Raw genomic sequence first — 57,671 nt, forward strand, 5'->3', positions numbered from 1 at the left:
GATCCAGTTGAAGAACTTCACGCCGGTCGGGACCGCGATCAGCATGGTCATGAACGAGAAGAACGGCAGCAGGACCGAGCCGGTGACGTACATGTGGTGGGCCCACACGGTCACGGACAGCGCGGCGATGGCGATCGTGGCGTAGACCAGGCCCTTGTAGCCGAAGATCGGCTTGCGGCTGAAGACCGGGAAGATTTCCGACACGATGCCGAAGAACGGCAGCGCAATGATGTACACCTCGGGGTGGCCGAAGAACCAGAACAGGTGCTGCCAGAGGATGGCGCCGCCCAGCTCGGGGTCGTAGATGTGGGCGCCGAACACGCGGTCCGCGCCGAGCGCGAGGAGCGCCGCGGCGAGGACCGGGAAGGCGATCAGCACGAGGAGCGACGTGATGAGGGTGTTCCAGGTGAAGATCGGCATCCGGAACATGGTCATGCCGGGGGCGCGCATCGTGATGATCGTGGTGATGAAGTTCACCGCGCCGAGGATGGTGCCGAAGCCGCTCAGAGCGAGGCCGAACACCCACAGGTTGCCGCCGAGGCTGGGCGAGAAGGTGACGTCGGAGAGCGGCGTGTAGGCCGTCCAGCCGAAGGACGCGGCGCCCTGCGGGGTGAAGAAGCCGGACACGGCGATCAAGCTGCCGAAGAAGAACGCCCAGAAGGCGAAGGCGTTGAGCCGCGGGAACGCGACGTCGGGTGCGCCGATCTGCAGCGGCATGATCACGTTGGCGAAGCCGGCGAACAGCGGCGTCGCGAACATCAGCAGCATGATCGTGCCGTGCATGGTGAACAGCTGGTTGTACTGCTCGTGCGTGGGGACGATCTGCAGTCCGGGCTCGAACAGCTGCGCCCGGATGACGAGCGCCATCACGCCGCCGACGAGGAAGTAGGTGAAGGACGTGATCAGGTACAGGTACCCGATCGTCTTGTGGTCGGTGGAGGTGATCCAGCTGACGACGATGTTGCCCTTGCGCTGGACCTTCGACGTGTCGAAGACCGCAGCCTGACCGGCGGGGATGCCCGTCGGTCGGTTCACTGTGCTCGTCACGGAACTACCTCGTCTCGGATTCTTCGGTGGGAGCGTCGCGGCCCGGCTCGTTCTGGTTCCGGTTGTACTCGTCGCCGAGCCGTCCGGTGAAGCCCTGGGCACGCAGCGACTCCACGTAGCTCGCGTATTCGGCCTGGGAGACGACCTTCACCGTGAAGAGCATCTGCGCGTGGTAGTCGCCGCAGAGCTCGGCGCACTTGCCTGCGAAGGTGCCTTCCCGGGTGGGGGTCAGCGTCATGAAGTTGGTCTTGCCGGGGATGACGTCCATCTTCTGCAGGAAGTCGACGACCCAGAAGGAGTGGGCGACGTCGCGGCTGTGCAGCCGGAACTCGATGCTCTGGTCGACAGGGAGGACGAGCACGGGGACCGTCTCCTCGACCACGCCGGTGTTGGGCGTGCCGAGCGCCTCCGGCTGGGTCTGGGTGCCGGCGAAGTAGACGTCGTCGTCCAGGTAGTTGAAGTCCCAGCCCCACTGCTTTCCGTACACCTCGACGGTGAGGTCGGGGTTGGGGTCGCGGGCGGTGATCTCGGCCTGGTCCCGCGCGGTGAAGGCGAAGAAGCCGAGCACGAGGATCAGCGGGACGATCGTGTAGAACACCTCGATGGGCATGTTGTAGCGGAGCTGGACCGGCAGGCCGGTCTGTCCGCGACGGCGGCGGTAGACGAGCGCCGCGAAGAGGATGAGGAACCAGGTGACCACGCCGACCACGAGCAGCACGACCCACGAGCCGACCCACAGGTTCGAGATGCGCTCGGTGTGGTTGGTGACCGGGTCCTGGCCGTCCTGGAAGCCGGGCAGGAAGCCGTGCAGCTGAGCCTGCGTGCAGCCCGCCAGAGCGAGGATCACGGCCGTCGCGAGCGGTATCGCCGCCCAGCGGAATCGACGTCTCGAGCGCACTAGAACCTCTCGGAATGCAGGACTGGAACGTGTCCCAGTCTATATCGCCCCAGGCGAACGCCCCGGTACACCCCGCTCCGTGCGGGGACCGAGGAAGCGCCCGAGAAACACCGAAGACCCCGCCCTCCGATGGGAGGAGCGGGGCCGAGCGAGCGCAGCGAAACGGCCCCCGAACGCCAAGCGGATCAGCTGGTCGGCGACGTCTCTGCTGACCCGACCCGAGGCGTACGCCGCGGAGCCGGGCGCAGGTCCCGCGCGCCGCAGGGGCGGCGGCGCGCCGACAAACTCAGTGGAAGGAGTCTCCGCAGGCGCAGCTGCCGCCCGCGTTGGGGTTGTCGATGGTGAAGCCCTGCTTCTGGATCGTGTCCTCGAAGTCGATGGTGGCGCCGTCCAGGTATGGCACGCTCATCCGGTCGACGACCACCTCGACGCCGTCGAAGTCGCGGGTGGCGTCACCGTCGAGGAGGCGCTCGTCGAAGTAGAGCTGGTAGACGAGGCCGGAGCAGCCGCCGGGCTGCACGGCGACGCGGAGGCGCAGGTCGTCGCGGCCTTCCTGCTCGAGGAGGCTGTGCACTTTGGAGGCGGCGGTGGTGGTGAGGCCGACGCCGTGGGTGGACAGCTCGGGCTTCTCGGTGAGTGAGACGTCGGTCATGGTTCCTCCGGGGCTGATCGCGGTCGGTCGATTGTACGCCGGACTTGCGGGAGGACGGCTGAGTCGGCCCGTGCGGTCGTCTCGGGCCGTTCCCCGTCGTCCCTGGTCAGGAGCGCCGGTTCATCCGGTCGAGGAACAGGGCCTCGCCGAGGATGGCCCGCTTGAGCACCCCGAGGTGCTGCGATTCGTTGGGCGAGTGGGCACGGGTGTCGGGGTCCTCGACGCCGGTCACGAGGATCTGGGCGGCGGGGAACTCGCGGGCGAGCTCGGCGACGAACGGGATGGAGCCGCCGACTCCCTGCTGGACGACCGCGCTCCCCCACCCCTCGGCGAGGGCTGCCGTGGCCTCCGCCGCGGCCCAGCCGGACGAGTCGATGAGGAACGCCTCGCCGAGGTCGGGGTCGGTGATCTCGACGTGCGCGCCGAGGGGGGCCGCGGCCATCAGGTGCGCGGAGACGGCGTCGAACGCCTCGTCGGCCGTCTGGCCGGGCGCGACCCGCAGGCTGACCCGGACCCGCACCGAGGGCAGCAGGGTGTTGGAGGCGTTCTGCACGGTGGGCGCATCGATGCCGGTGACCGTGATCGACGGCTCGAACCAGCGCTGTGCATTGAGCTCGCCGCGGCCGATGGGTCGCACCCCGTCGAGGAGGGCGGCGTCCCGTGCGAAGTCCTCGGCGGGGTAGCCGGGCGCCTCGGTGCCGGTGTACGCGGCGAGCCCGGGGACGGCCACCGAGCCGTCCTCGTTCCAGAGGGTCGCGAGCAGCCGGATCGCGGCGAGCATGGCGTCGGGGGCCGCCCCGCCGAAGCTGCCCGAGTGCAGGGCGTGCCCGAGTGTCGAGACGGTGACATGGAAGGCGGCGTTGCCCCGCAGGCTCACGGTGAGAGCGGGGACGTCGGTGCTCCAGTTGTCGGAGTCGGCGACGATGATCACGTCCGCGTCCAGGCGATCGCGGTGGGCGGCGAGGAGCGCCGGCAGGGAGCGGGAGCCGAACTCCTCCTCCCCCTCCACGAACAGCACGACGCCGAGGTCGAAGTCGCCGCGGGCCGCGGCGAGAGCGCGCAGGGCGGCGAGATGGGTCTCGACGCCGGCCTTGTCGTCCGAGGCGCCGCGGCCGTAGAGGCGGTCGCCGCGCACCGTCGGCTCGAACGGCGAGGACTCCCAGAGGGTGGGGTCCCCGGGCGGCTGGACGTCGTGGTGGGCGTAGAGCAGCACGGTCGGCCTGCCGTTCCGAGCCGCGCGGGTGGCGAGCACGGCGGGCTGGCCGGCCTGTCCGTCCGGTCCCGGCTCCACCAGGACGGCCACGTCCTCGAAGATCCCGATGGCGCGGGCGAGGTCGGCGACGGCCTCGGCGCTCTGCAGCACCGGGCCGCGGTCGAAGCCGTCCCACGACACGGAGGGGATCCGCACGAGGCGCGCGAGTTCGGCGACCGAGGACGGGAAGCCGAGCTCGACGGCGTCGCGGAGGGACGGGTCGGGCTCGGGGATGGGCGTGGCGGAGCCCTGCATCGTCATACGGGGTATCTTAAACGTCACGCATAGCGAGGATCTCCGTGGCAAAGCACCCGTCCCCTTCTTCCCCTCCCGACGCGCCGGCAGAGCAGCCGGCCGCACCGGCAGGCTCCGGCAAAGGACGCTCGACTCCGACGCGTCGCGAGCGCGAGGCGGCGCGCAGGCGTCCGCTCGTCCCCAACGACCGCAAGGAGGCGGTGAAGCAGGAGCGTGCCCGCGCGGCGACAGTCCGTGAGCGGGCTCGGGTGGGCCTCGCGAACGGCGAGGAGCGCTACCTCCCGGTGCGCGATCGCGGACCGCAGCGACGCTACGTGCGCGACTACGTCGACGCACGCTTCAGCATCGGGGAGATCTTCATCCCCATCATGTTCCTGTTCATCTTCATCACGTTCATCCAGATCGAGGACGTCCAGCTGATCGGGATGCTCGCCCTCTACGCGTTCGTCCTGGTCGGCGTGGCCGACGTGGTGATCCTCGGCTTCACGCTGCGGCGGAAGCTCGGGGCCAAGGTCGGGGCGGACAACGTGGAGCGCGGCCTGCGCTGGTATGCCGCGATGCGCGCCCTCCAGCTGCGGCCGCTGCGCCTGCCGAAGCCGCAGGTCAAGCGCGGCCAGTACCCCGCCTGACTCCGGACCCGCCACGGTCCCCGCTGCGGCTCAGGCCCGGCGGCCCAGTCCGCGGTTGATCTGGCGCGCCCAGAGCGGGCCGCGGTAGAGGAACCCGGTGTAGCCCTGCACGAGGGTCGCCCCGCCCGCCAGTCGGTCGTGCACGTCTTCGGCCGTCTCCACTCCCCCTACCGAGATCACCGCCATTCCGGCGGGCACGGTGGAGCGCAGCACGCCCAGCACCTGCCGGCTCCGCACCGCGAGGGGCGCCCCGGACAGTCCTCCCGCGCCGGCCGCCTGCACTCGGGCGGCGGCGCTGGACAGTCCATCCCGGGACAGCGTTGTGTTGGTGGCGATGATCCCGGCGAGCCCGAGTCGGGTCACCAGCTCGCCGAGGTGGCGCACCTCCTCGTCACCGAGGTCTGGCGCGATCTTGACGAGCAGCGGCACGCCGCCCGCCTCCTCCTGCACGGCGGAGAGCAGCGGTTCCAGTCGGTCGAGCTCCTGAAGCCCTCGCAGGCCTGGCGTGTTCGGTGAGCTCACGTTGACGACGAGGTAGTCGGCGAGCGGCGCAAGCAGCCGGGCGCTGGTCCGGTAGTCGGCCACGGCGTCCTCGACGGCCACCGCTCTGCTCTTGCCGATGTTGACGCCGAGAAGGGGCGCCCGGCCGGACGAGCGGAGCCGGCGCAGTCGGGCGGCGACGGCCTGCGCGCCCTCGTTGTTGAAGCCCATCCGGTTGATGATCGCGCGGTCCGGGATCAGCCGGAAGAGGCGCGGCCGCGGGTTGCCGGGCTGTGGCAGGGCCGTGACCGTGCCGATCTCCACATGCCCGAAGCCGAGGGCGCCGAGGCCCCGGATGGCGCGCCCGTTCTTGTCGAAGCCGGCGGCCAGGCCGAACGCCGAGGGGAAGGTCAGCCCGAGAGCCTGCACCCCGGTGCCGCGAGGAGGCCCCGCGAACGCGGCCACCAGGGACCGGATGCCCGGAAGACCGAGCACGCGGATCACGGTGAAGGCGAGCTCGTGAGCCAGCTCGGGATCGAGCCGGGCGAGAACGAGGCGGAAGAAGGTCGCGTACATGCCAGAGCCAGGCTAGCGGTGCCCGTCCCGGGCCGCGGCGCCCGCGGTCCCGCGACACGGCTCCCCGCACTGCGCGACCGGCCGCGGCATCCTGTGCCGCGGCCGGTCCTGCGATCAGAGGATCGGGTTGCCGCCGGTCACCGCGATGCGCGCACCGGAGACGTAGCTTCCGTCGTCCGAGGCGAGCAGGACGTAGACGGGCGCGAGTTCGGCCGGTTGCCCCGGACGCCCCATGGGCACCTGCTCGCCGAAGCTGGCCACCGTCTCCGCCGGCATGGTGGAGGGGATGAGGGGCGTCCAGATCGGACCAGGAGCCACACTGTTGACCCGGATGCCGCGCTCGGCGAGCATCTGCGCGAGTGAGGCCGCCATGTTCGCGATGCCGGCCTTCGTCGCCGCGTAGGGCATCAGGGTCGGCTTCGGCATGTCGGAGTTGACCGAGCTGGAGCCGATGATCGACCCTCCGGGCCCCATGTGCGGCAGGACGGCCTTGGTCAGGTGGAAGAACGCGCTGAGGTTGGTCGCGATCGTGTGATCCCACTCCTCGTCGGGGATCTCCTCCACCGTCTCGTGGGTCATCTGGAAGGCCGCGTTGCTGACGAGCACGTCGACCCGGCCGAACTCCTCGACGGCCTTGGCGATGATCTCCCGGCAGTGCGCGGGGTCGGACAGGTCGCCGGACACGAGCACCGCCTTCCGGCCAGCCTCCTCCACCCAGGAGGCGGTGTCCTTCGCGTCCTCGTGCTCGCTGAGGTAGCTGATCAGCACGTCGGCGCCCTCCCGCGCGTAGGCGATGGCGACGGCCTTGCCGATGCCGCTGTCGGCGCCGGTGATCACGGCCACCTTGCCCGACAGCTTCCCGCTGCCCCGGTAGCTCTGCTCGCCGTGGTCGGCCTTCGGGGTCAGCTCCGCTTCGGTTCCGGGCGGGTCCTGCTGCTGGCCGGGTTGAGCCATCGTTCCTCCTGAGGTCTGGGATGGACTTCCATTCCAGACCGGGCCGCCGGGGCCCACAACGGGCTTGACGGCGCGCGACTCAGACGGTGTCCGCCGGCTGCGGAGAGGAGCCGTTCTCGACGCGCAGGAGGGTGATGGCCTCCTCGAAGTCGTCGAGGGACTTGAAACCCTGATACACGCTCGCGAACCGGAGGTACGCGACCTCGTCGAGCTCCCGGAGCGGCGAGAGGATCGCGAGTCCGATGTCGTTGGCGTCGATCTGCGACGCACCGGTGGCCCGGATGGCCTCCTCCACGCGCTGGGCGAGCAAGGCCAAGTCGGTGTCGGTGACGGGCCGGCCCTGGCACGCCTTGCGCACGCCCGACACGACCTTCTCCCGGGAGAAGGGCTCGAGCACGCCGTTGCGCTTGATCACGTTGAGGCTGGCGGTCTCGGTGGTGCTGAAGCGGCGCCCGCAGTTGGGGCACTGACGGCGGCGGCGGATGGAGAGGCCGTCGTCGCTCACGCGGGAGTCGACGACCTTCGTGTCGTCATTGCGGCAGAAGGGGCAGTGCATGGTGCGCCCAGCGTAGCGAGAAGGTCGGGGAATCCTTCCCTGACCATGGTCGCCGGGCGCGTCGTGGATCGAGGGCGCCGGGTGGTTCGGCGCCCCGTCAGCCGGGGATGAACCTCGCCGTGACCGCCTCGCCGTGGGCGGGCAGGCCCTCCTCGTCGGCCAGGGCGACGATCCGTGCTGCGGACCTCTGGAGCGCGTCCCTGCTGTACCGCACGATCTGCTGCGGGCGCAGGAAGGTGGCGGCGCCGAGGCCGGCCGAGAAGCGCGCGGTGCCTCCGGTGGGCAGCACGTGATTGGAGCCGGCGAGGTAGTCGCCCAGGCTGACCGGTGAGAAGGCGCCGAGGAAGACCGCTCCCGCGCTCGTGATGCCGCGAAGCGTCTCGTCGGGGTCCACGGTGAGGAGCTCGAGGTGCTCGGGCGCGTAGGCGTTGCTGAAGGCGATCGCGGCGGCCGCGTCGTCCACCAGGACGATCGCGGACTGCGGGCCGGCGAGGGCGGCCGCGACCCGGGCGGAGGACGCGGTGGCCGCAGCGATCGCGGGCAGGATCTCCTGCACCGCCGCGGCCAGTTCCGCCGAGTCGGTCACGAGGAGCGCGGCGGCCAGCTCGTCGTGCTCCGCCTGGCTGACCAGATCCGCCGCGACGAGTCGCGGGTCGGCTGAGGCGTCCGCGATCACGAGGATCTCGGTCGGCCCCGCCTCGGAGTCGATCCCCACCCGGCCCTGCACGAGCCGCTTGGCAGCGGCGACCCACACGTTGCCCGGGCCGGTGATCACGTCGACGGGCAGGAGCCCCGCGTCGGGCACCCCGTGCGCCAGCGCGCCGATCGCGCCGGCGCCGCCCATCGCGTAGACCTCGTCGATGCCGAGCAGGCCGGCGGCGCCGAGGATCGTGGGGTGCACCGCTCCCCCGAAGGCGGACTGGGGCGGCGATGCGAGGGCGAGCGACACGACGCCGGCCACCTGCGCAGGCACGACGTTCATCACGACGCTCGACGGATAGACCGCCTTGCCACCCGGCACGTAGAGGCCCACCCGCTCCACCGGCTGCCAGCGCTGCACGACCTCCGCGCCGTCCTCGAGCAGGGTGACCGCGGGCGGCGGCACCTGGGCTGCGCTCGCCCGGCGGACCCGGTCGATGGCGGTCTCGAGGGCGGCGCGGATGGGCGCAGGCAGCGCGGCGGTCGCCGCCGCGATCTCCGCAGCGGGCACGCGGAGGGACTCGGGACGCACCCCGTCGAACCGCTCGGACTGGGCGAGCAGCGCTTCCGAGCCGCCGGCGCGCACCTCGGCGATCAGCGCGGCCGCGGCGGCGGCGGCCTGTGCGGGATCAAGCTCGGGGCGCGGGACGAGGGAGAGCAGCTCCGACCGGTCCAGGAGGCGGCCGCGGAGGTCGACGAACTGCATCCCGCTACTCTAGCCAGCGGCCCCGAGTCCGATCGGAATGCGGCCGAGCCCTCGGGAGTTGCCCACACTGATGGAAGAGACGTTCGCGGCCGACGACCTCGCGGCCTTCAAGCAGGCCTTCCGGCGCCATGCGGCCGGTGTCGCGGTGGTCACCGCCCGGGACACCGACGGCACCCCGGTCGGCTTCACGGCCACCTCGCTCGCCTCGCTGGCCGCCGTCCCGCCGCTCGCCACCTTCAACATGGCGCGCAGCGCCAGCGCCTGGCGCGCCATCGAGACGACCGATCGGGTGGCGATCCACATGCTCGGCGCACGGAACCAGGGCCTCGCCCGGAAGCTGTCCGGGCCTGCGGCGGACCGCTTCGTCGGCGACCACTGGCACGAAGGCGCGCACGGCCTGCCCATCCTCACCGAGGTCACCGCCTGGATGGTGGGCCGGATCCTCGAGCGTGTGCACGTGGCGGGCAACGCGGTGGTCGTGGTCCAGATCGAGGAGGGCGCCCTGGGCGAGGACGCCGCGCCGCTGCTCTACCACGAGCGCGAGTACCACGCCCCGCGCCCGCTCGACTGACCGCTGGCGCCCGACGAACGCACCGCTGCGGACGATCTGCAACCGCGTGCCGTGGCAGATTGTCCGTTCGGTTGCGTTCGTCCCGTGCCGGCTGGTGCGCGGAGCTAGCCCAGGCAGCCGGGGCCGAGGAGGCTCTTCAGCTCGCCGTAGAGGTCCGCCGAGACCTCCACCGGGAACGGCACCTCGAAGATCCGCGCCGACTCCCCCTTGACCAGCCGCAGCCGCACCTCCGTGTCGCCGCTGTGCCGGATCAGCACGTCGTTGAGCGACTTGACCGTCTCGGTGGTGGCTCGCTGGTCCTGCATGGTGATCACCAGTGGCCCGGCGCCGAGGCTCGTGCCGAGGTCCGGCGTGAACACGCTGTAGGCGTGGATGTTCATGCTGTCCTCGCGCTGGCTCACCCGGCCGCGGACGACGACGACCGAGTCGGTGGCGAGTGCCGGCGCGAACTCGGCGTAGGCCTTGCCCATGAACATCACGGTGACCTCGCCGTCGAAGTCCTCGACCTGCACCATGCCGTACTGGTTGCCCGACTTGCGGGCCACCCGGTGCTGCACCTCGGTGACGAGTCCCGCGATCGTCACGGTCTCCCCGTCCGCGACGCCCTCCTCGCTGAGGAGCTCGGCGATGCTGTTGGTCGCGTGCCGGGCCAGCTGGAGCTCCAGCCCGGCCAGGGGGTGGTCGGAGACGTAGAGCCCGAGCATCTCCCGCTCGAAGGCGAGCTTGTCCTTCTTGGCCCACTCGGGGCGGTCAGGGACGCGGTCCGGCTCCTCCTCGAAGTCGAACATGCCGCCGAAGAGGTCGACCTGCCCGTTCGCCTCGTTTCGCTTGATCGACACCGCGGCGTCGACGGAGTCCTCGTGGATCTCCAGCAACGCCCTGCGGGTGGAGCCGAGCGAGTCGAAGGCCCCGGCCTTGATCAGCGACTCGATCGTGCGCTTGTTGGCCACCCCCATCGGCACCTTGCGGAGGAAGTCGTGGAAGGAGGTGAAGCGCCCCTTCTCCTCGCGTGCCTGGCGGATCTGGTCCACCACGGTGAAGCCGACGTTGCGCACCGCGCCGAGGCCGAACCGGATGTCCTCGCCGACGGCGGCGAAGTAGCCGATCGACTCGTTGACGTCGGGCGGCAGCACCCGGATCTTCATGCGGCGGCCCTCGTTGAGGTAGATCGCCAGCTTGTCGCGGGCGTCGCCCACGCTCGTGAGCAGCGCCGCCATGTACTCGGCCGGGTAGTGCGCCTTGAGGTACGCCGTCCAGTAGCTGAGCACCCCGTAGGCGGCCGAGTGCGCCTTGTTGAAGGCGTAGTCGGAGAAGGGCAGCAGGATGTCCCAGAGGGTCTTCACGGCCGCGTCCGAGTACCCGTTGGCGTTCATGCCCGCCCGGAAGCCCGCGAACTGCTTGTCCAGCTCGGACTTCTTCTTCTTGCCCATCGCGCGGCGCAGCAGATCCGCCTGGCCCAGCGAGTAGCCGGCGAGCTTCTGCGCGATCGACATGACCTGCTCCTGATACACGATCAGGCCGTAGGTGGTGCCGAGGACGTCCTCGAGGGGCTCCGCGAGCTCGGGGTGGATCGGCACGATCTCCTGCACCCCGTTCTTGCGCAGCGCGTAGTTGGTGTGCGAGTTGGCGCCCATCGGCCCGGGACGGTAGAGCGCGCCGACCGCGGAGATGTCCTCGAAGTTGTCGGGCTTCATCAGGCGCAGCAGCGCGCGCATGGGGCCTCCGTCGAACTGGAAGACGCCGAGCGTGTCCCCCCGCGCGAGGAGCGCGTAGGTGTCCGGGTCGTCGAGCTCCAGCTTCTCGAGCTCGGGCCGGTGGCCGCGGTTGGCCTCGATGTTGTCGAGGGCGTCGTCGATGATCGTGAGGTTGCGCAGCCCCAGGAAGTCCATCTTGATCAGGCCGAGCGACTCGCAGGCCGGATAGTCGAACTGGGTGACGATCTGGCCGTCCTGCTCCCGCTTCATGATCGGGATGATGTCCTCGAGCGGCTCGCTTGACATGATCACGCCGGCGGCGTGCACGCCCCACTGCCGCTTGAGGTTCTCGAGTCCGAGGGCGGTGTCGAACACCGTCTTCGCCTCGGCGTCGGTGTCCAGGATGGCGCGGAAGTCCGCCGCCTCCTTGTACCGCTCGTGGGAGGGATCGACGATCCCGGTGAGCGGGATGTCCTTGCCCATGATCCCGGGCGGCATGGCCTTGGTCAGCTTCTCCCCCATGCCGAAGGGGAAGCCGAGCACGCGGGAGCTGTCCTTGAGGGCCTGCTTGGCCTTGATGGTGCCGTAGGTGACGATCTGGGCCACCCGGTCGTCGCCGTACTTCTCGGTCACGTAGCGGATGACCTCGTTGCGCCTGCGCTCGTCGAAGTCCACATCGAAGTCGGGCATGGAGACCCGGTCGGGGTTGAGGAACCGCTCGAAGATGAGTCCGTGCCGGATCGGATCCAGGTCGGTGATCCGCATCGCGTAGGCGACCATCGAGCCGGCGCCCGACCCGCGGCCGGGCCCGACCCGGATGCCGTGGTCCTTGCTCCAGTTGATGAAGTCGGCGACGACGAGGAAGTAGCCGGGGAAGCCCATCTGGATGATGACGCCCACCTCGTAGTCGGCGCGCTGGCGCACCTCGTCGGAGACGCCGCCGGGATACCGGTACTCCAGGCCCTTCTCGACCTCCTTGACCAGCCAGGTCGCCTCGGTCTCCCCCTCCGGGACGGGGAACCGGGGCATGTAGTTGGCGTCCTCGTTGAACTTGACCTCGCACCGCTCGGCGATGAGCAGCGTGTTGTCGCAGGCCTCCGGGTAATCCGAGAAGAGCTGCCGCATCTGCGCGGCCGACTTGAGATAGAACTCGTCCGCGTCGAACTTGAACCGGTTGGGATCGTCGAGGGTGGATCCGGACTGCACGCAGAGCAGCGCCGCATGACTCGTGGCGTCATGCGCGTGGGTGTAGTGCAGGTCGTTGGTGGCCACGAGCGGAAGCCCGAGATCCTTGGCGAGCCGGATCACGTCGCCCATCACCCGGCGCTCGATGCCGAGGCCGTGGTCCATGATCTCGGCGAAGAAGTTGCCGTCCCCGAAGATGTCCCGGTAGTCGGCCGCGGCCTGGCGGGCCTCGTCGTACTGGCCGAGCCGCAGGCGGGTCTGCACCTCGCCGCTCGGGCAGCCGGTGGTGCCGATCAGCCCGGCACCGTGGGTGGAGAGCAGCTCGCGGTCCATTCGCGGCTTGAAGTAGTAGCCCTCGATCGAGGCCTTCGAGGAGAGCCGGAACAGGTTGTGCATGCCCTCCGTGGTGGAGGACAGCAGCGTCATGTGGGTGTAGGCGCCCGCACCCGAGACGTCGTCGCCGCCGCCGTCGCCCCAGCGCACCCGCGTCTTGTCGCTCCGGTGGGTGCCCGGCGTGAGGTAGGCCTCGGTGCCGATGATCGGCTTGATGCCCGCCTGGGTGGCGGTGCGCCAGAAGTCGAACGCCCCGAAGACGTTGCCGTGGTCGGTGACCGCGACGGCGGGCATTCCCTGCTCGACTGCGGCGTCGATCAGGGGTTTCACCCGCGCCGCGCCGTCGAGCATCGAGTACTCGCTGTGCACATGCAGGTGGACGAATGAATCGCCGGAGGTTGCCAACTGAACGCTTTCTCGATCCGCGCGGGGTCGCGGGCGATGGATGCCGGGCCGGGTGGGAATCCACTCTAAGCGGGACCTGGGACACGGACCAGGCGACGCTCCGCGGAAGGCCCGACGGAGGTCAGGGAGTGCGCGGGTCGAGCCGCATGAGGACCCTCGGGAAGCCTCGAGCACCGAGGTCGTGTCAGCGGCGTGCACGAAGCCGGCCCGCTCGAAGGCGGCCCGGGTGCCGACGTAGGCCATGCTGAGGTCCACCCGCGCGGCCCGGTTGTCGACCGGATAGCCCTCGAGAGCGGGGGCCCCGTCGGCCCGGGCGAACTCGACGGCGCCGGCCAGCAGCTCGTGCAGCAGCCGACCTGCGGTGGCCGGGTCGCACCCGGAAGCACCACACGGTCCAGACCGGCAGATCGTCGACCCGCGGGAACTGCCGGCTCTTCGCGAAGCCGTTGAGCTCGGCGCGGGGCGCGACACCGGCGCAGCCCACCGGTTCCCCGTTCTCATAGGCGAGCACGCCGGGAGGCGGCGGGCGCCCGCACCGCTCCCGCACCAGCTTCCCCCGCGCCGGACCGATCAGCTCCCGGTCGGTGCGCGGGCCGACCCGGTGGCTCAGGCACCAGCACACGTTGGCGCCGGGACTCCGGGGGCCGAGGACCTGTCGCACGTCCTCGAACACGTCGGCGGGGCGGACCGCGATCGCCCTGCCGTCATTCTGCGTGGCGCCCCGCGCATCCGGGAACGTGACCCGCAGCGGGCGTCAGGCGGAGAGGAGATCCAGCGCGTGCTGCAGGTCGGCCGGATAGACGCTCTCGAACTCGACGTGCTCGCCGGTCGCCGGATGCCGGAAGCCGAGGCGGAGCGCGTGCAGCCACTGCCGGCTGAGCCCGAGCCGAGCGGCGAGCACCGGGTCGGCGCCGTACATCGCATCGCCCATGCAGGGGTGCCGCTGGGCCGCCATGTGCACGCGGATCTGGTGGGTGCGGCCGGTCTCGAGCTGGATCTCGAGCAGGGACGCCGAGGGGAAGGCCTCCAGCGTCTCGTAGTGGGTGACGCTCGGCTTGCCGTCCGCGGTGACCGCGAACTTCCAGTCGGACCGCGGATGGCGGCCGATGGGAGCATCGATGGTGCCCGCGAGCGGGTCGGGGTGCCCCTGGACCACGGCGTGGTAGATCTTGTCGACCTCGCGCTCCTTGAAGGCCCGCTTGAGCCAGGTGTAGGCGCGCTCGCTCTTGGCGACGACCATGAGGCCGCTGGTGCCCGCGTCCAGCCGGTGCACGATGCCCGCTCGCTCGGCGGCACCCGACGTGCTGATCCGGAAGCCGGCCGCGGCCAGCGCGCCGAGCACGGTAGGACCGGTCCAGCCGGGCGAGGGGTGAGCCGCGACACCGACCGGCTTGTCCACCACGACGAGGTCGTCGTCGTCGTGCACGATGCCGAGATCCGGCACGGCGATCGCCTCGATGGCCAGCGGCGCCTTCTCCTCCCATTCGACCTCGAGCCAGGCGCCGGCGCGGAGCTTGTCGGACTTGCCGAGCTCCCGGCCGTCGAGGCGCACGCCGCCTGCTGCGACGATGTCGGCGGCGACGGTGCGCGAGAAGCCGAGCAGCTTGGCGAGAGCGGCGTCGGCGCGCTCGCCATCGAGCCCGTCAGGCACGGGCAGGCTTCGGGACTGGACCATGCCGGCTAGCTTCCGTCCGCTGCGGTGCGCTCCGCGGCCCCGTCGTGGCTGCCCGGCTCCCGCCGGCGGCGGCCCGAGGGGACCCGGGAGCCGTCCAGGCTCACTCCGCGCAGGGTGAGGATCAGGAAGAGGCCCATGCTGGAGACGATCGCGACGTCCGCGATGTTGAAGATCGCGGGGAACATCCACACGCTGAGGAAGTCGACGACGTGGCCGACACCGAAGCCCGGCTCCCGGAAGAGGCGGTCGGTGAGGTTGCCGAGGGTGCCGCCGACGAGCATGCCGAACAGCACGGCCCAGCCGAAGGACCGGATCCGGCGGGCGAACCAGACGATGAACACCGTGACCGCGGTGGCGATCAGGGAGAACACCCAGGTGGAGCCGCTCGCGAGGGAGAAGGCCGCGCCCGGGTTGCGGACGAAGAGGAACTGCAGCGCCTCGCCGAGCACTGGGACCTTCTCGTAGGGCGTCAGGTTGGCGACCACCCAGAGCTTCGAGAGCTGGTCGGCCGTGTAGACCACGATCGCCACACCGACGAGGAGCGCGAGCGCCCTGGCGCTCGGGCGGCCGCGCCGAGCGGGCACGACGAAAGCCCCGTCGGCGGAAGAACCGCCGACGGGGCTTGTCGAGCTGGGATCAGGCGCCGCCAAAGGCCTGGAACGCCTGCGGCTGGCTCACGTTGAGGTTGCCGTAGTTGCCGGTGTTGACGATGTTCGACGAGTCCAGCTCACGGAGCTGACCCTCGATGTAGCCCTTGAGCTTCTGGCGATACTCGCGCTCGAAAGTGCGCAGCTCATCGATGCGGTGCTCGAGCAGCGCGCGCTCCTGGTCGAGGGACGAGATCTGGGAGCGCTGCTTGGCCTCGGCCTCGGCGACGACCCGGGCGGCGGTGGCGTGCCCCTCGGCGATCAGCGCGTCGCGCTTCTCGATGCCCTCGCGGACGTGCTCCTCATGCAGACGGCGTGCCAGCTGCAGCAGGTTGTTGGTGTTCGACGGGTCGATCGCGCTCGCATCCATGGAGGAGGCGGACGGGTAGGACAGACCGGTCGAGGGCTGGGGGGCCGGCGCCTGCTCGGCGGCGACCGCCGCGGGAGCAGGAGCGGAGGATCCGCCGCCGCTGCGCTGCAGCTCCGCGATGCGGGACTCGCTGGCGATCAGTCGCTGGCGGAGGTCCTCGTTCTCCTGGTTGAGGCGCCGCAGTTCGACCACGACCTCGTCGAGGAAGTCGTCTACTTCGTCCTGGTCGTAGCCCTCGCGGAACTTGGTCGGCTGGAACCGTTTGTTGACGACGTCTTCGGGGGTGAGGGCCATGCTGCCACCTTCGGGGAACTACTTGGTCGGTCGGGGATCGCTTCCCACGCTAGCGCGGATCACCTGGATCACACCCGAACGGGGCACACGTGTCGCGAATCGCGCGACGCCGTCGGCGCGGGCGGGTCCCGAATCGCGCGCCGCCGTCAGCGGCAGGCGTGTCCCGAATCGCGCGCGCCGTCGGCGCCAGGCGCGTCCCGAATCCCGGTCGCAGCTGGCGCTCCGCACCGGCGGATCAGGGGCTCAGGCGAGGCGCGAGAGGCTGGACGCCACGTACATCCCGACGATCACGAGGAGCATCGTGATGCTCCAGCCGAAATCGAGCGCGATGGGGCCGAGCCGCAGCGGCGGCAGGATGCGCCGGAAGAACCGGATCGGCGGATCGGTGACCGTGTAGACCACCTCGGCGAGCACGAGCACGGGTCCGCGGGGTCGCCACTGGCGCGACAGCGACTGCACCAGGTCGAGGGCGAAACGCCCCCACATGGTGAAGAAGTAGAGCAGCAGGGCGTAGTACAGGACGATGCCGACGATGGCCAGCGGGCTGAAACTCACGTGTCGATTATCCCGGGCCGCGAAGGCGCACCGGGACCGCGCCCCGGCGGGGCGGCCGCGACGGGCGCAGAACGCGGGAGGTCAGGAGCCGTATGACTCGTCGGTCTCGTCGGCGGTGGTCGTGTCGCCGGACACCGCGACATGGGCGGGCGAGAGCAGGAAGACCTTGTTGGTGACGCGCTCGATCTTGCCGTAGAGCCCCTGCGACAGACCGCTCGCGAAGTCGATGAGCCGGCGGGCGTCGGTCTCCGACATCTGGGAGAGGTTGATGATGACGGGGACGCCGTCGCGGAAGCTCTCCGCGATCATCTGGGCGTCCTTGTACTGACGTGGGTGCACGGTGAGGATCTCGTTCATCTCACTCGGCGCGGCGCGCTGCTCACGCAGCGAGGAGCGACGCGGCAGGGGGGTGACGGTGGCGCGGCCGGGCGCGGGCGCGGCGGAGGCGACGTGCTGCACGGGCGCGGCGGGAGCGTCCGGTGAGTCGTACTCGTCGGGCTCGTCGGCGAGGCCGAGATAGACCATCGCGTTGCGGATGGGGTTGGACATGCTGGTCCTTTCGGGGTGGCTTGCTGAGAGATTAAGCGCGAGGCGGGCGCGAGCCCGTGATTGCCGTGCCGATGCGTAGGTGTGTCGCGCCTTCGGCGATCGCCGCCTCGAAGTCGCCGGACATGCCGGCGGAGATCGCAGTCGCCGAAGGGACGACGGACCTGACCGCCTCGGCGAGTTTCCGCAGCCGGGCGAAGGCGCTCCGGGGCTCCTCCTCGAGCGGCGCGACCGCCATGATGCCGAGGAGCCGCAGGCCCTCTGCGGCGAGGATCCGCTCCGCGAGCCGGCTCGCGTCGGCGGGGGCGGCGCCGCCGCGCGTGGGGTCGTCGGTGAGGTTGACCTGGAGGAACACCTCGACCGGGACGCCGGGCGCGGCGAGGGCGTCGACGAGCTGCTCGCGGTCGACGGAGTGGATCACCTGCGCATACGACCGCACCTGTCGCGCCTTCTTGGTCTGCAGCTGGCCGACGAAGTGCCAGCGGAGGCCGGGCAGAGCGGCCGCCTTGTCGCGCGCCTCCTGATGCCGGTTCTCGCCGAAGTCGCGCACGCCGAGGGCGGCGAGCTCGCGGACGAGCCCGAGGGGCTGGAACTTGGTCACGACGACCGTGGTGATCTCGGCCGGAGAGCGCCCCGCCGCCTGCGCCGCCGTCTCGATGCGGTCGCGAATGGCGGCGAGGCGCTCCTCGAGCGGGGGCTCGCGCCCCTCCGAGCGCGCCGGCTCCTCGGTCACTTGAGGAAGTCGGGGATGTCCAGGTCGTCGTCGTCCTCGTCGTAGCCGTGGTCGATCTCGGTGGTCTGGGTGAGGGTGGTCACGTCGGCGACGGCCGCCCACTCCTGGCTGCCGGTCGCCGCCTCGGTGGCGGTGGGCGCTGCTGCAGCACCGACTGCGGCGGAGACGGCGGCAGGCTCCAGGTAGTTGCCGCGGCGACCCTCGCGGTGCGTGTGCGGCTCTCCCCCGTCGAATCCGGCCGCGATGACGGTCACGCGGACCTCGTCGCCGAGGGTGTCGTCGATGACGGCGCCGAAGATGATGTTGGCCTCGGGGTGCACGGCCTCCTGGACGAGCTTGGCCGCGTCGTTGATCTCGAAGATGCCGAGGTTCGAGCCGCCCTGGATGGAGAGCAGCACCCCGTGAGCACCGTCGATCGACGCCTCGAGCAGCGGCGAGGCCACCGCGAGCTCCGCCGCCTTGATGGCGCGGTCCGCCCCGCGGGCCGAGCCGATGCCCATCAGCGCCGAGCCCGCACCCTGCATGACGCTCTTCACGTCCGCGAAGTCGAGGTTGATGAGGCCCGGGGTGGTGATCAGGTCGGTGATGCCCTGAACGCCGGCGAGGAGCACCTGGTCGGCGGTCGCGAATGCCTCCATGATGCTGATGCCGCGGTCGCTGATCTCGAGGAGCCGATCGTTCGGCACCACGATGAGCGTGTCGACCTCGTTCTTGAGGGCGCCGATGCCGCTCTCCGCCTGGGCCTGCCTGCGCTTGCCCTCGAAGCCGAAGGGCCGGGTGACGACGCCGATGGTGAGGGCGCCGATGGACTTCGCGATGCGCGCGACGACCGGGGCGCCGCCCGTGCCCGTGCCACCGCCCTCGCCCGCCGTGACGAACACCATGTCGGCGCCGGCCAGCGCCTCCTCGATCTCCTCGGCGTGATCCTCGGCCGCCCGGCGGCCCACCTCAGGGTCGGCGCCTGCGCCGAGGCCGCGGGTGAGCTCACGGCCGACGTCGAGCTTGACGTCGGCATCGCTCAGCAGCAGGGCCTGCGCGTCGGTGTTGATGGCCACGAACTCCACGCCGCGCAGCCCGAGTTCGATCATGCGGTTGACGGCGTTGACACCGCCGCCGCCGACACCGACGACTTTGATCACGGCCAGGTAATTCTGGTTGTTGGTCATTTCGTCCTCCGGCGGGTAACTCTAAGCTTGGGGTTGAGGGTTAAAGTAATGCTGAGTAGGCATTTCCTCTGCACCGACGGTACGCGCCTGTCCCCCGCGACCCGGCAGGCGGGGCCGCGTGTCGTCGCTGGATCTCCGCAGCCTCGGCGAGTCGGCGTCGCCCGGGTCAGCGCAGGATCCCGACGCCGGGCGATGACACGTCGTACTCGTGCACCTCGGCCGGGTTCTGCTTCAGCAGCAGCGCCAGATGCTGCGCCTTGCGCACCGAATCGGAGGCGCTCCCCCACGCGACGCGCTGGCCACCGCGGAGCTTGAGGGACACATCGTCGGTGGTGCGCGCGGTGATGGAGTCCACCTGGGCGGCGAGGTCCGCCGGCAGGGCGACGAGCACGGCGGCGGCCGCACGGAACGGGATGCTCCGAACGTCCGCGTCCGTCAGTTCGACGACGGGGTAGCCGTCGGGGCGCTTCGCGGTGCTCTGCAGCGTCACCCCTGCCGAGTCGACCAGGTCGAAGCCCTTCCTGTCCCGCACGACCCCGACCGGGGTGCGCTCGACGATCCGCACCACGAGGGTGTCCGGCGGGCGGCTCTCGGTGACGAAGCTCTGGATGAGGGGGAACCCGGCCAGCTCCCGCTGGACCCTGCCGAGGTCGAGGAGCGGAAGCGGCGTGCCGAGCTGGTCGTCGAGCGCGGAGCGCAGGTCGCCCTCGGCGATCCGGGTGGCGCCCTGGACTTCGATGGTGCGCAGGGCGAACAGTGGCGAGAACGCGGCGGCGGTCACCAGGCCGGCCGTGCCGAGGAGTGCGCCCGCGCCGACCAGCACGGCGATCCGGCGTCGGCGGCTGTGCCGCGTGAACCGGCGGACCTCGGACTTCTCCGCTCGCCTCCGCGCGCGGCTCGCACGGCGCAGGAGCCGAGCCGCCTGGGCGGGCGTCATCCCGTCGGGCGGGAGTGCGCGCTCGGGCGTGCGAGTCGACCGCCCGGCTCCGCGCCGCGCGGAGGTCGGCGGCGCGGGGGCAGGGGGGACGTCGTAGCCGACGGGGCGCTTCACCCCTCGACCGCCCCCGCTGCGAGCGTGTCGAGCAGCTGCGGGATGATCCGGTAGACGCTGCCGCAGCTGAGGGTCATCACGATGTCGCCCTCCTGGGCGATCCCGGCGACGCGGTCCACCGCGTCCTGCCAGCCGGGCAGGAAGGCGACCCGAGACTGGTCGGCGAACTCCTGCTGCACGAGAGCCCCCGTCACGCCCGGCACGGGGTCCTCACGGGCTCCGTCGACGTCGAGCACGACCGTGTAGTCCGCGAGGTCCTCGTAGGTCTTGGCGAACTGCGGCGCCATCGCCTGCGTCCGGCTGTACAGGTGCGGCTGGTGGATCGCGATGACGCGCCCCTCCCCCACGACGGTCCGTGCCGCGGCCAGTGCGGCGGCCACCTCCGACGGGTGGTGCGCATAGTCGTCGTAGACCCGGACGCCGCGGACGGTGCCCTTCAGCTCGAAGCGGCGCTTGGTGCCGCCGAACGCGCCGAGCGCGGCGGCGACCTCGCCGGGGTCGAAGCCCATGCCGGCGAGCACGGTGAAGGCGCCCGCCGCGTTGATGGCGTTGTGCCGGCCGTCCACCCGCAGCCGCAGCTCGTAGTCCTGGCCCTGCCAGGCCACGAGGCAGGAGAGCCCGCCCACCGTGGAGAGCGAGTGCACCCGGGCGTCCGCATCGTCGGCCTCGCCGAAGCTGAGGATGCGCTGGTGCGCGAGCATGCCCCGGATCCGCTGGGCCCCGGTGTCATCGGAGGAGAGGACGACGAGCTCGGCGGTGCGGTCCGCGAACGAGGCGAAGGCGGCGTCGAACGCGCCGATGCTGCCGTAGTGGTCGAGGTGGTCCGAGTCGACGTTGGTGATGAGGGCGACGGCGGTGTCGTAGAGCAGGAAGGAGCCGTCCGACTCGTCCGCCTCGAGCACGAAGAGGTCTCCGGTGCCGAGGGAGGCGCTGCGGCCGAGCGAGGAGATCACGCCGCCGTTGACGAAACTCGGATCCGCGCCCAGCTCCAGCAGCGCGGTGATGATCATGCCCGCCGACGTCGTCTTGCCGTGGGCACCCGCGACGGAGACCACGCGCTTGCCGGAGGTCAGCCAGGTGAGCGCCTGGGAGCGGTGCAGCACCGGGATGCCGTGCTCGAGGGCGTAGCGGTACTCGGGGTTGTCCTCCCAGAGGGCGCTGGTCACCACCAGGGCGTCCGCGTCGCCGACGTTCTCGGCCGCGTGGCCGACGGCGATCCGCGCGCCCGCCTCGCGCAGCGGCGCCAGGTACGGGCCCTCTTCGCGGTCCGAGCCGGACACCCGGTGCCCGGCCCCCAGGAACATGTGGGCGATTCCGCTCATGCCGGCACCGCCGATGCCCACGAAGTGCAGGCTTCCGATCTCCTCGGGAAGCTGCAGGGAGAGGTCCGGCTTGATGGGCACGGGTTCTAGGGTACGAGGTCGCTCCGGCCGGCTCGGCAGCGGCTACCGCGCGCCGAGGAGCAGGTCGACCATCCGGTCGGCGCCGTCGCGGGATCCGCTGGAGGCCGCGGCGGCCGCCATCGCCTCCCGGCGGGCCGGGTCGCGCAGCAGCGGCAGGACCTCGCCGGTCACGAACGCGGGCAGGAATCGCGAGTCCTCGACGAGCACGCCGCCGCCCGCCGCGACCACGCCGCGGGCGTTGAAGCGCTGCTCGCCGTTGCCGACGGGGTACGGGACGTAGACGGCGGGGATGCCCAGTGCGGTCAGCTCGCTGACCGTCGCGGCACCCGCACGCGAGACGGCGAAGTCGGCGGCGGAGAGCGCGAGCTCCATCCGGTCGGAGTACTCGAGCATCCGGTAGCCGGGCAGGCCGGGGTCGGCGACTTCGGCGCTGCCGCCCACGAGATGCAGGATCGACCAGCCGGCGTCGAGGATCGCCTGCGCGGACTCGTGCACCGTGGCGTTGATGCGCCGGGCGCCGAGCGAGCCACCGGTGGCCAGCAGCACCGGCCTGACCGGATCGAGGCCGAAGTGCCGGAGCGCCTCGTCGCGGAGCGCGGCGCGGTCGAGGGTCTCGATCTCCCGCCGCAGCGGCATGCCGACCACGGTGGCTCCGCGCAGAGGCGTGCCGGGGAACGCGACACCGACGGTGCGGGTCAGCCTGCTGCCCAGGCGATTGGCCATGCCCGGCTTGGCGTTCGCCTCGTGCAGCGCGAGGGGCAGGTGGGCCCGCCGGGCGGCGAGGTAGGCGGGCGCGGCGGCGTAGCCCCCGAAGCCGACGACGCCCTGCACACCGCGTTCGAGGAGGGTGCGGCCGAGGTTCGACACGGTCCGGGAGAATTCGGGACCGAAGCTCAGGGCAGCCCCGTTCGGTCGCCGCGGGAAGGGCAGCCGCGGGATCGTGATCAGCTCGTAGCCGCGGGCGGGGACCAGCCGCGCCTCGAGACCCTCGCGGGTGCCGAGCACGAGGATCTCGTCGCCGGGCCGCCGGCGGAGCAGCGTGTCGGCGACGGCGAGCAGCGGATTGACGTGTCCGGCGGTCCCGCCGCCGGCGAGCAGCCAGGTGGTCATCGCCGGACCGTCCGTCCGACGGCGACCGGCCCGCCGAACCGAGCTCCGCGCCCGGCCGGCACTCCCCCGGTCCCGGTACCGAGCCGAAGGTCGTCCGGCCGCGAGCGGGCGAACGAGAGCACGATGCCGAGGGCGCCGAGCGTGGTGAGGAGCGAGGTGCCGCCTGCGGAGATGAGGGGCAAGGGGACTCCCAGCACGGGCAGCAGCCCGAGGATGACGGCGATGTTGACGAAGGCCTGCACGAGCACCCAGACCATGATGCCGCTCGTGACGATCCGGGCGAACGGGTCGGTGGTGCCCTCGACGATCCGCACGAAGGCGACGGCGAGCACGACGAAGAGCAGCAGCACGACGACGGCGCCGAGCAGGCCGAGCTCCTCGCCGATGACCGCGAAGATGAAGTCGTTGTCGGCTTCGGGCAGCCAGGACCACTTCGCCTTGGAGTTGCCGAGCCCGACGCCGAAGAAGCCGCCCGCGGCGAGGGCCCAGGTGCCGTGCTGCACCTGCCAGCAGGCTCCGAGGTAGTCGGTCTGGCAGCCGCTCAGCCACGCCTGGATGCGCTCCACCCGCGAGCTGCTGACCTGCGCCATCAGCAGGGCGAGTGCGGTCGCGGCTCCTGCGCCGAGGGCGAGGAAGCGCAGGCGGACCCCCGCGAAGAACAGGGCACCGAAGACCATGGCCGCCATGATCAGCACGGTGCCGAGGTCCTTGCCGAGAAGCACGAGGAGGATCACGAAGCCGGGGACCGGCACGACCAGCCAGAGCAGCCGCTTGCCGTTGCCGAGGAGATGCTGGCGGCTTGCGAGCACGTTGCCGAGCCAGAGCACGAGCGCCACCTTGGTGACCTCGGATGGCTGGACATCGACGAAGCCGAGGTCCAGCCAGTTGCGGTTGCCGCCGTACTCGGTGCCGAGGCCGGTGAAGACGAGGAGCTGCAGAAGCGCGGAGGAGATCAGCGCGGGCGTGGCGATCCACCGCCAGAAGCGGGCGGGCAGCGTCGACAGGATCAGCATGAGCGGCAGGCCGATCAGGGCCGCTCCGCCCTGGGTCAGGAAGTCGCCGAGGAAGCCGCGTCCCGCCGCGACCGACTCGACGGACGACGAGGACAGGACCATGACCAGTCCGAGGGCGACGAGGAAGACCGTCGTGCCGAGCAGCAGGAAGTAGCTTCCCGAGTCGGCGGTGGCGCGGGCGCCGAGGGAGATGCGCGCCACCATGCCGGGCCGGGGGGACGGGGCCGCGCGGGGCGGGACTGCGCGGGCAGGCGCCACCCGGAGCCTTGGCTCAGGCGGGTGCGGGGGCGTCCGGGTCATCCGTGACACCTCCCAGCAGCTGCAGAACCGCGGACTGGAACTCCCTGCCGCGGTGGCCGTAGTCGTCGAACTGGTCCATCGACGCGGCTGCCGGAGCCAGGAGCACCACATCGCCCGGCTGGGCGGCGGCGGCGGCCAGCCGCACGACCTCCGGCATGACCTGCCCAGTCTCGCCTGCGGTCACCTGGTGCACCGGAATGGCGGGCGCGTGTCGCGCGAACGCGTCGAGCACCGCCGAGCGGTCGGTCCCGAGCACCACGGCGGCCCGGATCCGCCCGGCGCGGCTGCGCACGAGGTCGCCGATGTCGACGCCCTTGAGCAGCCCGCCGACCACCCAGACGACCGAGTCGAACGCGCCGAGCGAGGCGTCGGCGGCGTGCGGGTTGGTCGCCTTGGAGTCATCGACCCAGCGGACGCCGTCCTGCTCGGCCACCAGCTCGATCCGGTGCGGGTCGAGGCGGAAGGTCTGCAGGGTGCGGCGGATCACGTCGGGGGTCACGTCGAGGGAGCGGGCGAGGGCGCTCGCGGCGAGGACGTTGGAGACCACATGCGGAGCCGAGAGTCCTGCGTCGTGCAGCTCCTGCACGGTGGTGAGCTCCAGGGCGGTCCTCTGCCGGTCCTCGAGGAACGCGCGGTCGCAGAGGATCCCTTCGACGATGCCGAGGTCGCTCGGACCGGGGATGCTGAGGCCGAAGCCGATCGCGCGGGCGCCCTCTCGCACGTCGGCGTCCCGCACGAGCCGCTCCGTGGTCGGGTCGTCGAGGTTGTAGACGCACGCCACCTGAGTCCGCTCGTACACGCGGCCCTTGGCGGCGGCGTAGGCCTCGGCGGAGCCGTGCCAGTCGAGGTGGTCGTCGGCGACGTTGAGGCACACACTGGCCCACGGCGACACGAGCTCCGTCCAGTGCAGCTGATAGCTGGACAGCTCGACGACGAGCACGTCGAAGCCGGCGGGATCGCGCACGGCGTCGAGGACGGGGACGCCGATGTTGCCGCAGGCGATCGCGCGCGTGCCCGCCTCCTGCAGCATCGCGGTGACGAGCCGCACGGTGGTGGTCTTGCCGTTGGTGCCGGTCACCGCGATCCACTCGGCCGGGGTGCCCGTCTTGTCGCGCACCCGCCAGGCGAGGTCGATGTCGCCCCATACCGGGGTGCCCGCCTCCGCGGCGGCGCGCAGCAGCGGCGAGTCGGGGTGGTAGCCGGGCGAGACGACGAGCACGTCGGGGGCGAAGCCGGCCACGGCCCTGACCTGTCCGTCGGCATCGCCGCCCGCGACCAGGCTGCCGCCGAGGACGTCGAGAAGGTTCGCGCGCTGCGGGTCGGCACGGTCGGCGACCACCAGCACCTCGGCGCCGAGCTCGATCAGCGTGTCGGCCGCGGCGAAGCCGGTCACCCCCAGGCCGAGCACGGCCACGCGGAGCCCCGACCAGTCGGCGTGCCAGCTGGTCAGCTCCTCGAGGCGGTCCGTCATCGCGACAGCCACTCCAGGTAGAAGGCTCCCACGCCGGCCGCCGCGAGGAGGCCGGCGATGATCCAGAAGCGCACGACGACCGTGACCTCCGCCCAGCCCTTCAGCTCGAAGTGATGGTGCAGAGGACTCATCAGGAAGATGCGCTTGCCGCCGCTCACCTTGAAGTAGGCCCGCTGCAGGATCACCGAGCCGGTCACGATCACGAACAGGCCGCCGATCGGCAGGAGCAGGAGCTCGGTGCGGCTGAGCACGGAGAGCGAGGCGAGCGCGCCGCCGAGGGCGAGCGAGCCGGTGTCGCCGAGGAAGATCTGGGCGGGCGAGGTGTTCCACCACAGGAACCCGACGAGCGCGCCGACGATCGCCGTCGCCACGATGGCCAGGTCGAGCGGATCCCGGACGTAGTAGGCCTTGTAGGCCACGCTCGGATCGAGAGCGGCGTCGAAGGCGTACTGGTTGTTCTGCCAGAAGCCGATGATGATGAACGCGCCGATGGAGAGGATCGACGCGCCGGTGGCGAGCCCGTCCAGGCCGTCGGCGACGTTGACGCCGTTCGAGGTCGCTGTGGTGATGAAGGCCACCCAGACGAGGTAGACGAGGAGTCCTCCGACAGCGCCGAAGAGCAGCACGAAGTCGAACCGGGTGTCCCGGAACACCGAGACAGCGGTCGTCGCCGGGGTCAGTCCGTCGCGGTTGGGGAACTGCAGGGCGAGCAGCGCGAAGGCCACGGCGACAGCCACCTGGCCGAGGATCTTCGCCCAGCCGCCGAGACCCAGGCTGCGCTGGTTCCGGGTCTTGAGGAAGTCGTCGACGAAGCCGACGACGCCGAGCCCCACCATCATGAACAGCACGAGCAGGGCGGAGACCTGGATCCGCTCGCCGCTCGACAGCGTGCCGGCGAAGTAGCCGACGAGGGTGGCGAGGATGACGACGAGGCCGCCCATCGTGGCGGTTCCGCGCTTGGCGTGGTGGCTGACCGGGCCGTCGTCGCGGATGAACTGCCCCCAGCCGAGCCGCTTGAAGAGCCGGATGAAGAGGGGCGTGCCGAACAGCGTGATGGCGAGGGACACGACCCCCGCAGTCAGAAGCGCCTGCACGAGACCAATTCTCCCAGGCGATCGCCCAGGAACCGGAGCCGCGCCGAGTTCGACGATTTCACCAGCACCGTGTCGCCGTCGCGGAGCAGCCCGGCGACGAGCTCCTCGGCCTGCTCGAGGTCCTCCGCGAAGAGGCTCTCGCCGTCCCAGGAGCCCTCCTGCGACGCGGCCAGATGCATCCGCACGGCACCGCGGCCGACCACGATCAGCTGGCCGATCCCGAGCCGCACGGCGAGGCGGCCGATGCGGTCGTGCTCCTCGTCGGAGAACTCGCCCAGCTCGCTCATCTCGCCGAGCACCGCGACGCTTCGGGCGGGCGCGATCTGGGCGAGCGCCTTGAGGGCGGCCGCCATCGAGTCCGGGCTCGCGTTGTATGCGTCGTTGATGACAGTGACGTTCTCGCCCGGCAGCACCTCCATCCGCCACCGCTCGGCGCGCGTGACGCTCTCCAGCCCTGCCACGACGTCCTCGGCGGGAACCCCGAGGGCGGAGCAGGCCGCGGCGGCGGCGAGGGCGTTGGTCACGTGGTGCTCGCCCAGCACGGCGAAGCTCACCCGCCGCGGCTCCTCGCCGGGCAGGTGCAGCAGGAAGCGGGTGCCGCGGGCGTCGGCCTGCACGTCGCTCGCCCGCACATCGCCCTCAGAGCGACCGAACCAGAGCACGCGCGCACGGGTGGCGGCGGCCATCCCTGCCACCCGGAAGTCGTCGGCGTTGAGCACGGCCACGTCGGTCGGCAGGAGGTCTTCGACCATCTCTGTCTTGGCCTGCACCGTGCGCTCGATGCCGCCGAACTCGCCCGCGTGGGCGAGTCCCACGGTGAGGACGATGCCGACGTCGGGCCGGGCCATGCGCACGAGCCGGCGGATCTCGCCGATCCCGCTCGCCCCCATCTCGGCGGCGAGGAAGTCGGTCTCCTCGGTGAGCCGCAGCATGGTCAGCGGCGCGCCCACCTCGTTGTTGAAGGACTCGCGGGGGGCGACGGTGGCGCCTCGGCGCTCCAGGATGGCGCGCAGCAGGTTCTTGGTCGTCGTCTTGCCGTTGGAGCCGGTGACGGCGACGATCCGGAGCCGGCCCAGCGCCCGCACCCGGCGGACGACCTCGGTTGCCAAGGCGCCGAGGGCGACGACGGAGTCCTCCACGACGATCTGCGGCACGGGCAGGTCGAGCGGGCGCTCCACGATCAGGAGCGCGGCTCCCGCATCGACGGCGGAGGGCGCGAACAGGTGCCCGTCGGTGGCCTCGCCGCGCTTGGCGACGAAGATGCCCCCCGGGGCGATCTCCCGGGAGTCCGTCTCGACCGTGCCGTCGACGATCGTGTCGGGGCTCTCCGATCCGGCGGGGTGCAGGCGTCCGGACGTGGCGGCGGCGATCTCGGCCAGGGTCAGGGCGATCACCGCTCGACGCTCCAGCCGGCCTCGGACAGGGCGGAACGGGCGTCGTCCCGGGCGGAATAGGGGTGCTTCACTCCGGCGATCTCCTGGTAGTCCTCGTGGCCCGGCCCGGCGTAGAGGATCGAGTCCCCCACCGTGGCGAGCGAGATGGCGTGCCGCAGCGCCTGGCGGGGGTCGGCGATCTCGTAGAGCTCGCCGTCCGGCTTGGCGCGGCGGGCGGCGGCCATCAGGGTGGCACGGATCTCGGCGGGATCCTCGAAGCGCGGGTGGAAGTCGGTGATGATCACGACGTCGGCGCCGCGGGCGGCGATGCCGCCCATCTCGTCCCGCTTGCTCTTGTCGCGGTCGCCGTCCGCGCCGAACACCATCAGCACGCGCCCGGGGGTGAGCGGGCGAAGGGCGTCCAGGGTGTTGAGGAAGGCGTCGGGGGTGTGGGCGTAGTCGATGTAGACGGCGGGAGCACCCTCGCCGGAGACGCGCTCGGCTCGCCCTGGGATGTAGACCCGGATGCCGCCGTCGCGGTCGAGCGCGTGGCCGATGGCCTCAGCTCCGAAGCCGGACTCGACGAGCATCACGATGGCGAGCGCGGCGTTGGCGGCCATGTACCAGCCGAAGAGCGGCACCCGCGTCTCGAGCCGGACTCCGCCGGGACCCTCGAGCGAGAAGCCCGTGTGCGAGCGGGTCTCCTCGGTGACCGTGACGGTCCAGTCGGCGCCGGGCGCGCGCGAGGTGGCGAGGGTCGCGACGGGGATCCGCGCCTCGTCCGCCACGCGGCGGCCCCACTCCGAGTCCACGTTGACCACGGCGCGGCGCGCACGGTCGGGTTCGAAGAGGGTCTGCTTGGCGCGCAGGTACGCGTCCATGTCCGGGTAGTCGTCGAGGTGGTCGTGGCTCAGGTTGGTGAAGCCGACCACGTCGAAGAGCAGGCCGTTGACGCGTCCCTTGGTCATCGCCTGAGCCGAGACCTCGATGGCGGCGGCGCGCACCGCGCTCTCCCGCATGCGGGCGAGGAGCGCGTGCAGCTCGCTGGCCTCCGGAGTGGTGAGGGAGCTGCCGACCGACTCGTCGCCCACCCGCCGCTCCGCGGTGGAGCTGAGCCCGGTGACCACACCCAGCTGGCGCAGGATGGCGTCGAGCAGGTAGACGACGCTCGTCTTGCCGTTGGTCCCCGTCACGGCCAGGAGCAGCGGGGGGTGCTCACCGGTGCGGTGCACCCAGGCGGCCACGTCGCCGAGCGCGGCGCGGGGGTCGGGGGTCACCAGGATGGGCAGGCCGGCGCCGGCGGCGAGCTCGGCGCCCTCGGGGTCCGTGAGCAGGGCGACGGCGCCGCGCTCGCGCACCTCGGCGGCGTAGGCGGCGCCGTGCGAGCGCGCCCCGCGAAGGCCGACGTACAGGTCGCCGTCCTCGATGTCACGGGAGTCGACGGACACGCCGGTGACCTCCACGTCCTCGACGGAGCCGATCGTCTGGAGCGAGAAGTCCCGCGCCAGGCGGTCCAGGGACCGGGGTACGGGGTGCTCCGGTCGGAGGGTCGAGGCCACGAGCGGGTCCCTTTCGACGATGCCCGCTCGCGCGGGCCGCGCCTCGCGGCACGCGGTCAGTAGTTCGTCGGAAGATCCGGAGAGCTGGATCCCGACGGCACGACCCCGAACTGCTTGAGCACCTGGGTCGTCACATCGTGGAAGATCGGCGCGGCCGCTCCCGACGTGTTCATCTTAACCGGGTCGGCGAGACTCACCGAGACGACGTACTGGGGGTCGTCGGCGGGAGCGATGCCGGCGAGCGAGACGAGGTAGCTCTTCGTGTAGCCGCCGTGCCCGTCGGGCTGCTGCGCTGTGCCGGTCTTGGTGGCGAGCCGGTAGCCGGGGATCGCGACCTGGTCGGCGAGCCAGCCCTTGGTCGCCACGTTCTCCAGCATGTCCACCGTCTCGCGCGCCGCCGTCGCGGAGATCACCCGGGTGCCCTCCGTGGCCGGCGTGTCGGTGAGGGTCCCGTCCGCCAGGCGGCAGCCCGCGACGAGCGAGACGGGCAGCCGCACTCCCCCGTTGCCGATGGTCTGGTAGATGCTCGCCATCTGCACGGCGGTCACGGTGAGTCCCTGGCCGAACATGGTCGCGAGGTTCGACTGCGCGTCCCAGTCCGGCCCGCTGTTGAGGTCGCCGGTCGCCTCGGCACCGAAGTCGACCTCGGTCCGCGCCCCCAGACCGAACGCCCGCATGTACGCGTACCGCTGCTCCGGGGTCATCCGGAGGCCGAGCTGGGAGAGGCCGGTGTTGCTCGACTCCTTGAGGACGCCCGTGAGGGTGAGGCTCATGTCGCCGTGGTACTCGCTGTCGTTCACGTCGGCGCCATCCGGGGTCGTGAACCGGTAGGGCGCCAGGACGTGGGTCGCGGGGGTCACGAGGCGGGCATCCAGGAGCGATGCCGCAGTGAGGGTCTTGAAGGTCGAGCCCGGCTCGAACGGGGCGGTGAAGGCCCGGGAGCCGAGCGCCGGATCCGGCGACTGCACGGTGGCGTTGACGTTGTTGGGGTCGACCGACGGGTAGTCGGCCACGGCGAGCAGCTTGCCGGACTTGACCTCTTGCACGACGACGGTGCCCCATTTGGCCCCGAACTTCTTCGCGTAGCTGGCGAGCGTCTGCTGCACGAACCACTGCAGGTCGCGGTCGATGGTGAGGATCAGGTCGCGGCCGTCGACGGCGGGCGTGGTGACGACCGTGCTGCCGGGAATGCGGACGTCGTCGGCGCTGCGCTCGTACACCTCGCTGCCGTCGGTGCCGGCGAGGCATGAGTCGTCGGCGAGCTCCACCCCGGCCTGCGCCTCGTTCTGCGATCCGACGAAGCCGAGCAGGTTGCCCGCGACCGCGCCGTTCGGATAGGTCCGGCCGGCGTGCGCCTCGTAGTACACCCACGGGATGCCGAGGGCTCGCACCTGCTCGAACTGCTGGGCGTCGACCTTCTTGGCGAGGTAGGCGTAGTCCGAGTCGGGGTTCTCGGCGACAGCGTCGCGGAGAACCTTGACCAGCTTCGCCGCGGGAACGCCCACGATCGGAGCCAGCTGCTCGGCCGCCGTCTCGGGAGGGACGTCGGTGGAGGTCACGGCGTACTTCGGCGAGGCGGTGATGTCGTAGCGGAGCACGCTGTCGGCGAGCAGGACGCCGGTGCTGTCGAAGATGTCGCCTCGCTCGCCGAGGATCACCTGCGGGATCGACCGCTTGTCCTCGGCCTGCGCGTTCAGCGCATCGGCGTGCACCACCTGGATGTCCACGAGCCGGATGAGGAACGTCCCGAGGATCGCCACCAGCAGCAGCGCGCTCAGCGCGATCCGCCGTCGGGCGCTTCGTCTCGTCACGTGCGTCCCTTGCGAGTATGGGCTAGCGCGTGGCGGGCGCCGGCAGGCCCTGCAACGGTAGCTCCGGGTCGGCCAGTGGGGCCGCAGGCTGGACCGGCGTTGCGGCGGCTGCCGTGGCGGCTCCTGTGGCGTCGGCCGACACCTCGGTCACGAGCGGGACCCCGTTGAGGAGGTCGTTCGCCACCTGCGAGCCGCCGGCCGCGAGGACGCCGGAGCCTCCTGCCGCCGCCGCCGGGGTGCCGATGACCGCGCCGTCCGACATGCGCAGCCAGACCGGGTTGGCGTTCTGCACCATGCCGAGCGCCTCCGCGTTCTTGGCGAGGTTCTGGGGCGATGCGAGCCGGCCGAGGTCCTCCGTCAGCTGCTGGACCGAGCGCGCCTGCTCCTTCTGCGTCGTCTCGAGGCGGTCGATCGTGTAGGCGCCGTCGGACAGCGCGATGCTCAGCGCGAGCTGGGCGATCATCAGTGCACCGATGCCGGCGACGACCGTTCCGGCGTACGCGACCCGAGGACGGGCGAGGCGCTGCGCGCGGACCGGGGCGATCTCGATGCGGGGAGCGCGGACCGGCTCCGGGCGCGGAAGTCCCGGCGAGATCGGGCGGCGGAGTGGGGCGGTGGCGAGAGCGGCGCTCATGGCGTTCCTTGTCGGGTGGCAGTGCCTCGTCCGGGCGGAACGGGGCGGAGTCGCTCTGCCGCGCGCAGGCGAACGGGTGTCGCGCGCGGGTTTGCGGTGATCTCCTCTTCGCTCGCGCGGCCGGCGCCGCGGACGAGGAGACGGAATTCGGGTCGGTGTTCGGGCAGTTCGACGGGAAGACCGGCGGGAGCGGTCGAGGTGGAGCGGCGGGCGAGCTCGCGCTTGACGAGCCGGTCCTCCAGGGACTGGTAGGCGAGGACGACGATCCGCCCGCCGACGGCGAGGGAGTCGAGGGCGGCGGGCATGGCGCGCTCGAGCGCGGCGAGCTCGCCGTTGACCTCGATGCGGAGAGCCTGGAAGACGCGCTTGGCCGGGTGGCCGGTGCGCTGCAGGGCGGCGGGAGTGGCGGCGGCGATGAGTCGGACGAGTTCGCCGGACCGGGTGAGCGGCGCGGTGGCGCGGCGCTCCACGATCCGGCGGGCGAACCGTCCGGCGAGGCGCTCCTCGCCGTACTCGGCGAAGATCCGCCGGAGCGACTCCTCGTCGTACTCCGCGAGCACCTGCTGAGCGGTGAGCGGGGCGGTGGAATCCATCCGCATGTCGAGGGGCGCGTCCTTGGAGTACGCGAAGCCCCTCTCGGTGCGGTCGAGCTGCAGGGAGGAGACGCCCAGGTCGAGCAGGATGCCCTGCACCCCTCCCGGAGCGTGCTCGGCGACGATCTCGTCGATCTCGTCGTAGACGGCGTGCACGAGCACGGCGCGATCGCCGAACGGGGCGAGCCGGCGACCGGCGAGCTCGAGTGCCTCGGGGTCGCGGTCGATGCCGATCAGGCGGAGGTCGGGGAAGGCGGTGAGGAGGGCGGCGGCGTGGCCGCCCATGCCGAGGGTGCCGTCGACGACGACTGCCTCGGAAGAGGAGATAGCGGGCGCGAGCAGCTCGATGCTGCGGTCCCGAAGCACGGGGATGTGGATGGCGTTCTCGTCCATGATGAGCCGGTTCCGGCCCGCCGTCCGATCCCCATCCGTTCGAGTCGACCTGGCACCGGGGAAGTGTGTCAGGGCGTCACGACGGCTGGGGGTCGCACGGCGGGCGGCCGCTGGTGCGGCCTAGAAGATTCCGGGTATCACCTCCTCAGCCGTGTTGGCGAAGCCGTCCTCGTTCTCGGCCACGTAGGCGGTCCATGCCTCGGCGTCCCAGATCTCGGCCCTGCTCCCTGCACCGATCACCACGAGTTCGCGATCGAGTCCCGCGTAGGTCCTCAAGCCCTGCGGGATCGTCACCCGGTGCTGCTTGTCCGGCGTCTCGGCGTGGGCTCCTGACAGCAGGAGGCGCACGTAGTCGCGTGCCTGCTTGCCGGTGACGGGCGCCTGACGGATGCGGTCGTGCAGCTCCTCGAACTCCCGTGAGCTGAAGACGTAGATGCAGCGGTCCTGGCCGCGCGTCAGCACGACCCCTCCCGCGAGCTCGTCCCAGAACTTGGCGGGAAGGATGATCCGCCCCTTCTCGTCGAGCTTGGGGGTGTATGTGCCGAGAAACATGGCATCTCCACTCCCTTGGTTCGGCCGATCAGGATTGCTCCACTTTACTCCACTACCCCCCACTCAACAATGTCGCAGGGGCGTGCTAGGTCACGAAAGCGCCACGAAAGCGCGGGATTCCGGGCCCCAGTCCGGGGGGAGCCGACGGGAGCGACAGTCGACGGAAGGAGGGTTCCGACGGCCGCCGTCGACCCGGATCCCCGGAACCAGGCGGGTCGTCGGCGCATCCGGAGGCGAAGTGGAGGACGAGCGCACGGAATCGGGCCCTATGGAGGGAAGTGGGGCCCCGGGGCGGCCCTGTGGCGCGCCCGGTCCTCAGCGTGGGCGCAACGCGAAAGAGCCGGCCCGAAGGCCGGCTCGTGTCGCAGAGAAGGAGGTGAGGGTCAGCGACCCATGTCGCCCTGGCGACGCTCCCAGCGGGAGTTCATCCGGTCCATGAAGCCACCGCCGGAGGAATGTCCGCGACCGCCCCGAGAGGGAGTGGAACGGGGAGCGGCGGAGGGCCGCCGAGGAGATCCCAGTGCCACGAGCACGCCGGCGAACATCACGACGAAGCCGCCGACGCCGATGATCGGCTGGCGCAGCACGACGCCGGCCACGAGCACGGCCACTCCGAGCACAGCGACGAGGACGCCCACGACCAGGGCGGTGTAGCTGATGCGACCGCGTCTGCCGCCGACCGTCGCCACGAACTCGGCGTCGTTCTGATACAGGTTGCGTTCCATCTCGTCGAGGAGGCGCTGTTCTTGCTCTGAGAGCGGCATTTCCTTCTCCTCACCTCGGCTCGCTAGGGCGGGTCGGGCCCGTGGTAGAGCCAAATCTTAGCCGTGCACCCGTGGCTAGGCTAGGCGCTGTGACACAGGGCGCCCGTCTCGTCGATCTCGTCCAGAACCGACTCGATCGACACGTTGATGAGCGCGCCTCCATTTTCACCGCCATCGCCGAGGAGGCCACCCCGTTCGCGGGGATCTCCCGGCAATTTCTCAGAGGTGGCAAGCGATTCCGCGCCCTCTTCTGCTGGGAGGGCTGGCAGTGCGTCGACGACGACCGGACGACCGATCCGGACGTCCTCGACGCGGTCGTGACGGCCGCCAGCGCCCTCGAGCTGTTCCACGCCGCTGCCCTCGTGCACGACGATCTGATCGACAGCTCGGACACCCGCCGGGGCGCGCCGTCCGCCCATCGCCGATTCGAGCGGCTGCACGTCGAGAGCGGCTACTCGGGGAATCCGGAGACCTTCGGCCGGGCGGCGGCGATCCTGCTCGGGGACCTGCTGCAGAGCTGGAGCGACGAGCTGCTCACCGAGGGGCTGCGCCGCATCCCCTCGCCGACCGCGGCCTCGGCCGCGAGGGCCGAGTACGAGCGGATGCGACTGGAGGTGACGGCCGGCCAGTACCTCGACCTCGTCGAGGAGCGCGCCTGGCCGGTCGTGTCCGAGGCGGACGCACTCCCCCGCGCGGAGCGCGTGATCCTCTACAAGTCCGCCAAGTACTCGGTTGAGGCCCCGCTCGTGATCGGGGCGAGCCTCGCCGGCGGCTCGTTGGCGCAGGTGGCTGCGCTCCGGGACTTCGGCGTGCCGCTCGGCATCGCCTTCCAGCTGCGGGACGACCTGCTCGGCGTCTTCGGGGACCCGGAGGTGACCGGGAAGCCGGCGGGCGACGACCTCGTCGAGGGCAAGCGCACGGTCCTCGTCGCCCTCACCCGCGCCACGCTCGCGCCGGGACCCCGCCGGCTGCTCGACGAGCTCCTCGGCGATCCGGATCTGGAGCCGGCGCAGATCGAGCTGCTGCAGACCACGATCCGGCGAAGCGGAGCGGTGGAGCTCGTCGAGCGGATGATCGACGAGAACGCCGGACGGGCGCGGGAGGCGCTCGCGGTCGCACCGATCTCGAGCACCGCTCGTCGGGACCTCGCGGCGCTCGTCGAGCCGCTCACCCGGCGGACGAGCTGAAACGACGCGAGAGCCTAGAAGGCGAGCGCCTGGGCGACCCGCCGGACCTCGGCCTTGCGCCCGGCGCGGAGCGCATCGATCGGCCGGGTGCCGAGCACCTCGTCCTCGCTGAGGATCCAGTCGACGGCCTCCTGGTCGGAGTAGCCGCTGTCGCCGAGGAGCATGATGGTGCCCCGCAGCTCGTGCCGCGGCCCGTCCTCGTCGACGAAGTCCGCCGGCACGCGGAGGACGCCGTCCACCCGGAGCGCGATCAGGTACCGCTCCTCGATCATCCGCCGCACCCGGCTGAGCGGCACGTCGAACCGCTCGGCCAGTTCGGGAAGGGTCAGCCAGTCCTGCTCTTCGGTCGCAACCACCCTCCAAGGATGCCAGTTCTGCGGCTTTCCGTGGTCCACGAGCGCCCCGGGGACCGGCACAGCGGATTGTTACGATCAGATGAACCCCCGTCACATCAGCCACTTGGATTGACTCCGTCCTCCTTCTATGGCACCGTGATCGGCGTCCCTGGGGGAAAAGGGACGAAGCACGGCACCATGGATGGGGACCACGATGGCCAGGACTCTCGAACGACTCTTGCGCGCGCCGGGTGCGCGCGGGAGGCATGTCGCCGCCGCAGGCCGGGCGCCCGGGCGGAGCTTCCTCGGCGTCCTGCCGGTCGTGCTCGCCGGCTCGCTCGCATTGACGCTGGGCGGCGCTGCCGCCGAGGTGACCACGGTCAAGCGTCCCGCGAAGCCGGTCCGCGTGATCAAGGCCGCGAAGAACAGGATCTCCGGCGCGGCGGCGGCCGCAGCATCGGTCCCGACGCCTGCCACGGCCGGTGCGGACGGGGCCGGCGTGCACTCGGCGGCCACCGGCCCCGCACAGAGCTACGCGCCGCGTGAGTACACCGTGGCCGAGGGCGACACGGTCAGCGACATCGCGGGCCGCTACGGCCTCTCCACCGCCTCGGTGCTCACCCTCAACGGCCTGAGCTGGAAGTCACTGATCTTCCCCGGCCAGGTGCTCAGCCTCAACACGGCGTCGACCGCGGTGATCCCCGCGGACAGCCCGCTCGTGCGGTACACGATCTCCGAGGGCGACACGATCAGCGGCGTGGCCGGCTCGTACGGCGTGGACACCGACGCCGTGCTCACCGCCAACGGGCTCGGGCGGGACAGCATCATCTTCCCCGGCCAGAGCATCGTGCTCCCGGTCGACTCCCCCGCCGCCGCACTGGAGCGCAGCGCCGCCGTCCCGCCGGTCTCGTCCGCGTCCGTCGTCGGCCTCTCGGATGCGATGCGCGACAACGCCCGCAGCATCATCCGCATCGGGCGCGAGCTGGGGGTGAGCGACCGCGGCCTCGTCATCGCACTGGCCGCCGCCGCACAGGAGTCCGCCCTGCACAACCTCGACTGGGGACATCTCGACTCGGTCGGCCTGTTCCAGCAGCGTCCCGGCATGGGCTGGGGCACTCCGGAGCAGATCCTCGACCCGGAGCACTCGGTGCGCGCCTTCTTCGGCGGCCCCGAGAACCCGAACGAGGACACGTCCGGCCTGCTGGACATCGAGGGCTGGGAGAGCATGGCGCTCTCCGAGGCGGCACAGGCGGTTCAGCTGTCGGCATACCCGGACGCCTACGCCAAGTGGGAGATCTCTGCCGAGGCATGGCTGGGCGAGCTCGGCTGAGCTCGACGGCAGACGGCCGAGCAAGCGAATAATCGACTTGCCGCGGGCCTAGGCCCCTCCGCCGGAACGGTCCTTCGTACACTCGTACGGTGAGTGCTAGCCAGACCGACCCCATGGTCGGGCGCCTGTTGGACGGGCGATACCAGGTGCGCGCTCGCATCGCCCGGGGCGGCATGGCGACCGTCTATCTCGCCACCGACCTGCGCCTCGAGCGCCGGGTGGCCATCAAGGTGATGCACGGCCACCTCGCCGATGACGCCGCCTTCCGCGACCGCTTCATCCAGGAGGCCCGCTCCGCCGCCCGGCTGGCCCACCCCAACGTCGTGAACGTCTTCGACCAGGGCCAGGACTCCGACATGGCCTACCTGGTCATGGAGTACCTGCAGGGCATCACCCTGCGCGACCTCCTCAAGGAGTACGGCAAGCTCACTCCCGAGCAGACCATGGACATCATGGAGGCCGTGCTCGCGGGGCTCGCCGCCGCGCACAAGGCCGGCATCGTGCACCGCGACTTGAAGCCCGAGAACGTGCTGCTCGCCGACGACGGGCGCATCAAGATCGGCGACTTCGGCCTCGCCCGCGCCGCCACCGCGAACACCGCGACGGGTCAGGCCCTGCTCGGCACGATCGCGTATCTCTCCCCCGAGCTGGTCACCCGTGGCATCGCCGACACCCGCAGCGACATCTACGCGGTCGGCATCATGATGTTCGAGATGCTGGTCGGCGACCAGCCGTTCAAGGGCGACCAGCCCGTGCAGATCGCCTATCAGCACGCGAACGAGACCGTTCCTGCTCCCAGCACCAGGAATCCCGGGATTCCGGTCGCGCTCGACGAGCTCGTGCTGTGGGCCACCGCCCGCGACCCCGAGCAGCGGCCCCGCGACGCGCGCGCCCTGCTCGACCAGCTCTTCGAGACCCAGAACTTGATCCGCGAGGGCCTGGGCGGCGTCTCCACCGCCACCCAGCGCACCATGGTGCTCCCGGCCGCCGGGTCGCCGACCACGACGGTGCACGAATCCGGCGAGACGCAGGTGCTCAGCCGCGCGCGCCGCACCGGACCCGTCGCGCTCGAGAGCGCGAGCCAGCTGTCGGCGGCCGTGCATCGGCGCAGGCGCCGCGGGTTCTGGCTGTTCGGCCTGGTGCTCATGCTCGCCGCGGTCGCCGGCGGCACCGGCTGGTACTTCGGGTCGGGCCCCGGCGCGCACGTCGGCGTCCCCTCGGTCGCCGGCCTGAGCGTGGGCGACGCGACCGCCGAGCTCGCCGCGGCCGGCTTCACGGTCGGCGGCCAGGACCAGGTGTTCGACTACCGCACGGACAAGGACCTGGTGTCCTCCACCGATCCCGCCCCCGGCGACTCGGTGCTCCGCGACACCCCCATCACGCTGCACGTGTCGAAGGGCCCGGAGCCGCTGCCCGTCCCCGCCGTGGTCGGCACCCCCGAGGCCGAGGCCCGGGCCGCCCTGGCCGACGCGCGCTTCCAGGTCGCGGACGACGTGCAGCGCGAGTTCACCGAGGACGCCGCGGCCGGCGAGGTGCTGCGCGTGCTCGACGGCCGCGGCAAGGCGATCAAGAAGGGCGCCCTCTACCCGGACCACGCCACCCTCTCCCTCGTCCTGTCGGCCGGGCCGGTCCCGAACGTGGTCGGCATGACCGTCGCCCAGGCCACCGCCGCCCTCGAGAAGGTCGACCTGAAGCTCGCCGAGGGCGACGCCTCGTACGACAACAGCGGCGACAGCGAGATGGGCGACATCCTCTCGGTGGACAAGGCGACCGACAAGGACGGCGACGACCGCCCGTTCCGGCCCGGCGACACCGTCACGGTGCACGTCTCGCTCGGCATGGATCTCGTCGTGGTGCCGAACGTCGTCGGCCTCAGCTGGTCGGAGGCGCGCCCGCTCCTCGACGAGGCCGGCTTCGCTCTGGCCTACAACACGGCGGCAGACGACCTGCCGAGCGTGGTGGTGACCGCCACCGACCCGGTCGGCGGAGACTCGGCGCTCCGCGGCTCCACCGTCAGCGTCGCCTTCTAGGAGCCGCGTCGCCCGGCGCGAGCGGCGACGCGCGGTGCCCTCACCCGCGGTCGGTCTGCGCACCGCGCGAGCGCGTCAGCGGGCGGACAGCTCCTCGGCCACCAGGAAGGAGAGCTCCAGCGACTGCATGTGGTTGAGGCGCGGGTCGCACAGCGACTCGTAGCGGGTCGCCAGGGTCGCCTCGTCGATGTGCTCGGAGCCGCCGAGGCACTCGGTCACGTCGTCGCCGGTGAGCTCCACGTGGATGCCGCCCGGGTGCGTGCCCGCGGCACGGTGCGCCTGGAAGAAGCCCTTCACCTCGTCGACGATGTCGTCGAAGCGCCGCGTCTTGTAGCCGAGGGGCGTGGTGACCCCGTTGCCGTGCATGGGGTCGGTCACCCACAGCGGGTTGGCGTCGAGGGTCTTCACATGCTCGAGCAGTGGCGGCAGCGCGTCCCGCACCTTGCCCGCACCCATCCGGGTGATGAAGGTGAGTCGCCCCGGCTCGCGGTTCGGATCGAGCTTGTCGATCAGCGCCTCCATCACGGCGGGCGTGGTGGAGGGACCGAGCTTCACGCCGATCGGGTTGCGGATGCGGGAGAACCAGTCGACGTGGGCGCTGGTGAGGTCGCGCGTGCGCTCGCCGATCCAGAGGAAGTGGGCGGACGTTGCCACCGGGGTCCCGTTGCGGGAGTCGATCCGGGTCATCGGGCGCTCGTAGTCCATCAGCAGGCCCTCGTGGCCGGTGTAGAACTCGACGCGCTTGAGCTCGTCGAAGTCGGCGCCCGCCGCCTCCATGAAGCGGATGGCGCGGTCGATCTCGCGCGCGAGGCCCTCGTAGCGGGCATTGGCCGGGTTCGAGGCGAAGCCGCGATTCCAGCTGTGCACCTCCTTGAGGCTCGCGAAGCCGCCCTGAGTGAACGCGCGGACCAGGTTCAGGGTGGCGGCCGCCGTGTGGTAGCCCTGGACGAGCCGGTCGGCGTCCGGCTGCCGCGACTCCGCGGTGAAGTCGTAGCCGTTGACGATGTCGCCCCGGTAGGCGGGCAGTGTGACGCCGCCGCGGGTCTCCACATCGCTCGAGCGGGGCTTGGCGAACTGCCCGGCCATCCGGCCCATCTTCACCACCGGCATCGAGGCGCCGTAGGTGAGGACGACGGCCATCTGCAGCAGGGTCTTCACCCGGGCGCGGATCTGGTCGGCGGTGGCACCCGCGAACGTCTCGGCGCAGTCGCCGCCCTGCAGCAGGAACGCCTCCCCCCGCGCGGCGCGTGCCAGCCGATCGCGCAGCTGATCGATCTCGCCCGCGAACACCAGCGGCGGCATGGTGGCGATCTTCGCGGAGGCCGCTGCTGCAGCGGTCGAGTCCGGCCAGGCCGGCTGGTGCTTGATCTCGAGCGTGCGCCAGTGGTCGAGGCCTGCCAGGACGTCAGGGCTGGCGGCGACGATCGTTTCGGTGGAGTCGAGCACAGGGTTCCTCGGCAGGTGTAGGGAGAGCGGGTCTAGCGGACGGCGGGGACAGCCGCCCCCTTAGCCGAAGATGCATAGACATCCACGTATTCCTGCCCGCTCAGACGCGCGAGCTCGTACATGATCTCGTCGGTGATGGAGCGCAGGATGAAGCGGTCGCCCTCCAGCCCGGAGAACCTGGAGAAATCTAACGGTTCCCCGATGGCGATGCCAATCCGGCGGACCTTCGGCATCCTGCTGCCGATGGGCATCGCCTTCTCCGTGTCGATCATCGCGACCGGGATGACGGGAACCTGTCCCTCGAGCACCATCCGGGCGATGCCCGTGCGCCCGCGGTACAGCTTGCCGTCGTGACTGCGGGTGCCCTCGGGGTAGATGCCGAGCAGCTCGCCCCGGCGCAGGACACTCAGCCCGGTGCTCAGGGCGGCCTCGGAGGCCTTGCCGCCGGAGCGGTCGATGGGCAGCTGGCCCGTGGCGAGCATGAAGGAGCGCACCGCCCAGCCCTTCAGCCCCTTGCCGGTGAAGTACTCGGCCTTCGCGAGGAAGGAGATCCGCCGGTCCAGTTCGACGGGCAGGATCACCGAGTCGATGAACGAGAGGTGGTTGCTGGCCAGGATCGCGGCGCCGCGCTTGGGCACGTTCTCCATGCCCGTGACCCACGGACGGAACGTCCGGCGCAGGAAGGGGCCCACAAAGACGTACTTCAGCACCCAGTAGAAGACGCGCATGGTACCTCCCTCGCGCTCAGCCTAGCCGGGGCTCAGGAGCCGGCCGCGGCGTCGCCGTGCGCGGAGTAGCTGGACGGGTCGCCGGCCGAGAGGAAGTGCGCGCGGGCCAGATCGGCGGCGCCCACGACGCCCGCGCCTCCCGCGAATTCGGCCACCCGGAACTCCGGCTCCGGGTGGTAGCCGCGAGCCGGAAGCGCATCCAGATAGGCCGCCCGCACCGGCTCGAGCAGCGCCTCGCCCGCCTCCGACACTCCCCCGCCGAAGACGAAGAGCTGCGGATCGAGCACCGCGCCGAGACTCGCGCAGGCCTGGCCCAGCCAGCCGCCGAGCTGCCGGAGCGCGGACAGGGCGCCGGGGTCCCCCTCGCCGATCAGCCGGCCGACGTCGGTGCCGGTCAAGGCGCCGGTGCGGGTCCGCGCGGCCGCGAGGGCATTGCCGATGCCCCCTGCGTCTGCCATCTCGTTCGCCATCCTCAGCAGGGCCCGCCCCGAGCCGTACTGCTCGATGCAGCCGCGCGCACCGCAGCCGCAGGGCAGCCCGTCGGGCACCACCCGCAGGTGACCCAGTTCGGCGGCGGCCCCGAAGCCGCCGCGGAAGAGCTTGTCGTCGTGCACGATCGCGCCGCCTACGCCGGTGCCGATCGTGATCATCACCATGTCGCTGACGAGCCGGCCGGTGCCGAAGCGGAACTCCGCCCAGCCGGCCGCGTTCGCGTCGTTCTCGACCAGGATCGGCAGCCCGAGGCGCGCCTCGAGCTTGTCCCGGAAGGGCTCGTTGCGCCAGGCGATGTTGGGCGCGTAGTAGACGACCGACTGCGCGGCGTCGATGAACCCTGCTGCGGCGACGCCGACGGCGGCCACCTCGTGATCCGCGGCGAGCTGGGTGACCATCTCGACGACGGCATCCTCGAGCAGGGCACTGTCGCCGGCGGGGGTGGGCCTGCGGGTCTCCGCGACGATGGCGCCGAGATCGTCGACCACGGCGCCGGCGATCTTCGTGCCGCCGATGTCGATTCCTATCGCGTGCACGGAGGAAGCCTAGTGGCGTGCGTACCCCGGACTGGGCGGCCGCCGCCAGGGGTCGGTGCACCCCCGCCCACTAGACTGGCGGCAGCATCCCGGTACCGAAGGAGTTGCCGTGCACCAGATCGACGCGCCCCCCATGACGGAGCCGACCCCGCAGGCCAACGCCACGGACCTCCTCCTCGAGCGGGTCGCTCTCACCCCGGATGTCCCCCTCTTCGCCCGCCAGCAGGGCGAGAAGTGGGTCGACGTCTCGGCCCGGGACTTCCTGGACCAGGTCCGCGCCCTCGCGAAGGGCTTCGTCGCGTCCGGCATCGAGCCGGGCGAGAAGATCGGCCTGATGGCCAGGACGCGCTACGAGTGGACGCTCATCGACTTCGCGGCCTGGTTCGCCGGCGCGATCGTGGTGCCCATCTACGAGACCTCCGCGCCGGCCCAGGTTCAGTGGAACCTCAGCGACGCCGGCGCGATCGCCGTCTTCCTCGAGAGCCCGTCGCACTTCGCGAACTTCGACGAGGTGCACGGCGACCTCCCCCAGGTGCGCCTGGTGTGGCAGATCGACCGCGGCGACCTGGACAAGCTCACCGCGCTCGGCGCCGCGGTTCCCGACGAGGAGCTCGAGCGCCGCCGCACCCTCGCCGGCGAAGACGACATCGCCACGATCATCTACACCTCGGGAACGACCGGACGCCCCAAGGGCTGCGTGCTGACGCACGAGAACTTCGTGGAGCTGAGCCGCAACACCCAGGCCGCCATCCCCGAGGTGCTGCGCCCCGGCAGCACCACCCTCCTCTTCATCCCGCTGGCGCACATCTTCGCCCGGTTCATCGCGGTGGTGAACATCTACAGCGGCGTGAAGACCGGGCACCAGCCCGACACCAAGAAGCTGCTCCCCTCGCTCGCGACCTTCAAGCCGACCTATCTCCTCGCGGTCCCGCGCGTCTTCGAGAAGGTCTACAACTCGTCCGAGCAGAAGGCAGAGGCCGGCGGCAAGGGCAAGATCTTCCGCAAAGCGGCCGATGTGGCGGTCGCCCACTCGAAGGCGCTCGACGCGGGCTCGGTCCCGCTCGGCCTCAAACTGCAGTTCGCGCTGTTCGACAAGCTCGTCTACGCCAAGATCCGGGCGGCGATGGGCGGCAAGGTCACCCACGCGGTGTCCGGCTCCGCCCCGCTCGGCGACCGGCTCGGCCACTTCTACCGCAGCCTCGGCATCCTGATCCTCGAGGGCTACGGGCTCACTGAGACCACCGCGCCCGTCTCGGTCGGGCGTCCGAGCAGCTTCCGCATCGGCACCGTCGGCCCCGTGATGCCCGGAGTCTCCATCCGCATCCGCGACGACGGCGAGATCGAGACCAAGGGCGTCAACCTGTTCCGGGAGTACTGGAACAACCCTGCCGCCACCGCCGAGGCGTTCGACGGCGAGTGGTTCCGCACCGGCGACATCGGCGAACTGGACAGCGACGGACACCTCCGGATCACCGGTCGGAAGAAGGAGCTGCTCGTCACGGCGGGAGGCAAGAACGTCTCCCCCGCCGCGCTCGAGGACCCCATCCGCGCCAACCCGATCGTCGGTCAGGTCGTCGTCCTCGGCGACCGGCGCCCCTTCATCTCTGCGCTCATCACACTGGACGCGGAGATGCTGCCCGTGTGGCTGAAGAACAACGGTCAGGACGAGGCGATGCCGCTCGAACAGGCCGTCGACAACCCGGCCGTCCGCGCCGAGGTCCAGAGTGCGATCGACGCCGCGAACGCCCACGTCTCCCGGGCGGAGTCCATCCGCAAGTTCGTGATCCTGCCCACCGAGTTCACCGAGGACAGCGGACACCTCACCCCGAAGCTGAGCATCAAGCGCAACGCGATCCTCCAGGACTTCGCGGCCGCGATCGAGGAGCTCTACCGCGGAGCGCCGACCGCCACGGACACCCTCGTGCACTAGTCCCCCGGGTGGGGAAGGAGCCGGCAGCCCTTCCCTGCTCGAGAGCCGTCAGAACCAGGAGGACTCGCGGATGCGGCGCATCGCGTCGCGTCGGGCGTCCTTCTCGAGGCGGTCCAGGTAGAGCATGCCGTCGAGGTGGTCCACCTCGTGCTGGAGCGCCTGGGCGAGCAGGCCCGCCCCCTCCACCGACACCGGATTCCCGTCCAGATCGATCCCCTCGGCCCGAGCCCACGGCGATCGGCGCACCGGATACCAGAGGTCCGGGACGGAGAGGCAGCCCTCCTCCACGAGCTCCGGGTCACCGCCGAGCTCCACGAGGACCGGGTTCAGCAGATAGCCGATGCGGCCGTCCACGTTGAAGCTGAACGCCCGCAGGTTGACCCCGATCTGCGACGCGGCCACACCAGCGCGCCCCGGGATGGCCACCGAGTCGAGCAGGTCCGCCACGACTGCGCGGACGCGCTCGTCGATCTCCCCGACAGGCGCCGAGGCGGTCTTCAGCACCGGATCGCCGAAGAGCCGGATGGGACGCTCAGGCACCTCGTCGCACGGGGAGGCCATCGACGACCAGGGCCGCGAGCTGACGCGCCGCGTCCTTGGTCGTCTGCTTGAGATCCTTGTAGCTCACGACCGAGCCCGCAGCGAGCAGCGGGTCGTAGGGAATCCGGACCGTCTCCCGCACCCGGGACTTGAAGTGCATCTCGATCTCGTCGAGCTTGACGAGGTTGGTGCCCTGGGTCGCCGTGTTGAGCGCCACGATCGCGTTCTTCACCAGTGCGCCGTACCCGTTCGCCTCGAGCCAGGTCAGCGTCTCCGACGCGAGCCTCGCCTCGTCGACGCTGCCGCCGGAGACGATGACGACCGAGTCGGCCCGCTGAAGGGTGGCCCGCATGACCGAGTGCACGATGCCGGTCCCGCAGTCGGTGAGCACGATCGAGTAGAAGCGCGCGGTGAGGTCGGCGACGACGTTGTAGTCGTTCTCGTCGAACGCCTCGCTGAGCAGCGGATCGGTGTCCGAGGCGAGGATGTCCAGCCGCGTCTCGTCCCGGGACACCAGGGCGGTGAAGTCGGTGAAGCCGTTGATGCTCGCGGCGCGGTGCACGACGTCGCGCACGGTGGCGCGGGTCTGCTTCGTGACCCGCTCCGACAGCGTCCCCCGGTCGGGGTTGGCGTCGATCGCGATGATCCGGTCCTCACGGGCCGTTGCCATCGCCATGCCGAGGAGCGTCGTGACCGTGGTCTTGCCGACGCCGCCCTTGCGGGTGAGGATCGGCACGAAGCGGGTGCCGCCCTCGAACTGCTTGTCGATGCGGGTGTCCAGCTCCTTGCGCGCCCGCTCGGCCGGAGAGTCGCCCAGGTTCACCTTGTGCAGGGTGACCCCGTAGACGAACTTGTTCCAGCGCCCCGTGGGCTGCGTGCGCCGGCCCCGGGACTCGATGAGACGGTCGGCGGTGAGCATCGACGCCGTCTCGGGCCCCTCGGCGTGACGGCCGCGGAGGCTCTCACGCCGGCTGATCGTGGTGCCGTTGCCGGGAGTGCTTGGCTCGACCCGGGGCACCTCGCCCGTGACTCGGGAGAGGTCTCCGGTCTGCCGCGGAACCTCACCCGTGAAGCGAGACTGGTCGCCGCTCGGGCGGAGCGCGTCGCCCGTGGGCCGGGGCAGCTCGCCGGTCAGCCGCGGGACCTCACTCGTGGTGAGTCGCGGGATCTCGCCGGTGTTGTAGCTGCTGCCGTAGGTGCGGCTGCCGAGCAGCGCGTCGTACGCGCTGCCGGTGCGGCGGTACGGGGTGCGCGCAGCGGGCTCCTCCCGGGGCGGAGCGATCTCGCCCAGCGCGATCTCGCCGGTGAGGGTGCCGGGCATCGCGCTCGGGGTGATGGCCACGTCGGAGATGCGCACGGCGGCCTCATCGGCGGGCACGTCGCGGGCCTCGACGGGAGGAAGGTCGATGGAGATCGTCAGAGACTCGGGAAGGCTCGTCGCGAGACGCTCCCCCGGCTCGTCGATCAGCACGCCGTGGTACTCGTCGAAGTCCAGCTCCGGGTCCGGCGCCGCGTCGGCGGGAGTCTCGAGCACCTGCCCGGGAGGCTCGGGCTTCTTGCGTTTGGTCGCCACAGGCCCAGCCTTCCGTTCCGTCTTCAGCACGCTCATTTTACCAAGCTAGGTCGAAGGGTCCTGGGAGCACGGTTGCCGCGCGGCGGCACGCCGAAGAAAATGCCCGCAATCCCGCGGATCAGGACGAGACGGAGGCGATCTCGGCGATCAGGTCGCCCGCCTCCACCTGCTGCGTCGGCGCGATGGCGATGCGAGCCACGGTGCCCCCGGTCGGGGTCGTGATCGCGGCCTCCATCTTCATCGCCTCGATCGTCGCGATCGACTGCCCGGCGGCCACCGTGTCGCCGACGGCCACCTTCACGGTGACCACTCCGGAGAAGGGCGCGGGAACGTGGCCCGGCGTGGCGGGATCCGCCTTCTCTGCCGACTTCAGGTCGACCTCGACGCTCTTGTCGCGCACCGCGATCGGCCGCAGCTGGCCGTTCAGGGTGGTCATGACGTTGCGCATGCCCTTCTCGTCCACCTCGCCGATGGCCTCGAGGCCGACGAAGAGCTGGACGCCACGGCTGATCCGCACAGTGTGCTCGAGCCCGCGCTCGAGGCCGTAGAGGTAGTCGGAGGTCTCGAGCACCGACACGTCACCGTACTGCTCGCGCACCTGCTCGAACTGGCGGGTGGGACCGGGGAACAGCAGCCGGTTGAGCGCCGATCGCCGGGTCGCCCCCGCCTGCTCGAGCGCGGCGCGGTCGTCGTCGCCGAGCTCCGCGACCGAGACGTCGACCGTGCGGCCGGCCAGCACCTTCGACCGGAACGGCTCCGGCCAGCCGCCCGGCAGGTCGCCGAGCTCGCCGGCCATGAAGCCGATCACCGAGTCGGGGATGTCGTAGTTCTGGGGGTTCTGCTCGAAGTCGCCGGGGTCCGCGCCGACGGCCGCGAGGTGCAGCGCCAGGTCACCGACGACCTTGGATGACGGCGTGACCTTGGGGATCCGGCCGAGGATGCGGTCGGCCGCGGCGTAGAGGTCCTCGATGAGCTCGAAGCGGTCGGCCAGGCCCAGCGCCATCGCCTGCTGGCGGAGGTTGGAGAGCTGGCCGCCCGGGATCTCGTGGTGATAGACGCGCCCGGTGGGGCCGGGCAGTCCCGACTCGAACGGCCGGTACTGCGCGCGGACGGCCTCCCAGTACGGCTCGAAGTCGGCCACGGCCTGCAGGTCGAGTCCGGTGTCGCGCTCGGTGTCGGCCAGCGCGGCGACGAGCGCGGAGGCGGAGACCTGGCTGGTGGTGCCGGCCATCGCGGCACTCGCCACGTCGACCGCGTCCACGCCGGCCTCGCTGGCGGCCAGCAGGGTGGCGAGCTGCCCGCCCGCGGTGTCGTGCGTGTGCAGATGCACCGGCAGGTCGAACCGCTCGCGGAGCGCCGCGACGAGCTTGGCCGCGGCGTAGGGGCGGAGCAGGCCCGCCATGTCCTTGATGGCGAGGATGTGCGCGCCGGCGTCGACCATCTGCTCGGCGAGGCGCAGGTAGTAGTCGAGGGTGTAGAGGTCCTCGGCGGGGTCGAGCAGGTTGCCGGTGTAGCAGAGCGCCACCTCGGCGACGGCGGAGTCGGCGGCACGGACGGCGTCGATCGCCGGCCGCATCTGCGCGACGTCGTTGAGCGCGTCGAAGATGCGGAAGATGTCGACGCCGGTTGCGGCGGCCTCCGCGACGAAGGCGTCGGTCACCGCGGTGGGATACGGCGTGTAGCCGACGGTGTTCCGGCCGCGCAGCAGCATCTGCAGGGCGACGTTGGGCATCGCCTCGCGGAGGGCGGCGAGGCGCTCCCAGGGGTCCTCACCGAGGAAGCGGAGGGCCACGTCGTAGGTGGCGCCGCCCCACGCCTCGACCGAGAGCAGGCCAGGAAGCGAGCGGGCGAGGTGCGGCGCGACTGCGACCAGGTCCCGGGTGCGCACGCGGGTCGCCAGCAGCGACTGGTGGGCATCCCGGAAGGTGGTGTCGGTCACGGCGAGGGCGGTCGACCGGCGGAGATCCGCGGCGAAGCCCTCCGGGCCGAGCTCGAGCAGCCGCTGGCGGGAGCCCGCCGGCGCGGGGGCGCTGAGGTCGATCGCCGGCAGCTTGTCGGCGGGGTTGGCGCCGGGGGGCCGCGCACCCCAGGGCTGGTTGACCGTGACCTCGGCGAGCCAGCCGAGGATGCGGGTGCCGCGGTCCCGGGACGGATCCTTCTGGATCAGGCCGGGGCGCTCGTCGATGAAGGACGTGCTGAGGTCGCCCGCGACGAACGACGGGTCGTCGAGCACGGCCTGCAGGAACGGGATGTTGGTGGAGACGCCGCGGATGCGGAACTCGGCGAGCCCGCGCTTCGCGCGCGCCACCGCAGCGGGGAAGTCACGGCCCCGGGCGGTCATCTTGGCGAGCATCGAGTCGAAATGAGGGCTGATCTGGGCGCCCTGCGCGATCGTGCCGCCGTCGAGGCGGATGCCTGCTCCACCGGGCGACCGGTAGGTCGTGATCTTGCCGGTGTCGGGGCGGAAGCCCTGCGACGGGTCCTCGGTGGTGATGCGGCACTGCAGCGCCGCGCCGCGCAGGCGCAGCTTGTCCTGGGTGAGCCCCAGCTCGGCGAGCGTCGCGCCCGCGGCGATGCGCATCTGCGACTGCACGAGGTCGACGTCGGTGACCTCCTCGGTCACCGTGTGCTCGACCTGGATGCGGGGGTTCATCTCGATGAAGACGTGCGTGCCCGCCCGCTCCCCCGCGGTGTCGACGAGGAACTCGACCGTGCCCGCGTTCACGTAGCCGATCGACTCGGCGAAGGCGACGGCGTCCCGGTACAGCGACTGCCGGAGGTCCTCGTCGAGGTTCGGCGCCGGCGCGATCTCGATGACCTTCTGGTGCCGGCGCTGCACCGAGCAGTCGCGCTCGAAGAGGTGCACGGTGCCGCCCTGGCCGTCCGCGAGGATCTGCACCTCGATGTGCCGGGGCCGCAGCACCGCCTGCTCGAGGAACATGGTGGGGTCACCGAAGGCGCTGTCCGCCTCCCGCATCGCCGCGGTCAGGGCGTCGCGGAGGTCCTCCTTGGCGTTGACCCGGCGCATGCCGCGCCCGCCGCCACCGGCGACCGCCTTGGCGAAGATGGGGAAGCCGATCTCGTCGGCGGCGGCGATCAGCTCGTCGAGATCGGCCGACGGAAGGCTCGACTTGAGGACCGGCACGCCGGCCTTCGTCGCATACTCCTTGGCGGCCACCTTGTTGCCCGCCATCTCGAGCACCTCGGGAGGAGGGCCGATGAAGGTGATGCCGGCCGCGCGGGCTTCCTCCGCAAGCTCGGGATTCTCGCTGAGGAAGCCGTAGCCGGGATAGATCGCGTCCGCGCCCGACTCCTTGGCGACGCGGATGATCTCGGCCACATCCAGGTAGGCGCGGACCGGATGCCCCGGCTGCCCGATCAGGTAGGCCTCGTCCGCCTTGAGGCGGTGCATCGAGTTGCGGTCCTCGTAGGGGAAGACGGCGACGGTCTTCGCACCCAGTTCGTACGCCGCACGGAACGCGCGGATCGCGATTTCGCCGCGGTTGGCCACCAGGATCTTGGAAAACAACGAGGAGCCTCCTCCGGCGCCCGCGCCGATCCGTCTGTCGTTTGGGTTCCCCCAGACTACTGAAGGTAGCCTTGACCTCGTGCATGTGCTGAGCGTCAGCTCCCTCAAGGGTGGAGTGGGCAAGACGACCGTGACCCTGGGTCTCGCGTCGGCCGCGTTCGCCAAGGGGCTCAGCACTCTGGTGGTCGATCTCGACCCGCAGTCGGACGTCTCCACCGGCATGGACGTGCAGGTGCAGGGGCACCTCAACGTCGCCGATGTGCTCGCCTCTCCCAAGGAGAAGGTGGTCCGCGCCGCCATCGCCCCGAGCGGCTGGACGCGCGGCCGCTCCGGCACCATCGACGTGATGGTGGGCAGCCCCTCCGCGATCAACTTCGACGGCCCGCACCCGAGCATCCGTGACATCTGGAAGCTCGAGGAGGCGCTCGCGAGCGTCGAGCACGACTACGACCTGGTCCTCATCGACTGCGCTCCGTCGCTCAACGCCCTGACCCGCACGGCCTGGGCCGCCAGCGACCGCGTGGCCGTGGTCACCGAGCCGGGCCTCTTCTCGGTCGCCGCCGCCGACCGGGCGCTCCGCGCCATCGAGGAGATCCGGCGTGGCCTCAGCCCGCGGCTCCAGCCGCTCGGCATCATCGTGAACCGCGCCCGGGTGCAGTCGCTCGAGCACCAGTTCCGGATCAAGGAGCTGCGCGACATGTTCGGGCCCCTCGTGCTGAGCCCGCAGCTGCCCGAGCGCACCTCTCTGCAGCAGGCGCAGGGGGCTGCGAAGCCGCTGCACATCTGGCCGGGCGAGAGCGCTCAGGAGATGGCGGGCATGTTCGACCAGCTCCTCGACCGCGTGATGCGCACCGGTCGGGTCGGCGAGTACGCCGAGCTCGAGGCCCGGACCGCGCAGAACTAGCGCACCTCGAGGCACCGAGTGCACCCCGAGACGCCGAGGGCCCACCGTACACGGGGCGCGCTCGTCGTCTCGGGGTGCACTCGGTGAAGGCCGGCCGGCCGCGCCTGCTTTCGGCGTCGCTCAGGGCAGCAGGGCGAATGCCCGGACCGGGAAGGTGCCGAAGCCCTCGACTCGCGGGGGCACCGCGGTGAAGCGCGCGCCGCTGGGCGGGACGCGTTCGAGCGCGGTCAGGTGCTCGACGACCGGGATGCCTGCCGCGAGCAGCAGCGAATGGGCGGGGCGTGCTCCCGCCGCCTCCGCCGAGGTGTCGTCGATGTTGAGCGAATCGATGCCGACCAGTGCCACGCCCTCCTCGACGAGGTGCCGGGCGCCCTCCTCGGTGAGGAACGGCGCGGGCTCGCCGTAGGCGGGCGTGCCGAAGTGCCGGTTCCAGCCGGTGTGCAGCAGCACGGCCGCGCCCCGCAGGTCCCGGTCGAGGAAGACCCCGGCCCGGATGCCACGGCGCTCGGAGTCGGTCAGCCGGAACACCTCGGCCGGCAGGTTGACCAGCCGCTCGAGGGGCAGGCTGGCCAGGTCGCCGCCGTCCGCGTAGCGGTGGTACGGACTGTCGAGATAGGTGCCCGTGTTGCCCACCATGTGGATGGCACCGATCTCGAACTCGGTGCCCGGCGCGTAGCGCTGCCGCGAGTCGGCCCGGCTGAGGTGGGCCCGGATGCGGGGCGCCGGAAGGCCCGGATAGGTGACCTGTCCGTCGCGGATGGTGTGGCTGAGGTCCACGAGAGGTGACGACGGGTCCGAGGACCGCGTGCCGGACGCCCGGGTGAAGCCGGGACTCCCCTTGTGCTCCTCCTCCACGACGCGGACGTTCCGTAGCCGCACCTCCGACACCAAGGCGAGTCCGAGGTGCCGCACGAACAGCCGGCCGATCTGCTCCTCATCGAGGTCGGCAGAGGGCAGGCCGAGGCGGAAGCCCTGCGCGGTGAGACCTCCCCCGTTGGCGAAGCTGACGTCGGCATCGAAGGCGGCGCGGTATGAGGTCACCCGTCGAGCCTGCCAGATGCGAGGACCGGTCCTCGTGAAGCGCGGTATGAGCGGTCGCCACGGCCTATCGAGGCCGGACCCGCCGAGAACTAGCGGCCCGGCCGCGCGCCGACCCATCGAGTGCTACCCGAGACGACGAGGGCACCCCGTGCACGGGGCGCGCTCGTCGTCTCGGGTAGCGCTCGGCGTCGGGGCGCGGGAAGCGTCGGGGAGGAGCGGGTCAGCCGGCGACGCGGGTGGCGCGGCGCATGGCGAGCTCGTCCTGCGGGTCCTGCACCTGGGTGTCGAGCTCGACCAGGCTGGACTCGACCTCGCGGAGGACCTTGCCGACCGCGATGCCGAAGACGCCCTGACCGCGGCTGACGAGGTCGATGACCTCATCGTTCGAGGTGCAGAGGTAGACGCTGGCGCCGTCGCTCATCAGCGTGGTCTGGGCCAGGTCGTTGATGCCGGACTCGCGGAGCTGGTTGACCGCCGTGCGGATCTGCTGGAGCGAGATGCCGGTGTCGAGGAGTCGTTTGACGAGCTTCAGCACGAGGATGTCGCGGAACCCGTAGAGGCGCTGCGAGCCGGAGCCTGCCGCGCCGCGAACCGTGGGCTCGACCAGGCCGGTGCGGGCCCAGTAGTCGAGCTGGCGGTAGCTGATGCCGGCCGCGCGGGCGGCGATCGCCCCGCGGAAGCCGTTGTTGTCCTCGTGATCCGGCATGCCGTCGGTGAAGAGCAGCCCGAGATCGTAGCGATCGTCGCTACGGCTGACTTCATTCATTGTGGCTGCCTACCGTTCATCTCTGGGACTTCTCAACGGTACCGACCCGAGGGGGGCGCGGCAACGACATCCGGGTTTTGACCCCGGCGTGTCGCGTCAACTGCCGAGCCGGTCGAGGGACCCGCGGATGAGGCTGGCCCGCACCACGTCGAGCTGGGCGGCCAGTTCGAGGGCGAGTTCGGCACCACGGGCCCGGCTCGCGCCGTCCCGGCGCTTGATGGCGGGGAGCACCGCGCTCTCGAGGAGGGCCGCTTCACGCTCGGCCGCGGCGCGGAAGCCGCGGAGGTGCCGCGGCTCGATGCCGACGCGGCGCAGCTCGGTGAGCGCACGGAGCACGCCCAGGGATTCATCGCCGTACACCTCGCCGGGCGGCAGGATCGATGCGCTCACCGCCTCGTCGAGCAGGGTGACCGGTGCTCCCGCCTCGCGCAGCAGCTCCTCGCGGGTGTAGCGCCGCTCGGTGCCGAGCATGGAGGGCGGGGCCTGCGCTGTCGCCCCAGGCCAGGCGGGATTCTTTCCCGCTTCGAGGTCGGCGAGGTAGGTGCGGATCACCTTGAGCGGCAGGTAGTGATCCCGCTGCATCGTGAGGATGAGGCGCAGGCGGTCCAGATCGCGGGACGAGAACTTGCGGTAGCCGGATTCGGTGCGGGCCGGGAACACCAGCCGCTGCTCCTCCAGGAAGCGCAGCTTCGATGGGGACAGGTCGGGGAACTCCGGCTTGAGCTTCGCGAGCACCTGGCCGATGTTGAGCAGCGACGCCGGAGCGGCACTTCCCTGCATGCGGGCGAGGGACGTCGACATGCTCAGCGTGCGCCCACGTTGGCCAGGTCGTGCCGCGAAGCGTAGAAGGTGAGCCGGAACTTGCCGACCTGCACCTCGGCGCCGTCGGTGAGGAGCGCCGTGTCGATGCGGACGCCGTCGAAGTAGGTGCCGTTGAGGCTGCCGAGGTCCTTGACCTCGAATGCCGTGCCGTGGCGCAGGAACTGCGCGTGCCGACGGGAGACCGTGACGTCGTCGAGGAAGATCTCCGAACTCGGGTGCCGGCCGGCCGTGGTCACATCGGCGTCGAGCAGGAAGCGTGCTCCGCTGTTCGGACCGCGGCGCACCACGAGCAGCGCAGAGCCGGAGGGCAGCGCGGCGACGGCGGTCATCTCCTCGGTGCTGGCTCGCGTGTCGAGCGCGGCCACCTGGGCCAGGAAGTCGTCGCCGAACGACGCCGTCGTATCGGCGCTCAGCTGCGAGTCCGGGTTCTTTCGGGGGTCGCCAGGGCGACCGGGAACGCCGTCGCGGGAATCCACCATGGGGCTACCTCCTTAGCGGAACACCCTAGCGGATGGAGTAGAAGAGCCGTCCGCAGGAATACGCACCACCCGCACGGTCTCCACGGCGTACACGATGCCCGCCCACCAGTAGAGGAAGGCGCCCCAGGCGGCGAATGCCCAGCCGACGGGGATGGCGACGAACGCGGCAGCGGGGAACGCCGCGGCGAGCACGATGATCGGCAGGGCGTAGAAGAGGCAGAAGGTGGCGACCTTGCCCAGGTGATGCACGGGCAGCGGGCCGTACCCGGCGTTGGCGAGCACGATCCCGAGCACGAGCAGGAACACGTCCCTGCCCACGATCACGGCGAAGAGCCACCAGGGCAGGATTCCCCGGGCCGCGAGCCCGATGAGGGTCGCGAAGATGAAGAGCCGGTCGGCCGCGGGATCCAGGAGCTGGCCGAGGCGTGAGATCTGATGCAGCCGGCGGGCGAGGAAGCCGTCCAGGTAGTCGGTGACGCTCGATACGACGAGCACGACGAGCGCCTCGACGTCCTGCCCGTTCAGGAGCAGAACGAGGAAGACCGGGACGAGGGCAAGCCGCACGAAGCTGAGCAGGTTCGGCAGGGTGATCACCCGCTCGGTCACGGGGCCCGGATCGGAAGTCTGCGGAGCGCCGCTCACTCCCTCAGCCTAGCCACGCGCGACGGAGCAGGAGACCCCACGCGGTCGCTGCCCGTCCTGGTGCGCTCGCCCGGGCGGGCTGCGCCCTGGACGGGCCGGAGTGCTGCGGGGAGAATCGCAGGGTGCGCTGCAGCATCGTCCCGCCGTACCTCCTCGCCCGGATCGTTGCCGCGGCCGAGGAGCGGGCGATGCCGGCCGCCGCGCGGGCCGCACGTCGCGCCCTGGCGGAGACCCCGATGGTGCACGCGGCCCGGCGACGCGAGATCCTGCCCTTCGCCGCCGAGGACTTCGGGTCGCCGCGCTCGCCGCGGCGCACCATCTCCGATGCGGAGTCGACCGAGACCGTCCCCGGCGTCCCGGTGCGGCGGGAGGGCGAGACGGCCTCGGGCGACCCTGCGGTGGACGAGGCCTATGAGGGACTCGGGGCCACCTTCGCGCTCTTCGACGAGGCCTACGACCGCAGCTCCATCGACGGCCGGGGGCTGCCGCTCGACGCGACCGTGCATTACGGGGAGGAATACGACAACGCCTTCTGGAACGGCGAGCGCATGGTCTTCGGCGATGGCGACGGCGAGGTGTTCCGCCGTTTCACCATCTCCCTCTCGGTCATCGGTCACGAGCTCACCCACGGCGTGACCCAGCACACCGCGAACCTCGCCTACTCCGGCCAGTCCGGCGCGCTCAACGAGTCGCTCTCGGACGTCTTCGGGGTGCTCGTGGAGCAGCACCGGCGCGGCCAGAACGCCGACGAGGCGAGCTGGCTGGTCGGCGAGGGCCTGTTCACGGAGGCCGTGCACGGCCGCGCGCTGCGCTCGATGGCCGCGCCGGGCACCGCCTACGACGATCCGCTGCTCGGCCAGGACCCCCAGCCGGCGCACATGGACCAGTACGTGCAGACCGACGAGGACGACGGCGGCGTGCACATCAACTCGGGCATCCCCAACCGGGCGTTCGCCCTCGCAGCCGTCGCGGTCGGCGGCCGGGCCTGGGAGGGCGTCGGCGCGGTCTGGTACGCCGCCCTCACCTCCGGCGAGCTCGTTCCGGACAGCGACTTCGCGTCCTTCGCCGGCGCCACCGTCCGCGCCGCGTCCCGGCGCTGGGGATCGGCGGCCGTCGAGCGCGAGGCGGTCGTCGACGCCTGGCGCACCGTCGGCATCGAGCCGGGCCGCGCGTGATCTCCGTCACCATCACTCGCAGCGGAGGCGTCGCCGGACTCTCCCGCTCCTGGCACCTGCTGCTCGAGCACGAGGAGTGGCGGCGGCTCTGCTCCCGCACCCCGATGGACGAGGAGCCGCCCCGCGACCGCGACCGGTACACCTACCGGATCCGCGCCCGAGACGAGGTCCTCGTGATCCCCGAGTCCCGGTGGGACGACGGCTGGCGCGGGCTGCTGGAGCGGGCCCGGCCGGGCGAGCCCGGCGAGGAGGCGGTGGACGATCCGCCCGAGGACCCGACCGCCGCTCCCCTGCCCTGACGGGCCCGAGTCGGCCTCAGCGCGCCCGGGGAATCGCCGCGACCCGCTGCCGGTCCCGGGGCCGCCGTGGCTAGCGTGGACGCATGTCGTGCATCCGCTTCAACACCCCCGCCATGCGAGCACAGATGCGTCTCGACCTCACCTCCGCTGACGCAGCACTCCTGCACCTCTCCCCCGCCGTCACGCCGAGCAAGATCGCCCGGCTCAGGCAGCTCGCCGCGCACGCGAACCCGAAGATCCGGGAGAGCGTGGCCAGCAGCCGCAACACGCCTGAGGACCTCTTCCCCGCCCTGGCCGCCGATCCCGACGAGGGCGTGCGCGCCTGCGTCGCCCGGAACGAGTCGGCGCCGTGCGAGGTGCTGCGCCAGCTCGCCACCGACCGCTCAGAGAAGGTGCGCGGCTTCGTGGCGCTCAACTACTTCGTGCCCGACGATGCGATGGAGCTGCTCGCGAACGACCGCAGCCGCGTGGTGCGCGGCCTCGTCAGCTGGAAGGCCTCCCTGGCCGAGCAGGAGGGGAAGCCGGCGGCGACGCCTGCCGGCTGAGCTGCCGCGCTGACGACCTGCGCTCGACGGCCCGCTCCGGGCGCTAGGAGTCCCCGCCCACCGCGTCCAGCAGCTCGAGCAGGCGGCCCGGACGCAGGATGCTCGCCTCCGGCACCCGCGCGGCGAGCGCCCGGTCGGCGGTGACGACCGTCGTCGCCGGCCCGCTGCTCTGCACGAAGGCGGCGAGGGCGGAGTCGCCGTCCCGCTCGGCGCGGAGGATCCGCACGGGCCCGTCCTCGTCGTCCTCGAGCGCCTTCGCCTGCCCCTCGAGCACGAGCACGATCTCCGGCCACCAGTGCTCCGCCGGCAGGCCGAGCTCCCGCCCCGGCACCCCGGCCGTCGCGAGCGCGCCCAGCGAGGCGCGAAGGCGTGCCGCAGCCCCTACCCGGTCCCGCCACCAGCCGTCCGGCCGGGAGCCGACGACGTTCGCCCCGTCGACCACGAGGGTGGGACGCACCTCCAGGAGCGGCCGGAGGAGGTCCCAGGTGTCCGCGAGCCCGGGATGCAGGGGCAGCGCGGGCACCTCCTCCAGCGGCACCCAACGAAGAGCCACGCTCTCCGCGTCGCCGATCACCGGCGGGAACGCCTGATCCACGGTGGCCACGACGGTCGTGTAGCTCCAGACGCCGAGGTCCAGGCGGCTCGCGAAGCGCAGACGCAGGGCACCGCCGGGAACGCCCGCCTCCTCTGCCGCCTCGCGGATCGCTCCCTGAACCGCACTCTCGTCCTCGTGCCGGGCACCGCCGGGAAGTCCCCACGTGCCGCCGAAGTGGCTGTAGCCGGCGCGGTGCTGCAGGAGGACGCCCGCGCCGGGCGCGGAGACGAGCAGTCCTGCGGCGCCGTAGCGGCCCCAGAAGCGGCGCCCGTCGGGCAGCTCGACCCACTCGTCGCCCGAGCCGAGCGGCCGCCGGGGCAGGCCGACGCCGTCGGCGTGCACGGCCGCCGGAGGCACGGAGGCGGGCTGCTCGGGCATCCTTCACCCTCTCATGGAGCCGCTCGGCAGCAGGTGAGGAGACCGCCTGCCAGCCCCTCGCGAGTGGACCGGGTCGCCTCGCGATATAGATTGCAGAGCGGCCGCCCAACGGTGGCCTCCGTCCACCGGAAGGCGTCCCCGTGAGAACCTCGTCCGTCCGCGTCGCCCGCAGCACGGAGCTCCTCCCGCGGGAGGATCAGCTCGCCTGGCGCATCGCCGAGGTTGCGGCGGACCCGGTTCCCGTCGACGGGGACGTCGCCGAGATGATCGTGAACCGGGTTCTCGACAATGCCGCCGTCGCGGCGGCCTCCCTGGTGCGCCGGCCGGTGGTGTCCGCGCGGGCCCAGGCGCTCGCGCATCCGGCGAGCGC

Annotated in this window: 53 protein-coding genes and 1 pseudogene (1 of these 54 running past the window's edge); 11 read left to right on the top strand and 43 right to left on the bottom strand. The window is 71.3% G+C overall.

Going from position 1 to position 57,671, the window contains the following annotated elements:
- The 4 genes from JWR33_RS00005 to JWR33_RS00020 form a co-directional block, all read right to left on the bottom strand.
- On the bottom strand, positions 1-1,017 hold a 1,017-nt coding region (locus JWR33_RS00005), incomplete at its 3' end, for a cbb3-type cytochrome c oxidase subunit I (RefSeq protein WP_297408525.1).
- Between the two features lie 34 nt (positions 1,018-1,051).
- Positions 1,052-1,945, bottom strand: coding sequence for a cytochrome c oxidase subunit II (gene coxB, locus JWR33_RS00010; RefSeq protein WP_297408421.1), 894 nt, complete (start codon positions 1,943-1,945; stop codon positions 1,052-1,054).
- 286 nt (positions 1,946-2,231) lie between these two features.
- A complete protein-coding gene (locus JWR33_RS00015; protein ID WP_297408422.1) occupies positions 2,232-2,597 on the bottom strand; it encodes an iron-sulfur cluster assembly accessory protein in 366 nt (121 codons plus the stop codon).
- Positions 2,598-2,703: 106 nt separating this feature from the next.
- Entirely contained in the window at positions 2,704-4,110 is a 1,407-nt protein-coding gene (locus tag JWR33_RS00020; RefSeq protein WP_297408423.1) for a dipeptidase, read from the bottom strand.
- Positions 4,111-4,148: 38 nt separating this feature from the next.
- Here JWR33_RS00020 and JWR33_RS00025 point away from each other — a divergent pair, with 38 nt between their 5' ends.
- On the top strand, positions 4,149-4,733 hold the full coding sequence (locus JWR33_RS00025) for a DUF3043 domain-containing protein (RefSeq protein ID WP_297408424.1): 585 nt from the start codon (positions 4,149-4,151) through the stop codon (positions 4,731-4,733).
- Positions 4,734-4,763: 30 nt separating this feature from the next.
- Here the strand turns inward: JWR33_RS00025 and JWR33_RS00030 are convergent, their stop codons facing one another.
- From JWR33_RS00030 to hisD, 4 genes are all read right to left on the bottom strand, one after another.
- Positions 4,764-5,789, bottom strand: a complete 1,026-nt coding sequence (locus tag JWR33_RS00030) for a quinone-dependent dihydroorotate dehydrogenase (protein WP_297408425.1) — start codon at positions 5,787-5,789, stop codon at positions 4,764-4,766.
- A gap of 114 nt (positions 5,790-5,903) precedes the next feature.
- Positions 5,904-6,743, bottom strand: a complete 840-nt coding sequence (locus JWR33_RS00035; protein ID WP_297408426.1) for an SDR family oxidoreductase — start codon at positions 6,741-6,743, stop codon at positions 5,904-5,906.
- Between the two features lie 79 nt (positions 6,744-6,822).
- Entirely contained in the window at positions 6,823-7,299 is a 477-nt protein-coding gene (gene nrdR, locus JWR33_RS00040) for a transcriptional regulator NrdR (protein ID WP_297408427.1), read from the bottom strand.
- Between the two features lie 97 nt (positions 7,300-7,396).
- Positions 7,397-8,704, bottom strand: coding sequence for a histidinol dehydrogenase (gene hisD, locus JWR33_RS00045; protein ID WP_297408428.1), 1,308 nt, complete (start codon positions 8,702-8,704; stop codon positions 7,397-7,399).
- A 70-nt stretch (positions 8,705-8,774) separates the two neighbouring features.
- Here hisD and JWR33_RS00050 point away from each other — a divergent pair, with 70 nt between their 5' ends.
- A complete protein-coding gene (locus tag JWR33_RS00050) occupies positions 8,775-9,275 on the top strand; it encodes a flavin reductase family protein (protein WP_297408429.1) in 501 nt (166 codons plus the stop codon).
- 104 nt (positions 9,276-9,379) lie between these two features.
- On the opposite strand, the gene dnaE is transcribed toward JWR33_RS00050, so the two are convergent.
- From dnaE to JWR33_RS00160, 22 genes and pseudogenes are all read right to left on the bottom strand, one after another.
- Positions 9,380-12,892: a DNA polymerase III subunit alpha gene (dnaE, locus tag JWR33_RS00055; RefSeq protein WP_297408430.1), complete on the bottom strand. Its 3,513-nt coding sequence runs from the start codon at positions 12,890-12,892 to the stop codon at positions 9,380-9,382.
- A 121-nt stretch (positions 12,893-13,013) separates the two neighbouring features.
- Positions 13,014-13,640: pseudogene (locus JWR33_RS00060) on the bottom strand (GNAT family N-acetyltransferase).
- 6 nt (positions 13,641-13,646) lie between these two features.
- Positions 13,647-14,567 carry an RluA family pseudouridine synthase gene (locus JWR33_RS00065; RefSeq protein ID WP_297408431.1) on the bottom strand — a complete coding sequence of 307 codons (921 nt, stop codon included), beginning with the start codon at positions 14,565-14,567 and terminating at the stop codon, positions 13,647-13,649.
- Between the two features lie 5 nt (positions 14,568-14,572).
- On the bottom strand, positions 14,573-15,151 hold the full coding sequence (gene lspA / locus JWR33_RS00070; RefSeq protein ID WP_297408432.1) for a signal peptidase II: 579 nt from the start codon (positions 15,149-15,151) through the stop codon (positions 14,573-14,575).
- A gap of 52 nt (positions 15,152-15,203) precedes the next feature.
- Entirely contained in the window at positions 15,204-15,878 is a 675-nt protein-coding gene (locus JWR33_RS00075; RefSeq protein ID WP_297408433.1) for a DivIVA domain-containing protein, read from the bottom strand.
- 243 nt (positions 15,879-16,121) lie between these two features.
- A complete protein-coding gene (locus JWR33_RS00080) occupies positions 16,122-16,433 on the bottom strand; it encodes a YggT family protein (RefSeq protein WP_297408434.1) in 312 nt (103 codons plus the stop codon).
- 81 nt (positions 16,434-16,514) lie between these two features.
- The gene (gene sepF / locus JWR33_RS00085; protein WP_297408435.1) at positions 16,515-16,982 is read right to left on the bottom strand and encodes a cell division protein SepF; all 468 of its coding nucleotides are present in this window, start codon (positions 16,980-16,982) and stop codon (positions 16,515-16,517) included.
- A gap of 31 nt (positions 16,983-17,013) precedes the next feature.
- Positions 17,014-17,712 (bottom strand): YggS family pyridoxal phosphate-dependent enzyme, encoded by a 699-nt coding sequence (locus JWR33_RS00090; protein ID WP_297408436.1) that lies wholly within the window; start codon positions 17,710-17,712, stop codon positions 17,014-17,016.
- The gene (ftsZ, locus tag JWR33_RS00095) at positions 17,709-18,878 is read right to left on the bottom strand and encodes a cell division protein FtsZ (RefSeq protein ID WP_297408437.1); all 1,170 of its coding nucleotides are present in this window, start codon (positions 18,876-18,878) and stop codon (positions 17,709-17,711) included. Before ftsZ ends, JWR33_RS00090 begins: the two co-directional genes overlap by 4 nt.
- 166 nt (positions 18,879-19,044) lie before the next feature.
- Positions 19,045-19,815 (bottom strand): FtsQ-type POTRA domain-containing protein, encoded by a 771-nt coding sequence (locus JWR33_RS00100; protein WP_297408438.1) that lies wholly within the window; start codon positions 19,813-19,815, stop codon positions 19,045-19,047.
- Between the two features lie 110 nt (positions 19,816-19,925).
- Entirely contained in the window at positions 19,926-21,332 is a 1,407-nt protein-coding gene (gene murC, locus JWR33_RS00105) for a UDP-N-acetylmuramate--L-alanine ligase (RefSeq protein WP_297408439.1), read from the bottom strand.
- Between the two features lie 42 nt (positions 21,333-21,374).
- Complete coding sequence (locus tag JWR33_RS00110; RefSeq protein ID WP_297408440.1) at positions 21,375-22,442, bottom strand: glycosyltransferase; 1,068 nt, start codon at positions 22,440-22,442, stop codon at positions 21,375-21,377.
- Positions 22,439-23,713, bottom strand: coding sequence for a putative lipid II flippase FtsW (gene ftsW, locus JWR33_RS00115; RefSeq protein ID WP_297408441.1), 1,275 nt, complete (start codon positions 23,711-23,713; stop codon positions 22,439-22,441). Before ftsW ends, JWR33_RS00110 begins: the two co-directional genes overlap by 4 nt.
- Positions 23,714-23,726: 13 nt before the next feature.
- The gene (gene murD, locus JWR33_RS00120) at positions 23,727-25,226 is read right to left on the bottom strand and encodes a UDP-N-acetylmuramoyl-L-alanine--D-glutamate ligase (RefSeq protein WP_297408442.1); all 1,500 of its coding nucleotides are present in this window, start codon (positions 25,224-25,226) and stop codon (positions 23,727-23,729) included.
- Positions 25,223-26,320: a phospho-N-acetylmuramoyl-pentapeptide-transferase gene (gene mraY / locus JWR33_RS00125; RefSeq protein WP_297408443.1), complete on the bottom strand. Its 1,098-nt coding sequence runs from the start codon at positions 26,318-26,320 to the stop codon at positions 25,223-25,225. Before mraY ends, murD begins: the two co-directional genes overlap by 4 nt.
- On the bottom strand, positions 26,305-27,714 hold the full coding sequence (murF, locus tag JWR33_RS00130) for a UDP-N-acetylmuramoyl-tripeptide--D-alanyl-D-alanine ligase (protein WP_297408444.1): 1,410 nt from the start codon (positions 27,712-27,714) through the stop codon (positions 26,305-26,307). The genes mraY and murF overlap by 16 nt, the downstream gene beginning before the upstream one ends.
- Complete coding sequence (locus JWR33_RS00135; protein ID WP_297408445.1) at positions 27,711-29,252, bottom strand: UDP-N-acetylmuramoyl-L-alanyl-D-glutamate--2,6-diaminopimelate ligase; 1,542 nt, start codon at positions 29,250-29,252, stop codon at positions 27,711-27,713. The genes murF and JWR33_RS00135 overlap by 4 nt, the downstream gene beginning before the upstream one ends.
- Before the next feature lie 56 nt (positions 29,253-29,308).
- Positions 29,309-31,063, bottom strand: a complete 1,755-nt coding sequence (locus JWR33_RS00140; protein WP_297408446.1) for a penicillin-binding protein 2 — start codon at positions 31,061-31,063, stop codon at positions 29,309-29,311.
- A gap of 22 nt (positions 31,064-31,085) precedes the next feature.
- Positions 31,086-31,697 carry a hypothetical protein gene (locus tag JWR33_RS00145; RefSeq protein ID WP_297408447.1) on the bottom strand — a complete coding sequence of 204 codons (612 nt, stop codon included), beginning with the start codon at positions 31,695-31,697 and terminating at the stop codon, positions 31,086-31,088.
- The gene (gene rsmH, locus JWR33_RS00150; RefSeq protein ID WP_297408448.1) at positions 31,694-32,683 is read right to left on the bottom strand and encodes a 16S rRNA (cytosine(1402)-N(4))-methyltransferase RsmH; all 990 of its coding nucleotides are present in this window, start codon (positions 32,681-32,683) and stop codon (positions 31,694-31,696) included. Before rsmH ends, JWR33_RS00145 begins: the two co-directional genes overlap by 4 nt.
- Before the next feature lie 120 nt (positions 32,684-32,803).
- Positions 32,804-33,235 (bottom strand): division/cell wall cluster transcriptional repressor MraZ, encoded by a 432-nt coding sequence (gene mraZ / locus JWR33_RS00155; RefSeq protein ID WP_297408449.1) that lies wholly within the window; start codon positions 33,233-33,235, stop codon positions 32,804-32,806.
- Positions 33,236-33,618: 383 nt separating this feature from the next.
- Positions 33,619-33,999 (bottom strand): DUF3040 domain-containing protein, encoded by a 381-nt coding sequence (locus JWR33_RS00160; RefSeq protein WP_297408450.1) that lies wholly within the window; start codon positions 33,997-33,999, stop codon positions 33,619-33,621.
- Positions 34,000-34,088: 89 nt separating this feature from the next.
- On the opposite strand from JWR33_RS00160, the gene JWR33_RS00165 reads away from it, so the two are divergent.
- Entirely contained in the window at positions 34,089-35,186 is a 1,098-nt protein-coding gene (locus JWR33_RS00165) for a polyprenyl synthetase family protein (RefSeq protein WP_297408451.1), read from the top strand.
- Between the two features lie 14 nt (positions 35,187-35,200).
- Here JWR33_RS00165 and JWR33_RS00170 read toward each other — a convergent pair whose 3' ends face one another.
- On the bottom strand, positions 35,201-35,542 hold the full coding sequence (locus JWR33_RS00170; RefSeq protein WP_297408452.1) for an Rv2175c family DNA-binding protein: 342 nt from the start codon (positions 35,540-35,542) through the stop codon (positions 35,201-35,203).
- Positions 35,543-35,735: 193 nt separating this feature from the next.
- On the opposite strand from JWR33_RS00170, the gene JWR33_RS00175 reads away from it, so the two are divergent.
- Together JWR33_RS00175 and pknB are read left to right on the top strand one after the other, a co-directional pair.
- Positions 35,736-36,851, top strand: a complete 1,116-nt coding sequence (locus JWR33_RS00175; RefSeq protein WP_297408453.1) for a LysM peptidoglycan-binding domain-containing protein — start codon at positions 35,736-35,738, stop codon at positions 36,849-36,851.
- Between the two features lie 89 nt (positions 36,852-36,940).
- Complete coding sequence (gene pknB / locus JWR33_RS00180; RefSeq protein ID WP_297408454.1) at positions 36,941-38,881, top strand: Stk1 family PASTA domain-containing Ser/Thr kinase; 1,941 nt, start codon at positions 36,941-36,943, stop codon at positions 38,879-38,881.
- A gap of 75 nt (positions 38,882-38,956) precedes the next feature.
- On the opposite strand, the gene JWR33_RS00185 is transcribed toward pknB, so the two are convergent.
- The 3 genes from JWR33_RS00185 to JWR33_RS00195 are packed head-to-tail and all read right to left on the bottom strand — an operon-like array spanning position 38,957 to position 42,083.
- Entirely contained in the window at positions 38,957-40,327 is a 1,371-nt protein-coding gene (locus JWR33_RS00185) for a class II 3-deoxy-7-phosphoheptulonate synthase (RefSeq protein WP_297408455.1), read from the bottom strand.
- Between the two features lie 32 nt (positions 40,328-40,359).
- Entirely contained in the window at positions 40,360-41,055 is a 696-nt protein-coding gene (locus JWR33_RS00190) for a lysophospholipid acyltransferase family protein (RefSeq protein WP_297408456.1), read from the bottom strand.
- Positions 41,056-41,087: 32 nt separating this feature from the next.
- Positions 41,088-42,083 carry an ROK family glucokinase gene (locus JWR33_RS00195; protein ID WP_297408457.1) on the bottom strand — a complete coding sequence of 332 codons (996 nt, stop codon included), beginning with the start codon at positions 42,081-42,083 and terminating at the stop codon, positions 41,088-41,090.
- A 133-nt stretch (positions 42,084-42,216) separates the two neighbouring features.
- Between JWR33_RS00195 and JWR33_RS00200 the strand changes: the two genes are divergently transcribed.
- Positions 42,217-44,013: an AMP-dependent synthetase/ligase gene (locus JWR33_RS00200; protein WP_297408526.1), complete on the top strand. Its 1,797-nt coding sequence runs from the start codon at positions 42,217-42,219 to the stop codon at positions 44,011-44,013.
- Positions 44,014-44,061: 48 nt separating this feature from the next.
- On the opposite strand, the gene def is transcribed toward JWR33_RS00200, so the two are convergent.
- From def to JWR33_RS00215, 3 genes are all read right to left on the bottom strand, one after another.
- On the bottom strand, positions 44,062-44,553 hold the full coding sequence (def, locus tag JWR33_RS00205; protein WP_297408458.1) for a peptide deformylase: 492 nt from the start codon (positions 44,551-44,553) through the stop codon (positions 44,062-44,064).
- The gene (locus JWR33_RS00210) at positions 44,546-46,126 is read right to left on the bottom strand and encodes a MinD/ParA family protein (protein ID WP_297408459.1); all 1,581 of its coding nucleotides are present in this window, start codon (positions 46,124-46,126) and stop codon (positions 44,546-44,548) included. Before JWR33_RS00210 ends, def begins: the two co-directional genes overlap by 8 nt.
- A gap of 118 nt (positions 46,127-46,244) precedes the next feature.
- A complete protein-coding gene (locus JWR33_RS00215; protein ID WP_297408460.1) occupies positions 46,245-49,655 on the bottom strand; it encodes a pyruvate carboxylase in 3,411 nt (1,136 codons plus the stop codon).
- Between the two features lie 79 nt (positions 49,656-49,734).
- On the opposite strand from JWR33_RS00215, the gene JWR33_RS00220 reads away from it, so the two are divergent.
- Positions 49,735-50,559, top strand: coding sequence for a ParA family protein (locus JWR33_RS00220; protein WP_297408461.1), 825 nt, complete (start codon positions 49,735-49,737; stop codon positions 50,557-50,559).
- A gap of 120 nt (positions 50,560-50,679) precedes the next feature.
- Here JWR33_RS00220 and JWR33_RS00225 read toward each other — a convergent pair whose 3' ends face one another.
- From JWR33_RS00225 to JWR33_RS00245, 5 genes are all read right to left on the bottom strand, one after another.
- Positions 50,680-51,600 (bottom strand): cyclase family protein, encoded by a 921-nt coding sequence (locus JWR33_RS00225; RefSeq protein WP_297408462.1) that lies wholly within the window; start codon positions 51,598-51,600, stop codon positions 50,680-50,682.
- A gap of 220 nt (positions 51,601-51,820) precedes the next feature.
- Positions 51,821-52,366, bottom strand: coding sequence for a MerR family transcriptional regulator (locus tag JWR33_RS00230; protein WP_297408463.1), 546 nt, complete (start codon positions 52,364-52,366; stop codon positions 51,821-51,823).
- 96 nt (positions 52,367-52,462) lie between these two features.
- Entirely contained in the window at positions 52,463-53,167 is a 705-nt protein-coding gene (locus JWR33_RS00235; protein WP_297408464.1) for a MerR family transcriptional regulator, read from the bottom strand.
- A gap of 2 nt (positions 53,168-53,169) precedes the next feature.
- On the bottom strand, positions 53,170-53,667 hold the full coding sequence (locus JWR33_RS00240) for an FHA domain-containing protein (RefSeq protein ID WP_297408465.1): 498 nt from the start codon (positions 53,665-53,667) through the stop codon (positions 53,170-53,172).
- Between the two features lie 12 nt (positions 53,668-53,679).
- On the bottom strand, positions 53,680-54,309 hold the full coding sequence (locus JWR33_RS00245; protein ID WP_297408466.1) for a CDP-alcohol phosphatidyltransferase family protein: 630 nt from the start codon (positions 54,307-54,309) through the stop codon (positions 53,680-53,682).
- A 122-nt stretch (positions 54,310-54,431) separates the two neighbouring features.
- On the opposite strand from JWR33_RS00245, the gene JWR33_RS00250 reads away from it, so the two are divergent.
- From JWR33_RS00250 to JWR33_RS00260, 3 genes are all read left to right on the top strand, one after another.
- Positions 54,432-55,484, top strand: a complete 1,053-nt coding sequence (locus tag JWR33_RS00250; RefSeq protein WP_297408467.1) for a M4 family metallopeptidase — start codon at positions 54,432-54,434, stop codon at positions 55,482-55,484.
- Positions 55,481-55,783 (top strand): protealysin inhibitor emfourin, encoded by a 303-nt coding sequence (locus JWR33_RS00255; protein WP_297408468.1) that lies wholly within the window; start codon positions 55,481-55,483, stop codon positions 55,781-55,783. The genes JWR33_RS00250 and JWR33_RS00255 overlap by 4 nt, the downstream gene beginning before the upstream one ends.
- A gap of 83 nt (positions 55,784-55,866) precedes the next feature.
- Positions 55,867-56,328 (top strand): hypothetical protein, encoded by a 462-nt coding sequence (locus JWR33_RS00260; protein ID WP_297408469.1) that lies wholly within the window; start codon positions 55,867-55,869, stop codon positions 56,326-56,328.
- A 43-nt stretch (positions 56,329-56,371) separates the two neighbouring features.
- On the opposite strand, the gene JWR33_RS00265 is transcribed toward JWR33_RS00260, so the two are convergent.
- Positions 56,372-57,301, bottom strand: coding sequence for an NUDIX hydrolase (locus tag JWR33_RS00265; RefSeq protein WP_297408470.1), 930 nt, complete (start codon positions 57,299-57,301; stop codon positions 56,372-56,374).
- A gap of 140 nt (positions 57,302-57,441) precedes the next feature.
- Here JWR33_RS00265 and JWR33_RS00270 point away from each other — a divergent pair, with 140 nt between their 5' ends.
- Positions 57,442-57,671, top strand: partial view of an MmgE/PrpD family protein gene (locus tag JWR33_RS00270; RefSeq protein ID WP_297408471.1) — the beginning only. It continues 1,294 nt past the right edge of the window; the window shows 230 of its 1,524 coding nt (coding positions 1-230); the start codon lies at positions 57,442-57,444; its stop codon lies beyond the right edge, outside the window.

The organism is Naasia sp. (assembly GCF_025465545.1).
In the GTDB taxonomy this organism is placed as follows: domain Bacteria; phylum Actinomycetota; class Actinomycetes; order Actinomycetales; family Microbacteriaceae; genus Naasia.

Bases quoted from the DNA above. Each gene is read 5' to 3' on its own strand.
- rsmH (WP_297408448.1), bottom strand. From the start codon at position 32,683: ATGGACGAGAACGCCATCCACATCCCCGTGCTTCGGGACCGCAGCATC.
- JWR33_RS00230 (WP_297408463.1), bottom strand. From the start codon at position 52,366: ATGAATGAAGTCAGCCGTAGCGACGATCGCTACGATCTCGGGCTGCTC.
- JWR33_RS00020 (WP_297408423.1), bottom strand. From the start codon at position 4,110: ATGACGATGCAGGGCTCCGCCACGCCCATCCCCGAGCCCGACCCGTCC.
- JWR33_RS00175 (WP_297408453.1), top strand. From the start codon at position 35,736: ATGGCCAGGACTCTCGAACGACTCTTGCGCGCGCCGGGTGCGCGCGGG.
- JWR33_RS00110 (WP_297408440.1), bottom strand. From the start codon at position 22,442: ATGACCACCTGGCTGCTCGCCGGCGGCGGGACCGCCGGACACGTCAAT.
- JWR33_RS00030 (WP_297408425.1), bottom strand. From the start codon at position 5,789: ATGTACGCGACCTTCTTCCGCCTCGTTCTCGCCCGGCTCGATCCCGAG.
- mraZ (WP_297408449.1), bottom strand. From the start codon at position 33,235: ATGTTTCTCGGCACATACACCCCCAAGCTCGACGAGAAGGGGCGGATC.
- JWR33_RS00265 (WP_297408470.1), bottom strand. From the start codon at position 57,301: ATGCCCGAGCAGCCCGCCTCCGTGCCTCCGGCGGCCGTGCACGCCGAC.
- hisD (WP_297408428.1), bottom strand. From the start codon at position 8,704: ATGCAGTTCGTCGACCTCCGCGGCCGCCTCCTGGACCGGTCGGAGCTG.
- JWR33_RS00200 (WP_297408526.1), top strand. From the start codon at position 42,217: ATGACGGAGCCGACCCCGCAGGCCAACGCCACGGACCTCCTCCTCGAG.
- JWR33_RS00145 (WP_297408447.1), bottom strand. From the start codon at position 31,697: ATGAGCGCCGCTCTCGCCACCGCCCCACTCCGCCGCCCGATCTCGCCG.
- murD (WP_297408442.1), bottom strand. From the start codon at position 25,226: ATGACGGACCGCCTCGAGGAGCTGACCAGCTGGCACGCCGACTGGTCG.
- JWR33_RS00100 (WP_297408438.1), bottom strand. From the start codon at position 19,815: ATGACGCCCGCCCAGGCGGCTCGGCTCCTGCGCCGTGCGAGCCGCGCG.
- ftsZ (WP_297408437.1), bottom strand. From the start codon at position 18,878: ATGACCAACAACCAGAATTACCTGGCCGTGATCAAAGTCGTCGGTGTC.
- JWR33_RS00260 (WP_297408469.1), top strand. From the start codon at position 55,867: ATGTCGTGCATCCGCTTCAACACCCCCGCCATGCGAGCACAGATGCGT.
- JWR33_RS00075 (WP_297408433.1), bottom strand. From the start codon at position 15,878: ATGGCCCTCACCCCCGAAGACGTCGTCAACAAACGGTTCCAGCCGACC.
- JWR33_RS00190 (WP_297408456.1), bottom strand. From the start codon at position 41,055: ATGCGCGTCTTCTACTGGGTGCTGAAGTACGTCTTTGTGGGCCCCTTC.
- JWR33_RS00235 (WP_297408464.1), bottom strand. From the start codon at position 53,167: ATGTCGACGTCCCTCGCCCGCATGCAGGGAAGTGCCGCTCCGGCGTCG.
- JWR33_RS00050 (WP_297408429.1), top strand. From the start codon at position 8,775: ATGGAAGAGACGTTCGCGGCCGACGACCTCGCGGCCTTCAAGCAGGCC.
- nrdR (WP_297408427.1), bottom strand. From the start codon at position 7,299: ATGCACTGCCCCTTCTGCCGCAATGACGACACGAAGGTCGTCGACTCC.
- JWR33_RS00160 (WP_297408450.1), bottom strand. From the start codon at position 33,999: ATGCCGCTCTCAGAGCAAGAACAGCGCCTCCTCGACGAGATGGAACGC.
- sepF (WP_297408435.1), bottom strand. From the start codon at position 16,982: ATGTCCAACCCCATCCGCAACGCGATGGTCTATCTCGGCCTCGCCGAC.
- JWR33_RS00065 (WP_297408431.1), bottom strand. From the start codon at position 14,567: ATGGTCCAGTCCCGAAGCCTGCCCGTGCCTGACGGGCTCGATGGCGAG.
- JWR33_RS00240 (WP_297408465.1), bottom strand. From the start codon at position 53,667: ATGGTGGATTCCCGCGACGGCGTTCCCGGTCGCCCTGGCGACCCCCGA.
- JWR33_RS00035 (WP_297408426.1), bottom strand. From the start codon at position 6,743: ATGGCTCAACCCGGCCAGCAGCAGGACCCGCCCGGAACCGAAGCGGAG.
- JWR33_RS00015 (WP_297408422.1), bottom strand. From the start codon at position 2,597: ATGACCGACGTCTCACTCACCGAGAAGCCCGAGCTGTCCACCCACGGC.